This is a genomic window from Arenibacter amylolyticus, assembly GCF_002150785.1.
Lineage (GTDB): Bacteria > Bacteroidota > Bacteroidia > Flavobacteriales > Flavobacteriaceae > Arenibacter > Arenibacter amylolyticus.
In genome coordinates, this window is the sequence record NZ_MTAZ01000004.1 from 288,358 (window position 1) to 346,028 (window position 57,671).

Here is a 57,671-nt window from a genome sequence, read left to right on the forward strand (position 1 = left end):
AAGGTAGAGGAGGCTTTGCTCACCAACCCTTTGGTAGAGATTATCTCTAATGTGTACAAGGATTCTACTAATTGTCTGTATCTAGGAAGGGGCTATAATTTCCCTGTGGCACTGGAAGGGGCTTTAAAACTTAAAGAAATTAGCTATATCCATGCAGAAGGGTATCCTGCTGCGGAAATGAAGCACGGGCCTATAGCCTTAATAGATGAGCATATGCCAGTGGTGGTAATAGCGACCAGCAAAGGGCATTATGAGAAAATTGTGAGTAATATTCAAGAAATAAAATCCCGAAAAGGTAAAATTATTGCCGTGGTAACCCAGGGTGATGTACAGGTCCGGGAATTGGCAGACCATGTGATTGAGGTCCCAGAAACATTGGAGAATCTTACCCCTCTGCTAACAACCATCCCCTTGCAATTACTGTCTTATCACATTGCTGTAATGCGCGGGTGTAATGTAGATCAGCCGCGAAATTTGGCGAAATCTGTCACGGTAGAATAAATCGTAGATAGGGATAAAGTGGGTTGGACATTCATGGTAATGGTCTTGGGAGGCCGGTTATTGTGAATGTCTTTTTGTTTTAGGGGTTTTTTTGTGGTATGGGAATTTAAACAGGGTGATTTTTGCCATTTAAATACTATGCATGCATAATTTAAGGATGTTTATTACAGTTAAAATGAAAATATATGTATATTGGCTTAATGCATAGTAATGTAAAATAATCCTAACTAAACTTGACATTTTTATGAGAACTACCCTTCTATTATTCTTTTTAATGTTTGGAGTACTCGCCTCTTCCCAAACTTCCCTAAGTGGAACTGTGGTAGACCAGGATAACGCACCCATTCCAGGAGCCAACTTGGTCATTGAGGGAAAGGCTATCGGAACGGTGACCGATTTTGATGGAGTATTCAGCTTAAATACCAGTGAGGCACCCCCCTTTACCTTAAAGATAACCAGTATTGGGTATATGCCCACGACGGTAAATATCACTCAAAGTGATCAAAATCTCACCATTGTATTAAGTGAGGAGCAAACCCGTTTGGACGAGGTGGTAATTTCTGCCTCCAGGACCCCGGAACGTATTTTTGAGTCTCCAGTAACCGTGGAGCGTTTTGGTTTGAAAGAAATAAAAAATACCGCATCGGCCGATTTCTATGATGGATTGGAAAATTTGAAAGGCGTAGACATTAATACTAACAGTCTTACCTTTAAGTCTATCAATACAAGAGGCTTTGCCACCTTTGCCAATACCCGTTTTATGCAATTGGTAGATGGGATGGACAATTCCACTCCGGCCCTTAACTTCCCGCTTGGAAACTTGGTGGGGATGGGGGAAACAGACGTGCAAAGCGTGGAATTGCTTCCTGGAGCTGCCTCTGCGCTTTATGGGGCAAATGCCTTTAACGGGATTTTATTCATGAGGAGTAAAAATCCTTTTGATTACTCTGGAATCAGTGCCTATGCCAAAAGAGGGATTACCTCGCAGGTGGCATCCGGAGATAATGCTTATACCGATTTTGGTATGAGGGCGGCGCTTAAATTTAGCGATAAGTTTGCTGGTAAGGTAAATTTCTCCTCTTTAAAAGGTACAGACTGGGCGGCCAACAATTATGATGGCAAGCCGGGAACAGGTGCTACCAGGGCCAGTATAGATTACGACGGCTATAATGTATATGGGGACGAGGCTTCCACAAATATTCGCGCCGCTTCCGGTGGTCTGGGAATCATCCCGGACGTGGTGGTGAGTAGGACTGGGTATGAAGAAAGGCACCTAACAGATTATAATGCCGAAAGTGTAAAGGCCGACTGGGGGCTTTATTATAGACCCTGGGCTAGCGATTTTGAAATTTCCTATGTGGGTAAAATAGGCAAAGGAACTACTATTTATCAGGGGACCAACAGGTATAATATTGATAATTTCACCATGCAGCAGCATAAGTTTGAAATGAAAAACGATAACTTTTTCCTGAGAGGTTATGTGGTTTCGGATAAGGCTGGGGATTCTTACGATATGGTGTTTACCGGACTTAATATTAATAATCTGTGGAAATCCAATCAGCAATGGTTTAGGGAGTACATTAATACCTATGCGGGTGCTACCTTGAGTGGCGCTACGGATGAGCAGGCACATGCAGCAGCAAGGGCTCAGGCAGATACAGGAAGGTTAATTCCAGGGACACCAGAATTTCAAGCAGCCTTTGAAAAGGTGATTAATGATCCGGACTTCACCAAAGGTTCGCAGTTTAAGGATGCTTCCAAATATTACCATGCAGATGCCAATTACAACTTTTCCCATCTATGGGATGCGGTAGATGTGCAGGTAGGGGGCTCCTACAGAAAGTACGACCTTAATTCTTTTGGAACCATATATACGGATTATGATGGTAGTATCCAATATTCGGAATTTGGTATATATACCCAGTTGCAAAAGCAGGTAGATCTTAGTGACTATGTAGAGATGAAACTGACTGGTTCTGCCCGTTATGACAAGTCAGAGTTCTTCGATGGCTTTGTATCCCCTCGTCTTTCTGCAGGTTTTACCATTAAGCGAAATCATAATATACGGGCTTCTGTGCAGACTGGATTTAGAAATCCAACAACGCAAGACCTATTTATTGGGTTAAATGCTGGAAGAGCGGTGTTAGTAGGATCAGCACCTGCTAACTTGGACAGATACTCCAGATCCTATGATGTGAGTGCATCAGGGCAGCTTATGGGGCAACCGGCCACCGTGGAGCAAACTGGAGGGGCGGCCTACAACAATTCTTATTTGGCAGCTTCGGTACAAGAATTTGCAGCAACTGAAGACCCATCCGTATTGGAAATTGGGAACTCTAGTCTAGTAAAGCCAGAGCGTGTAACTTCTGCCGAGCTAGGGTATAGAGGAAAGATCAAGAAGTTGGAAATAGATATGAGTGTGTATTATAACTCCTATAAGGACTTTATTTCCGGGGAGCTGGTTGTGTCTCCGTTTTACGGGGAAGTGGGTGATGGCGGACTCTCCGTTGCAGCCTTGGCCAATGGGGATTTTCAAACCTATCAGACCTATACCAATTCTAAGGCAAATGTTAATTCTTATGGAGGGTCTATAGGACTTAACACTAAAGTGCTGGGGAATTTTGATTTAGGTGGTAGCTATACCTACACCCAACAAGATTTTGACCAGAATGCATTCCCAGATTTTAGAACCAATTTTAATACGCCAGAACATAAGGTGAAGGCTAATTTTGGGAATACAGACCTTTTAAAGAATTTTGGATTTAACGTAGCTTGGAGATGGAGCGATACCTATTATTGGCAGGCAACTTTTGGCGATGGTCAGATTCCTTCTTACCATAGCGTGGATGCACAGATCAACTATAGTGTTCCAAGTATAAAATCTACTTTTAAGTTAGGAGCGTCCAATGTTTTGGGAGATGAGTATTTTACGGCTATTGGTACCGGAAATATAGGTTCTATGTACTATCTATCCTGGACAATTAATAACTAATAAAACTATGAAAGCTACCATGAGAAATATAAAATACGTAATGCTGTCCGCGGTGCTTATAGGTTTCACGGCCTGTAATAATGACGATAGTAATGAGGTGGTCATTGAAGCTACCCCAGAATTAAACGTGGCGGACCTTAATTTATCCAACTACGTAGCGGTAGGAGCTAGTTTTACCGCAGGATTTTCGGATAATGCCCTATTTAAGGCATCGCAAGAAAAGTCGTTTCCAAAAATTCTATCGGAACAATTTGCCCAAGGAGGAGGGGGAAGCTTTACCCAGCCTTTGATGAACGATAATTTTGGCGGATTGGCCGTTGGCGGAACTAGAATTACCGAGCCAAGGCTTGTCTTTGGAGGAGCTGGGCCTGTTGCTCTTGAATCTCTTATAGGGCCGGTTACCGTAACTACGGACATCGCCATCAACAATCCTTCTGGGCCTTTTAATAATTTAGGAGTACCAGGGGCAAAGAGTTTCCATTTATTGGCTCCGGGCTATGGTAACCTTGCCAATTTTCCCGCAGCGGCGAATCCTTACTTTATCAGGATGACCGGAACTACACCCAACGCTTCCGTGTTGGAAATGGCAATGGCACAGAGCCCTACGTTCTTTAGCCTTTCAGAAATTGGTGGGCAAGATGTTTTAGGGTACGCCCTATCTGGTGGGGAGAGCAACCCAGATGCAAGTAATTATAGCCCTATTACCCCTTCGGCAGTTTTTGAGGCTTCCTATACGGCATTGGTGGATGGGCTTACTGCTAACGGAGCAAAAGGGGTGGTGGCCAATTTACCTTATATTACCTCCTTGCCACATTTTACTACGGTTCCCCATAAACCTTTAGATCCCAGTAACCCAGACTTTGGTCCTCAAATACCCTTATTGAATTCAATCTTTGGGGCGCTCAACCAAATATATGACGGCTTGGGGCAGCCCAACCGAAAGGTGGTCTTTTCTGAAACTGCAGCAAGTGCGGTAGTGATAAGGGATGAGACTTTGGCGGATGTTTCCGCTCAGTTGGAAGGCGCTTTAAATGCTAGTCCAACCTTCCCCGCATTTATTGGGCAGTTTGGTCTTCCAGAGGAAGCCGCACCAATGGTAGCCCAATTATTGGGGCAGGCCTATGGACAAACAAGGCAGGCAACGGAAGAAGATTTATTGGTACTGCCCAGCAGTTCTGTAATAGGAACCGTGAATACCAGTTCTGTGGCCGCTTTAATGGGTGCAGGGCTTTCACAGCAATTGGCGGGTCAGTTTTCCATAGAAGGGATTACCTTGCCATTGGCAGATAAATGGGTGTTGCTTCCCAGCGAACAAAATGAAATAAAAGCAGCGACGGATGCTTATAATGCTACCATCCAGTCCGTTGCAGACGCTAAAGGTTTGGCTTTGGTAGATTTTAAGTCGATACTACAAAAGGCGAGTACGGTAGGGATATCCGATGGCGACTTTATTTTGACCACTGCCCTAGTGCGTGGTGGATTAGTAGGGTTAGACGGTATTCACTTAACCTCTAGGGGTTATGCAGTGATGGCCAATAAATTTTTAGCAGCCATTGACGCCAAATACGGGTCAAACTTTATTGAAGCGGGTGTTAAGGCCGATGTTGGACAGTATCCAACAAACTATAGTCCAACACTCCAATAGTTTAGATAAAAAAACCGATTTTAAACACCTTCTTTATGGAGGTGTTTTTTTATATCCAAAAAACGTCTTGATACCACTTCTTTGTTTAATTAAAAAAATATATCTTTGCAGCGCGAAAAATGAGATGGTAGAATTAACAGGTGCCAAATGTTTTTCGAATTAATAATACTCAACATTAAATACATAAGTAATGTCTAAAGTTACAGGTAAAGTTTCCCAAATCATTGGCCCGGTTGTGGATGTAGAATTTCAATCTGGAGCAGACCTTCCAAAAATATATGATTCTTTGGAAATCCAAAATGAAGATGGATCAAAATTAGTATTGGAAGTGCAATCCCATGTTGGTGAAAATACCGTACGGACAATTTCTATGGATTCCACCGACGGATTAAAAAGGGGACTTGAGGTAACCGCAACAGGTAGTGCAATACAAATGCCTATTGGTGATGAGGTGTACGGTCGTCTTTTCAATGTAATTGGAGATGCGATAGATGGTCTTGGAGAATTGCCTAAAGCTGGGAAGGATGGTCTTCCTATACATAGGGATGCACCAGCCTTTGAGGACCTGTCTACTTCTACCGAGGTATTGTTTACCGGTATTAAAGTAATAGACCTTATTGAGCCTTATGCAAAAGGAGGTAAGATTGGTCTTTTTGGAGGAGCTGGTGTTGGTAAAACAGTATTGATTCAGGAATTGATTAACAATATTGCAAAAGGACACGGTGGTCTTTCCGTATTTGCAGGTGTAGGTGAGCGTACCCGTGAAGGAAACGACTTGCTTCGTGAGATGTTGGAATCTGGAATTATAAGATATGGTGACGATTTTCTGAAGTCTATGGAAGAAGGCGGATGGGATTTGTCTAAAGTAGATAAGGAAGCAATGAAAGAATCCAAAGCAACTTTTGTCTTTGGACAGATGAATGAGCCTCCTGGAGCACGTGCACGTGTTGCGCTTTCCGGATTGACCATTGCAGAATACTTCCGTGATGGAGCTGGCGAGGGTCAAGGTAAAGATGTTCTTTTCTTCGTAGATAATATTTTCCGTTTTACCCAAGCAGGTTCCGAGGTATCGGCACTATTGGGTCGTATGCCATCGGCGGTAGGATACCAGCCAACATTGGCCACGGAAATGGGAGCTATGCAAGAGCGTATTACTTCTACAAAAAGAGGATCTATTACATCCGTACAGGCGGTTTACGTACCTGCGGATGACTTAACGGATCCGGCGCCGGCAACTACCTTTGCCCACTTGGATGCTACTACCGTATTGTCCCGTAAAATTGCCGAGCTAGGAATTTATCCTGCGGTAGATCCATTGGAGTCTACTTCTAGGATTCTTACAGCGGATATTTTAGGAAATGATCACTACGCTTGTGCCCAAAGGGTAAAAGAGTTGTTGCAACGATATAAAGAACTACAGGATATTATCGCCATTTTAGGAATGGAGGAATTATCCGAAGAAGATAAATTGGCAGTAGGTAGAGCTAGACGTGTACAGCGTTTCTTGTCTCAGCCTTTCCACGTAGCGGAGCAATTTACTGGTATCCCAGGAGTTTTGGTAGACATTAAGGAGACCATTAAAGGATTTAATATGATTATGGACGGTGAATTAGATCACCTACCAGAATCTGCCTTTAACCTTAAAGGAACTATTGAAGAAGCTATAGAAGCAGGGGAGAAAATGCTTGCTGAGGCGTAAACTAGTGGACAGTAGGCAGTGGCGGTTGGCAAACAACTCAATACTCAATACTCAATACTATAAAAATAAAATATGTATCTAGAAATTGTGTCCCCAGAGGCTACGTTATTTACTGGTGAAGTTACTGCGGTAACTGTTCCGGGTGTAAAAGGTGAGTTTCAAATGTTGAACAATCACGCACCTATTATTTCCCTACTTGATGCGGGGAAGGTAAAGATTCAGGGTAAAGTAGTTGTTGATAAGGCCCATGAAAACAAATTTACACAGGATGCCAACGGTGATACCGTTTTGCATATTACCAGTGGTACAGTAGAAATGAAGAATAATAAGGTGATTATATTGGCAGATTAATATAATCCCAATAATCAAATCATAAAAAGCCATGCATAATTGCATGGCTTTTTTTTGTGTTTAATTGGGAGAAGTGAATAGTAAAATATAATCGGTTTGTATTTTTTTTGTAGGGGGCTAGTCCCTCCCATGATGCTTCGCAATGGTCTCTTCGCTTAGTCGTAGAAATCTTGCTGCATTGTTGTATAGGATATTTCGCTTTTCCTTCTCACTTAAAAATTCTGCTGTATGAATAGCTTCTATGCCCACTTCAATAGTCTCTGGCCAATTCATCTGATCTGAGCCAAACATTACCCGCTTTCCAAAGCCGGCTTCAAATATCCGTCTTAGGTACTCGTGGAAGGCTTTTCTGGGGATTGCATAGCAGATTACCCCCACATCTACATAAACCTGTGGATGGGTCCATAGAACGGCTAGGAGGTCGTCTATCATAGGGTAGCCAGCATGCATTAGGTATATTCGTAGTTTTGGATGGCGCATAAGAAGCTCTTCTACCACTAGCGGACTGTGAAGTTTAGCTCTGTAGTTACCCACCCCAGGCAAGTAGGCTGCACCGGGAGGCCCGGTTCCCACATGTATCCCTATGGGAATATCCAGTTTCTCCGCAATTTTGGCATAGGGTTCAAATATGGAATCGCTAGGGGATACCCCGTTGTATTGAATGGCAACCTCGCCAAATACGAGGTATTTCCCGGAAGACAAAAGGGTCTTAACCTTTTCAGGGGTAAAGTTGGGCATAAAAAAATTAAAGTGAAGTCCTGGTAAAATTCGGTCGCCACCAGATGTTTTATAGTCATCAATCAAAGATCCACTGGTAAGACCGTAGATGTTGTGTTTCTCTAGAATTTGTAAGGTTTTGTCCATTACTTCCTCATCGGTGATAGGTCCCCAAATGGGATGGTCACAATCGGGCTTGGTTAAGTAGTGGTTAAATGCGTCTGCCCATGGCGAACTGGGATCGTGAACCGGCATTTCTTTAGGGGAAGGGCAAATGGCGGTTGGTGGCGGACCGTTTAACGAAGCAGGTAATGCATGAAGGTGCATATCTAAGATAGGTAGTTTTTCTTGGGCCTGGGTAGTAATCCCTAAAAGCAACATAAATAATGGAAGAACTGTTTTCATTGTGAGGCATTTTATGATGGATAAAATGATGGATTAATATGCCTACAGCATTGGGGGAGAGGAAAAAAATTGGGCTAGCTTATTGGTAAGATACGAAATTTTTGAGCCTCAAGACAATGAAATTGGTTTGATAAAGTGCTTACTGCAACCCTTAGCTCATTTTAATGCACGCACTGCGGTGGTTTCCTTAAAAAAGAATAGGGCATCATAGCGCATGGGGACTATGGTAGGTACAAATTGTCTTGCATCTCCTTTTGGATTATAGACTACACCTACTGCTCTATTTCCCTTAACTTTTAAATTACCTTTCTTGCGGTCTTCCTCGTCAAAAATAATATAAAGCTTATCTAAACCAATAGTATTCAGTCTATGTTCTATACTGTTGGGAATTGCTGGTGGAATGGTCATCTCCTGCATGGCAGAGCCCCAACTGGAGCCTGCCATCACTGTACCTTCGTAGGTGGTGAATCCTATTAGGAATACCTTGTCTTCCCCAAAATCCTGTCTTGTGAGGAGACCGATGTTCTTTTCACCGGTATGGCGCATGTTGGTGTATGCGGCATCTCCAATATGGGTGTTATGAGCCCAAACAATACCTTTGGAATCTTCCCCATACAGCTCCCGCAGTTCATTTAGGGTACCATGCATGTGATGTACCCTGGAATTCCAAGCAGCATTTCCTTTGGTTACCACACTTTCCCGATAAAATTCCTCGGCATTGTGTACTACCATGGCATTCTGTAGTAGATAAAAATACGTATCCTTGGAAAGCTCAGGGAAGTTGTCGCGATTCTTTTTTAGATAATCCACTACGTTTTTGGTAGCCTTGGCGCAGGCCTCTTTGCCGGCCCCCACTGCATGGGCATACCTCCAACTATCCCCTTTGTGGGGTGCAAAACAATGGTATTGATCTTTCACATATTTGTATGCGGCTTTATTGGTTGCTTTGAGTAGGTCTAAAACCTCCTTTTTAGAATTCCATTCATCGTACACATCCATGCCATAAAAGCCTATTTTTTTATCAGGGGGTAATTGATCGTTGTAATCCCTAAGCCATTCTGCCAGTGCCACCACCTCTTCATTGGCCCACATCCAAGTAGGCCATCTATTGAGTTGTAATAGCACCTCCTTGGCCGAGCTGGCAGCGCCATCCAAATTTTTCACGTATTTATTGAGTTGATATAAGCTTGCGAAATCGCCCTCCACCGCAATAAAATTAAAATTATGTTCAGCAATCAACCTACGACTTATCTTATCGCGCCATAGGTAATATTCGTGGGTACCATGACTGGCCTCTCCCAATAGTACCAATTCCTTGGTGGCAGCGGCCAGGATTAGTTTGTCCAAGCTGGTTTCTCCATCAAGGGGGATTGCCTTTTCTGCAAGATACTGTGCTGTAGAAGAGAGTATGCTAAATAAGAATAGGATTGCTAAACTGTATTTCATTTGTAATAGGATATATAAACAAATGAAGTTACCCATAATTATGGTGGTTGTCAAGTGGGGAGGGGTTTACAGAAGCCTTGGCATACTTGGCTAGCCCTCCTACTGTCTATTAATATGTATTCCGCTCTGCACTTAGCGTTGTAAAAAGCAGGTTTAGTTCTTGTTGATATACCTCAGTTCAAAGGCATCGGGATTTACCGTGCCTATGGATTTCTTATAGTAGTAATCAATGATTTGATTTTCCAAGTAGTACTCCAACTCCTCTAAGTCCCTACTCTCCTCGTAGAGTCGGTAGGCCTTGGTAGTAATATGGTCCATAAAATCTTTTAAATGTCCATAAGGATTTCTAACAACCTCTATAGAATGGTATTGGGCAAATTCTTTCTCCATCCATCGATGGCCAAATAACTTCCTGCTTCGTTCTTCGTGATCGGCCAATAATTGGATGTATTGCGCTCTATCTGTTTCCGTAGGTATTGGATTGACTGGTGTCTTGGTTAGTGGGTGCTCATCGCGCTTTACCTTGGTCTCTACAAATAGTTTCTCTAGTTTAAAATCAATTCTTCGCATATCTAACTTAATTCCCGATATCACATTAAAGAGGGAGGTGCTGAACAGGGCTTCAAAATCGGCATAATCGTATAATTCCTTTAAAAACACCAAGGCCTTTTCCTTATAGGGTCCTGCTTTTCGTTCTTCTTTCACCAAATTCAGTAACATCCGTAGCTCCTCCTTTTTGTAGGTAGGGGTGTTGGCAAATTGCGGACTTTGAAAAACAAGGGTCAACTGCCTGTTAATTTCGGGAATGCTACCACTATAAGAGACATTTCTATAGCGGAAAGTAAGGGTAACTTCCTTGTTAAGGGCGCCACTAGTGGGCCTTCTGTTTCCAGGATGAAAATCCATTTTAAAATTATCAAACGAATAGCTATACCCAAAGGTGATGGTAATGTCACGGGAATTTTTCACCTCCGTATTTCTGAAAAGCGCCATGAATTGAAGGCTGAGGTTATGCTTTTTTAGTAGGGCATAATTGCTGCCCAACCTAATATTATAAATTTTGTTTTGTTGTTCCCCATTGGCAAAGGAGGTGTTGTAGGAAGTAGATAGATTGGTGCGAAGTTTCTTGTCAAAAAAGTGTTTTCCAACAGCTATCGTTGGACCAAAGGTTAGGCTATTGTCTGTAGCTCCTAGGGTGTTGTACGAAGTGTTTGCTGCCAAGGTAAGCGTCATAGCTCTTTTTAAATATCCCAGGGTATAGGCCGCAGAGCCGTTGTAGAAGGCATTGTTTCCACCCTCGATGGGCTCACCTTCTTGTTGGTTGGTAGCGTTCTGATAGACCATGTTTAGGTTGGCGCTATGTTGCTTATCCTCCGTTTTTTTTACGATATAGTTAAAACCAAGATTGGCGTTTTGGGAGATTTGGCGGTAGTTTAAGGTGTCAATATTGTCAAATTCCCCTACTTGATTGATGTAATCAAACTGATCCTTAATATTGGTGTAGGACTGAAAGTTAGAATAAGCGCCATTGATACCTAGTCGTTCCGAAGCAGTATAATTGATGTTGATGGCACTTACAATACGTTGTTGATCCGAAGTCTTAGCATTGTCCAAATTATCCTGTTGCAAGCCGGCGTTTACACTGAGGTTTACCCTATCGTTAAACAGTGTCTGACTAGCGTTGACTGTAATATTCTCCAGGTCGTTATTAAAGTAATAGGCGCCCAATGTTTTGTATTGGGGATCTATCCTTTCATAGCCCACTCCCAAGGTTCCGTTTCCTGCAGGGTACGTAAAGGAAGCGTTTAGCGCATGGTAGTAATTGGTGCTGATGTTCTCCTTAAGTAGAAAGGAGAGGATGCCCTTGGATGCTGGGGCATCTGGGAGGCGGGTGTCTTCGGTAACACCGGAAATGGCATATTCTATATTGAATTTGGCTTTGTCTAACAAGCGAAATTCGGATTCGAAAGAGAGTACGGCATTGTCTTTTGGGGTCAGTCCCAATTCCATTGGGAAGGGATTTTCTAGGGATGCTATAGCGTCATTGGCCTTAAAAAGGATGAGTCCCAGTTTCATAAACTCGAAATCGTACGCAGCCTTTACTCCGTATCCTATACGCTTGTAGGCTGTTAGGGCCTTGGGTTCCTCGGCATTGTACTCCGTAGCCTTTAAAAACCGTCCGTACATGGCAGCTATTTGGAATCTCCCTCCCGGATTCAGTTCAAATCCCCCGCCTGTAAATTGATGACCGCTTAGGGTGTAGGGGGAGAAGTTCATGCTTACATCACCAATATGCGCGGTAGCCCATTTGTAGGAAGGGTGCAGGCTTAATCGATTAAATTTAAACGGATTGGGAAAATCAAAATTTTGATTGGAGTAGGTAAATGACAATGGAATTGTGTAAAGTCCGGCTACATTAAAATTGAGATTACCAGTAAGGTAATAGGTAAGGTCCTGTCTATTGGCAGTACCGTCATAATAAACACCATTTGCAGATATCCCGCCATTATAGCGTAGCCATTTTTCCTTTTCCAATTGGTCAAAATTGATGCTCTGGGAAAAGCTAAACGATGCAAGAAGCAAAAAAGGTGCGGTTAATCTGAACAAAACGTAGTCCTTTAACCTTAAACAAAATTAAAATTAACTTAAATTCCTAATTTCTTCGTTGAACTGCCTTGGATATTTGTAGTACTTAAATAGATAATTATCAGATAATTCTGATTTATTTAAAAGGCGACCGAGAAGGGAATGGATATTTACAGAACGGATTTTCATCCGCAATTTTCTAAACGTAAAGCTTAGGTGTTGGCGGTCTACTATCCATAAAAGGCATCTTATTACTTGCTCAATCTGGTAAAAGAGAACCTAGAGATTACAATTCTTTAATGTTTTCAATTTGTATTTTCCCGAAGAGAAAGTAAATGATGGCACCTAAAATAGGGAGGAGAAATATTAAGAGAAACCACAACCGTTTAATTGTGAGATTTTTAAAGTTTGATTGAAAGATATCTACCAACGCCCATAACCAAAAAACTACTGTAAAAACTGTCAGAACCATAAAGATTGTCATAATACTTGGCTTTTAAGTTTGTTTCCATTCTGGGTGTTGCCAGATCGGTTTATATAATTTTCCTTGAATATAATAAATTTAAACAGTTGTTTATCAGGGTTTTTGAATTTAATCGATATACATGCTCTTTCCAAGGATGATGGGTGATCTATCCTTGGTATTGTAGCATAGGGGTAATAAAAAACCACCTGGATAAACTTTCTTATCTCGGTGGTTTTTGTAAGATTTTTAGGTAGGATTGCTCTAAAGCTTTCCTCTTAAACCATTGTTTTTCTACTTTTTTCGAGTGTATTGTGCGGGTTGTCCTTCTTTTGGGGTAGCTTCTTTAATAAACTCGCGGATATGCTCGTTGGAGGTGGCTAAGTCTTCACTTCTTAAATACATCATGTGGCCGCTGCGGTATCCTTTCCAGCTCATTCGATCTTTAAGTTTACCACTGGGGTCCATTTGCCATAGGTTGTATTTGGAATTGAAGTAGTCCGTGCCCCCATCATAATAGCCTGCTTGCACCAATACTTTTAAATAGGGATTTTGTGCCATGGCCTTACGCAGGTCTTCGGCAGTGGTATTGTTGCTTCTATCCCAGGGATGTACGGGCCCAAACATATTATACTTTAGATCCGTTTCAAATTTTAAGTGGTTTTTCATATAGTAGTTAATGGCGGGGGTAAAGGAATGCAACCAGCTGGTAAGCTCGGGAGAGTAATCTGGCCGATCCCCTGCATCACTTCTATCCAAACCAAGGTACCTGGAGTCTAGCCTACCTATGGTAAAGCCCTCGTCTCGCAGTAATTCTTTCCAGAAAAATCTTTTGGGAATTCTCAAGTTATGCTCTAGGATCACCTTTTCGGACAATCCGGTATATCTAGCGATTTGGGAGGCAATTTGCTTTTTTTCCGTTTGGGGTAAAAAGCCCCCTTTGGCCATAGCGGGAATTAACTGGTTAACGGTATACTCCTCTACCTCTGGAAGCATTTCCGTAAGATCTTTGCTTTGTAGGTCTGATGGAAGTTTTTTAAAGTACCATGCCGTTGCAGCGTAATACGGTAATAGGTTGGCGGCCTCTACTGCGGTGCCGCGCTCTATGCCTAGGCCGGTGGGAGACACTAAAATAACCCCATTTAGGTACATCCAATGTCTGTTCTGCAACTCTAGGGAAAGTCCAGATACCCTAGGAGTACCATAACTTTCACCAATTAAATATTTTGGAGAGGCCCATCGGTTCTGCCGGGTCACAAAGGTGTCTATCCAACTGGCTAAGTAACTGATATCTTGTTGGACTCCAAAAAAGTTTTTGGCCTGTTCCCCTTTATCCATAGTGCTTATAGCCCTAGAATAGCCAGTGTTAACAGGATTTACATAAACAATGTCTGCAACATCCAAAATAGAATGGGGATTGTCCTTAATGCCGTAGGGTTGTAAAGGGTAGCCTTCATCGTCAATGGCTAGGATTTTGGGTCCGGTGTAGGCAATATGCATCCAGACCGAAGCAGATCCCGGACCTCCATTAAAGGATATAACGAGGGGTCTTTTGGAAGTATCCGAAATACCAGAACGCTCATAAAAAGTGTAATGCAGGCCGGCAATTATCTCGCCCTTGTCGTTCCATACCGGTTGCAATCCGGTAGTGGCCTTGTATTTTACGGGTGTTCCTTTAATGGTAACCTGGCCACTGGTGATTACCGTAGTATCCAAACTAATTTTGCGCTCTTGCGCATAGGAAACTATGGTAAAAATACTGAAAGCCAGTACAAGCGAGTAGATTCTCTTCATTGTTATCTTTTTTTTGGTTGGTTTAAAGATAACAATCTCTTTTAGATGGTCAACTCCCAGATCGTAGGTTTTGGTAACGGAAAAGAAATTTTAAAAGGTAGGTGTAAACCCCTTCATTTAGTCGCCCTTCTGGTGAGGGTCTTTTAGATAAAACTAATTCCGTGTTTACCGCATATTTCGGCTACCTTATTAAAATCTGGTGGTCCTTCTGGAAGTTTGGAGAGCTCCACAAACATATGTTCAATACCGGCAGGAAAAGCGGAGGTGATCATTTTGGCATTTTCGGTTCCTATAACCGTCCAGGAATGGGGAATGTTTTTTGGGGCAAAAGCTACATCTCCCTCATTTAAAATGGTGACTTCGCCATCTACCATTATTTCTACCTGCCCTTTCACCACTCTAAAAATTTCATCTTCTTTGGTATGTACGTGGGGAGGAATCCCTACGCCAGGCGGAACATTATTTGCCCATTCTACAATTTGGTTTCCAGTGTCTTTCCCGAGCAATTTGTGGGTCTGGATGTCGCCAATAACGTTCAGGACCTCACCATCGGCATCTGTCACTATTTTAGGCTTGTTATTAACGGCTGTTTTTTCTAAGCAAGCCCTTTCTTTGGATTGTAATGTTGCGGGTACAAAGACCAATGCTGCCCCAAATGCGGAACGCTGAATAAATGATTTTCTGTCCATAATATTGTTTTACTGTAAGTTACGAAATAGGGTTCCTGTAAAATTGTGAAAAACGCAGTATTCCTTTAGAATTTTTGCATCTAGGCCTGTCTTAAGGCCGAAGGGCATAAGCCGGTATGCTTTTTAAAGAAATAACTGAAATAATCTGGGGAGGAGAATCCTAGGGAGAAGCATATTTCCTTGATAGATTTATCGGAGAATTTTAGCTCGTGTCTCGATCTCATGATCCGTTGTTCCGTAATCACTTTTTTGGCGTTTACTCCAAGGACTTCCTTTACACATTGGTTAAGGTATTTATTGGACACGTTTAGGGATTGGGCATAATCTGCCACTTCGTGAAATTCAGAAAACTTTTGGTTTACCAAGCGTTTAAACTGGTAGACGAGTGCTTTTTTGGCATTGTTTTCTGCCATAATGGATTTTATATTGCACTGTCCGTCACAGTATACAAAGAAGGTGTGTAATAGGGATAATAAGGCATCTTCTTTATGGTTTAGATGCGAACCTATGAGCTCGTCTATCATTTCCAGGATGACTTCTATCCTTTTTTCAATCCCGGGGGCCAAATTTATTTTGGGGATTTCCTCAGCGGCAAAAAGTTGAACTTCGGAAATGTGTAATTTGCTGATAAGGGGATGGTCTAAGACCTCCTTTGGTAGATATAGCAGGTATCCGGAAGAGTTCCCATCGTGCTGTTTATGAATTTTCCAAGAGTGACGGGGATTTAGTAGGAAAATGGAGTTGGAGACGTTTTGGTAGCTCCTGGCATCTATTTCAATGGAAGTTACCCCGTTTTGTATCCAGCAAAAACAAAAGTGACTCCCTTCCTTATCGGAAACAACTTCTTGGGTAATTCGCGCTATTTTTATGGCCTCTGTACTCACTTATATGAGTTGGTCGTTTTTCTTGGGTTACATCAAATTGTCAATTAGAGACTTAGGTCTTGCCTAATCCAGATGGGGTACAAAGAGTGTCTCCAGGATTTCACGGCAGGGAGCCTGCAAGGGAAGCTCAAATAAATATAGTGAAAAAAATGGGTTCGACCTATATTTTTTTGGGTAAGCAATGGAGGGTAGCTGGGTGTTTTAACTGGCGAAATCTACCAATCCATGTATTGGTGGGTTATACCAGTAGGATTAATTTCCATTCGGTTCCTTCGGATACGTAGGTAGTAATATCGGTGAAGCCTACGGCGTAATGGGCCTGTAGGGATCTAGGATTTGTAGTGGCTACTTCTGTAATGATGCCTTTAAACTGGGGTTGTACCTTCTCTTTCATCCTACTGTAAAGACTTCGGAAAATTCCTCTCTTGCGGTATGCCTTGTCAATACATATTTGACCCATTATCATATAGGATTCCGGCTGGGGCACCAAGCGGTTAATCTGGGCAAACATGGGTTTTAATATCTCTATGGCCGTGCTAAAACTTGGATGCATGCAAAGGGCATAGCCCACCACCAAATTCCCATCTTTGGCAATAATATGGGGGTGGACCAAGTTCATTTTTTTCAATAATTCAAACGTATGGGATACCGTCACAAACCCCTCTTGTGCCAATTCTTCCGAACTTAATATACCTGGTCTGTTCTTTTGCTGAAGTTGCAAAATCTGACGTAGTTCGTGGTCCGTAGTGCAAGTAGTGGTGATAATGCCCATATTATTCCCTTTTTAGCCAGGCCATTCTATTTTTCAATACCTTCTTACTGGGTTTATCGCCTTCCTTTTCTATCAATTGGATAGTATAAGCCGGATTTCCCGTCAGAATTACCTGTGTTGTTTTTGGAATACCGTATCGGGTAAAAGCCACTTGCAGGGTATCTCCAACCTTGTATTGGGAAATAATATCCCCAAAATTCCTATCTGCTGCTAGGGGGGTATTGTTAATGGTACTAATTACATCGCCCCTTTCTAGTCCGGCTTCGTATGCGGGACTCCCAATTTGGGTATTGCGTTGCACGATGCCCTCACCCAATTGATCTATGCTTACCCTAGCCCCAAAATAGGGTTGGTCCGTAGCTTGCTTCACCACAACACCAACTGGCTGAAACAAGGCGCCAAAGTTGGGCATTTCACTTCTATGGATGTAGAAATCAAAGAAATGATCCCCAAACTCCTTCCCGGCGTACTGTACCAAGGTTTTATGTAGGTCGTCTACAGTATAGGGGATCTCCTCTTTGCCATAGGTTTCCCAGACCAATTTCATGTAATCGTCCAGGTTTAGGTTGTGTTCCCTAAGGGATAGGTCTAAGGCCAATCCCAGCATGCTGCCATAGGAATAATAGGAGATAAAGGTATTATCCCTATTAACGGGATCTACAGAAGTGGCGGCATCTACAAAGGGTGCCTGGTAACTCATTTCTATGGGGTTGAAAAATTGGCGGCCTGGGGAGTTCCAAACGTAGTTGAAGGTCCCGCTAAGCCCCTCTATGTATTCTTGGGGGGTAATAATTCCGGCCCTACACAGTGTTAAGTTGGTGTAGTAACTGGTAAAGCCCTCTGCAAACCATAGCTCTCCGCTCATATTGGCTTCGGCGTAATTAAAAGGCTCTAAAGATTGTGGGCGAATCCGTTCTACGTTCCAGATATGGAAAAACTCATGGGAAACCGTCCCAATATTTCTCCTCATACCGCCTTGTGCCAAGCCTAGGCTACTGGTAAGAATGGTAGAGTTGCGATGTTCCATTCCATCTCCGGAGGCATTGGGAAGATAGCAGGCCAAAAAGGTATACCTGCCAAAATCGAAGTTAGGTAGCTCTCCAAAAATATCTTTTTGTGCTAGCACTACTTTTTTAACTTTCTCAAAATAGGTGTCTAATTCCGCTTCCGTACCCTGGTGGTGCAGCACAAACTCTATAGTCTGACTTTTGCCATTTTGGACCACCTCAAATTGACGAAGGGAAAAGTCACTAACTTCTATAGGACTATCCATAAAATACTGAAAATTGGGCGCCTTGAATTTGGTTTCCGAGAGTTTTTCCAATTGGGTAGCTACCTTCCAATTAAGGTCTTCGCGCAGCACTATGTCTACCAATATTTCCCTATCGGGCAATGCCGGGGAATAGATGAACGTAGCTGGTATGTTTAAATGCGCGTGTGTTTCATCTACTTGGGAGTAGGTACCATCCCCTCTGTCCGCATACAGGGTATAGTTAATGTTTACTTCTCCGTTATGGCCTGTAATATCCCATTGATATGGGTTGGGTCTGTGTACTTTTAATTCTTTTCCTGTACCATCGGTAGCCTGAAAATTATACACGTTTTTGGCAAATTCGTGAATGGCGTAGCGTCCGGGGGAGGACCGGCCCATGCGCACGGAAAAAGTTCCGGCATCCAGGTGGGTAAAGGAGGCTTCAATAGCAGCTTCGTGGTGCACTGCATTTTCAAAGGATAGTTGGTACTCAATGGCCTGCGCTTGCAGTTGTACGGATAAAATTAGGGCCCACACAGCCAATGCAATATTTTTCATAAGGAAATGCTTAATTTTAGAGCTATAAAGGAGGCCCTTATTCCATGCCTCTAGTTGCGAATATACTATTTAAACAGGAAATATTACATTAGATATATGGTGGAGCTTCCCCAAAATTTGTAGACTAAATTTTTGGAGAGGAAAAGGAAGAATGCCTTTTTAAACATAACAACCTTGCTCATATGGCAGCTAGATTACAAGGATTGAAGAATGGGGGTGGGAAGGAGCGACTCCAATGTTATTTACACGGTGCCAATGCCAGCGAAGAAATAAGTGACCTATTAAATACCTTGCTTAAATTGTTTTAAAATGGGAGTAATAAAACATCCAGAATTTTATACCCTTGCTACTTTTGAGTATGTGGCCGATGTCCATATCCTGAAAGGAAGGTTGGAATGGGAGGGGATACCTGTGTTTTTGCGGGATGAAAATACCCTAAATTCCGATCCCATGATTAGCAATGCGATTGGCGGGGTAAAGCTTCAGGTGTATTTTACGGACAAGGAGAGAGCTACCGATATTTACAATGAAATACGGGCCTATGCTAGGGACGATCATGGTAACCTAAGGAGCTGTCCCAATTGCAAGGCTCAGCGAATGGAAGCCTATTTTAAGCGGGAAGGCCTATTCTATAAACTTTTCCCATTTTTCGAAAAAAGAAAGTATAAATGTTTAAATTGTGAAATCATAACCAAACCACAATAAAATGAAGCAATTTTTTGTTACCGGAATATCTACTGGCGTGGGCAAGACCCTAGCCGCTGCCATACTGGTAGAAGCATTGGAGGCAGACTATTGGAAGCCGGTACAAACCGGGGAGGATAGGGATAATGATACCGTTGCCAAATTGATATCTAACTCCAAAACCGTAATCCATAAAAACAGTTATGCTCTAAAAGAACCCATGAGTCCGCATGCAGCGGCCGATTTGGAAGGAGTGCATATAGATCCTAATAAGATTGTAGAACCCCTTACGAAGCGCTCCCTGGTAATTGAGGGGGCCGGTGGGTTGCTAGTGCCCTTGAACGATTCCGATACCATCCTAGACATCATTATGCCTACTTATAAAGTAATTGTGGTCTCCAGGCATTATTTGGGAAGCATTAACCATTCCTTGCTAACCATTCAGTGGTTGCAAACAAAGGGTTATGATGTGGCTGTGTTATTTAGCGGCGATGAAGATGCCTACACGGAGGAGTTAATCATCAAAAAAACTAAAGTGCCTGTAATCGGGAGAATTGAGGAAGAAGCTTATTTTGATAAGGAGGTAATTAAAAAATATGCAGACAAGTTTAGGGATGCCCTGCTAGCCCTTTAAATCAGCAAAAACCCAGCCAGAAAAGTTGGGTATTGTTAAGCCTAGCGTTGGGAGTATGAAGGCTGCGGCACCAAGAGCTTGCTCCCGTCCCGTTTGTAGCCTATGATCACCAGCCCAAACAAATAAAAAGCTACTGCTGAATGCGGCTGGCTTTGGGGGTGATTCGGTTAGTGTACTTGTAGGTAGTATATAGCATAGCCTCCTACATATAGGGTGGTTTGGGAGCCTATTGGCCAATCTTGGCTATCGTTTTAAATACGAGAGCGATGGCTTATAGGGGTTTTTATGAGTAAGACGGTAGGTGTAGGGTAAAGGTGGTGCCTTTGTTCAAAGTGCTTTCCACTTCAATGGAACCGTTCATGGCCTCTACCTGAACTTTCACCAAATAAAGTCCGAGACCTTTTCCGCTAGCCGTACCGCTTAATCTTCCGTACATATCAAAGATTTTTTTTCTGCGCTCGTCGTTTAGGTCCATTCCTGCACCATTGTCCAATATGGTGATCTCCGTGCCTCCCAAAGAGTTTGGAGTTGCATTGATGCTAACGTTAAGGGGTCTCTCTCTAGATTTATATTTTAGGGAGTTGATTATTAAGTTGTAAAAAATGTTGGTGAAATAACTTTTTAATCCATAAACATGAACCGAAGGGCCAATGTTTAGATCTATCTTGGCCTTTGTTCTCTCTATTTCCGAAGAAATTAGGATGAGAACATCCTCGATAATTTTCTTCAACTCTATTCTTTCCAATTCGCTTTGGGAAAAGTTTTTTAGGGATAGGGAGTGGTTTAGATCTTTGATGGTTCCATCTAGCTTATTTACAGTTTGGTGGATCATTTGGATGATGTCCTCTTTCTTTTCGCTGCTACTATCTTCATATAGTTGCAATAAGCTTAGAATGGTGGTAATAGGGCCTCTTACATTATGCGATACGATGTATACGAAGTTTTGTAGTTCCCTGTATTGACGGATTATCTGTTGCTGGGATTTTTCTAACAGGGTGAGGTCTTGGGTGGTTCCCGAAACCCGAACCAGGGCATTGTTCTCATTGAAATATGCCTTCCCCATATGCCGCATATACCTTGTGCTGCCATCGTCTAGCAGTATTCTGTTAGAGAGGCTAAAAGCGCCATCCTCGTCTAAGGAACTGCACAGGGTTTTCTTAAAGTCTTTCCTGTCCTCTTCATGTATTTGGGAAAGAAGAGTCTTGTAACTGGGATTAAAGGAGGTGGCGTCCTTCCCCATAATGGTGTATAGTTGTTGCGACCACTTAATTTTGTCATTGGTGAGGTCCCAGTCCCAACTTCCAATATTGGCTATTTTTTGAGCTTCTAATAGCGAGTTTTTGCTTTCCTGTAATTTGTATAAGGTTATTACGCGTTGGGTAATATCATTTTGATATACGCTACAGCCAGTAATTGCATTCCTTTTGTCTCTAATGGGAATAAAAGTGAGTTCGTAGTAATAGGTTTCACTATCTAACTCCATCTTTGTTTCAATGGAAAAATACTCCCCGGAAAGTGCGCGGTCGTAATAGTCTTTTATGTGCTGTGGTTTCTTAGTATCATAGGGGAAGTCCAAAATATTCTCTCCTATTTTAGGGGCGTTTTGGTAAAATTTAGACCTGTGATGCACAAAGGCAGAATTATGGAAAATTAGTCGGTATTCCCTATCCATGGTCCAAATCTGATTTTTGGTGCTTTCCATGATAGCGTGGAGGTGTTGGTACTGTAAATCCTTTTCTTTGGAAAGGAGTCGTACTGCATCAATGATGTCTTTTACATAGAAGCGGTACAGTATCCATATCAGTAAAATAAAGACCCCCGTTAAAAGGATGATAATATACTTAAACCTGGAAAGTTCTAGAGCCAATTCCTTTTCTAGCATGGCAACTAGGGCGTCTATGCCTAACACGTATCTGTGACCCAAGACATCTACTTGTTGTAATTCCTCATTGGTGAGGGCTGCAATGTCTGCTTTTTTGGCAATCTCATAGAGTTGTTGGTGATAGGGGGTGATGGCTTTAAAAATGCTGTCCATCTCTTTAGAAAGTACAGCGGCTTCTAAGTGGGACTCCTTCTTCTCTAGGGACTGGTGCATTTGATGCCAAGTTGCTGCGTCTTGTTTTAATTTAGGTAAATGGCTTTCGGAAACCTGGGTGGCATAGATTCCCTTGAGGACTTTTTGGCTCATCATTCGTTGTTGCCCGGCAAGATTGATAATTTTAACATCGTAGCCCCGCTGGTTAAGGGCTATATAGAATCCAAGGATAAGAAGTAAGGTCCCCGCAAAAATGATCGCAAAACTCCTGGTGATCGACTTTTTTATGGTAGCGAATGATGGTTTGGGCCTTAATGGAAAAACTGCTCTCGGCATTCGGGAAATTATAATTAGGTTAGTGTTAAGGGAACCTTGACCTAGGGGGCAAAGCAGGTGCTGTGTAAAATATTGAATAAGTTAGGACTGGGTGGCCAGGTGTGAGTAGTCTTTCATTATGCCGGCAATGATCTTGGAATTAAGAGGTTTGGGGATATACTGACGTACTAGGGGATGGCGATTGCTTTTAGAAATATCCTGGGCGTCTATGGAGGATGATACAATGAACACCTCTAGTAACTGTGCCTTATTTTCCAATTGCCCAATTTTATCCAAAAATTCGAACCCGGTCATCTCGGGCATATTCAAGTCTAAAAGCACTAGGATCTTGAGATTGTCTTGGAAAAGAAGCGCTTGAATGGCGGTAACGGCCTCGAGCGGATTTAAGTACGATTTAATTTTCTTTGTGATATGCTGTTTGTTGATCAGAAGCTCGTGAACATGGTTAATAATAGTGTCGTCATCAACAAGGATTACATAATCAAATATAAGTTGGTCTTTCATGATTTGGGGGATTTAAGACTAATTTATTGATTGCAATATATCTACTAATAAGTAAGGGGATTCCTTAGCCCTATATATTTTTGTCGCTCATTTTTAGTTATACTTTTTTGTTTAAACGTTTTCTTGCTGAAGCATCCAAGGCCTTTTATATCCCTATTCCCGTTACTAAAAACAAGACTGTAATTAGGGGTGTTTTTTGAAAAGGTTCTTCAACTTCCACTCAAGGCTTCTGTGTTGCTGAATTGTGATGTGGGTATCTACCCTACAAATTGCCAGAAGCGCTGATTGTGAGTGATCTCAGCGTAAAGATAGAAATCTTTTTTCATAGGCTTAGGGAATAAGGCTGATATTAATAAAAGAATAGCTGGGGAATGCTTTATTTATACAGGTATTTTACCCTGCCTACATGGCTTATAGGAGGGACTGTTATTTTTCTTTTATTTTTAGATTTAAAGGGAAAGTAGGGGTTCCCAGATTTGAAAAAGGGAATGGATTTTTACTGTTTCTAATGATTTAAAGTTATTTTTGAAGCTTAAATGGACGATGGCTTAGGGATTGCAGCGACATCCTTTTTTTATTTCCCGAAGCTAGGCTCGGGAATAATAAAAGATATAGCGGAAAGCCCGGTCCCGACTACTTTTATCAGGGAGTATCTGCAAGCTATAGCTAAAGAAGCTTGTTTGCCTTTATGGCTAATGCATGCTTCAGAAAGGTAGGAGGGGAAGCCCCAAACAGAATGAGTTAAGAGCGAACTGAGGTGTAATTGGTCCAGACCAAGACATGCCTTTGAACGGAACGAGGCGGCTAAGCAAAACGCCAAGTTGAACGACTTATAGGGCTAAGCTGCGTTTCAGCTTAGGTATAATATAGAATGTTAATGTATTAAATAACCAGGTTGTATTGGAATTAAAAGAAATACCCAGGGTATTGAATATAAGTAAGGAGGAGTTTATAAACAACTACTTTAAACCGCAGATCCCAGTGGTGATCCAGAATTGTATAGAAGACTGGCCCGCCTATAAAAAATGGGATTTTGACTATATGCGGAAGGTTGCTGGTGATAAGATAGTACCCCTGTATGACGATAGGCCCGTTAATTCTAAGGATAGTTTTAATGAGCCGCATGCCAGTATGAAAATGTCCGAGTATATTGATCTGCTTCAAAAGGAGCCTACCAAATACCGTATTTTCCTTTGGAATATATTGAAGGAGGTTCCTGCCTTGCAGCAAGATTTTAAGTACCCCGATTTTGGATTGCGACTAATGAAGGGCTTGCCAATGCTCTTTTTTGGGGGGAAGGATTCTTACACCTTTATGCACTACGATATTGATCTGGCCAATATTTTCCATTTTCACTTTGTGGGGAAGAAAGAGGTGGTTCTTTTCCCTCAGACCGAAAACCGGTATTTGTACAAAGTGCCTCATTCCCTCATTACGCATGAAAGTATAGATTTCTCTAATCCCGACTTTAAAAAGTGGCCCGCCTTGCAGTATGCAAGCGGATTTAAGACCGAATTGAATCATGGGGAAGTCTTGTATATGCCCGAAGGCTACTGGCATTATATGCGCTATATTACGCCGGGGTTTTCTATGAGTCTACGGGCAGTAGCCAGAAACCCCAAGAACTTGGGGAAAGCGTTTTACAACCTGTTGGTGATGAGGAATTATGACAATCTGATGCGGAGGATGAAAGGGCAAGAATGGATAGATTGGAAGAACCAACAGGCAATTATCCGAACCAATAAAAGTTTAAAACAATTGTGATTGTATGAGAAGTTGTACCTTTGCACGCTAAAAATAATATTGAACTATGAGAAATTTATTGCTTGTAATGTTATTTGCTTTAACGGCAGCATCCATCAATGCACAGGCATTTGAAGGAACAGGAGACCAAAAAATGCAGATCGGAGCCAATTTTCAGGATCGTGGTACCGGTATTGTTGTTAACTACGACTATGGTCTTGGTGAAAACTTTTCTATTGGGGTTGCCTCGTCGTATGTTTTGGACGTAGCAGAAAACGTTAGCACCGATTTTGATCAAAGGATTGATTTGAAAGCAAGGTTCAATGCTAACCTAGGTAATGTTTTTCAGTTGGGGGATAATGTGGATATTTATCCTGGGCTGGATTTAGGACTTAAGAACTTTGGTGGGCATTTGGGATTCCGGTACTTCTTTACGGATGGATTTGGAATTTACAGCGAATTTGCGACTCCTTTTGCGAAATATAAAACTGAGAATTTAACCGCAGCAGAAAAACTGCACAATCAGTTTGTGTTTAGTATTGGAGCGTCATTCAACCTCAATTAAAAATTTAGTTGCCCTATTCTATGTCCGTAGGATTCTTGAATAGGGCAATTTTCATTATTTAAAGGGGATTAATTCCCCTATCTTCTCAAAGACGAGATGGCTCTCCCATCCCCTGTAAAACAGGTAGTCTGCTAATTTTTTTCGGCGTTTCTGAACGTCTTTCTCCCTAATTTCGGTCAAACGTTTTTCTGCCAGCGCATTAAAGGTGTTAAGGTATTCTGCAGGATCTATTTCCTTAAGTGCCGTCTTAATATTGATAGACGAAATATCGCGCTGTTTTAGCTCGTTTGTAATTCTGTTTTTCCCCCATTTTTTTATGTTGAATTTTCCGCGTGCAAAACTTTTGGCAAAGCGCTCCTCGTTGAGATAGTTCTCCTGGATGAGGTGTACCACGATATGGTCTATAGCCTCTGGAATCATACGCATTTCCCGTAGTTTTGTCACTACTTCCTTGTGGCAGCGATCTTGGTAGGCGCAGTAGCGTTCCATTTTTTTGGTGGCTTCGGTAAGGGAGTAAGATTTATACGGTTGTTGCATGGTTACTTCTGGTATGGTGACGCCTTGTTTTCTGTGGATTTTGGGATTTGGTAAGAGTGGGGCTGCTGTGCTTGTTATCTTAAATAAATTAATAGGACGTTGGTGTTCTATATGTAATAGTTGTGTGTTATTCCAATTTCCGTGTTTAGGACTAGGGGCAGCAAGGTAGGCAAAATAGTAATTCTTCTTTAAACAGTTGGGTATTTATAGAGGTGAAAATTGGGGTTCTGGGTGGCTGCCATGAAGGGAACATGGCGGGTTTAAGCGCTATTAAGGCCCTTTTATAGGGTATGGATTTTTATGTGGAGGTGTAGTTAGCTGGCAAATTTGTGGTTATATTTACCGCTATCAATAAATAAAAGTATTTAATATGCAATTTTTATCAAAATTAACCGGTGCGGTCCTCCTTTTGTTTGGGGCCCTCGCCTATGGACAAATGATTAATCCTATTGAAGGTAGGTGGAATATGGTAATTTCTCAGGATGGGAAGGAGCTTCCTTCTTGGTTGGAGATTCGCCCCTCCGGATCGCGTACTTTAGTGGGAAGGTTTGTGTATGCCATGGGAAGTGCTCGTCCTATTTCGGAAGTGAAAATAGAAGATCGGAAATTTAGTTTCTCTATTCCCCCACAGTGGGAAGAGGGGAATAGGCATATGGAATTTAGTGGTGTTTTAGATGGTGAGGTGCTAACTGGTACTATGGTCTATACCGATGGGAAGACCTATGAATGGGAAGCCGTTAGGGCTCCAGAACTGGCCTATGTGAAAAATGCCAAATGGGGAAAACCGCAGCATATATTTAATGGAAAAAATCTGAAAGGGTGGCATGCCTTGGGTGAGAATCAGTGGGTAGTGGAGCAAGGGGTCTTAAAAAGTCCTGAGCCTGGTGCCAATTTGGTCACCGAGGAAAAGTTTACGGATTTTAAATTGCGGTTAGAGTTTAGGTATCCGGAAGGAAGTAATAGTGGCGTATACCTTCGCGGTCGCTATGAAGTACAGATTACCGATGATAAGGGGGCAGCGCCTTCAGATGTAGGATTCAGTGGAATATATGGGTTTCTTACGCCCTCTGAGGTAGTGGCAAAGTCGGCCATGGAATGGCAGGAATATGAAATTACCTTAATAGGGAGGCGTGTAACCGTGGTTGCTAACGGGCAAACCGTTATCAGTGATAGAATTATCCCCGGGATCACTGGTGGTGCCCTGGACAGTAGGGAGGGGGAGCCCGGACCCATATTGTTGCAGGGAGATCATGGCCCTATAGAGTTTAGAAATATAGTGCTTACCCCAAGGGTAGAATAAGGTTATTTGATTGGGCATGGTAAAATATCAATTGCTGCCAATAAAAAAAGCGACTCCATTTTGGTAGTCGCTTTTTTTTAATAAATTGTTTTTCCGTCTTTATTCTTAAAACGGTACTCAAGATAAGTATAGGCATCCCGAGGCTGTATCTTAATCCATCTTTTGTGCTCCAAGAACCATTTGGTTCGGATAGAGGGAAAGCCTTTTAGGATATAGGCGGCTATAAAGGGGTGGATGTTTAAGATAATCCCATTGTCCTTTGCCGGCCCTTTTAGAAGTTTTTCCAAGTCATAATTTATCTTGTCTATCAGTACAATTGGGGCTTCCACCTCTTGGCCAGAGCCGTTGGGATTTGCCTCACTTGTTTTAATCTTCATTTCGGGTCTTACCCGTTGTCTTGTAATTTGTATCAGTCCAAACTTACTGGGAGGTAGTATTTTATGTTTGGCCCTGTCGTCTTTCATCTCTTCTCTAAGATGCTCAAAAAGGCGTCTTCTGTGTTCGCCCTTGCTCATGTCTATAAAGTCTACCACGATAATTCCTCCCATATCGCGGAGCCTTAGCTGTCTGGCAATTTCCGATGCGGCCAATAAGTTGACCTCCAATGCGGTTTCTTCCTGGTTTTTAGCTTTGTTGGAGCGGTTACCGCTATTGACATCAATAACGTGTAATGCTTCTGTATGCTCTATTACCAGATAGGCCCCCTTACTCATGGAGGCGGTGCGCCCAAAGGAAGTTTTGATCTGTCTTTCTATCCCGAATTTTTCAAAAATGGGGACGGAAGAGTTATACAATTTTACAATAGATTCTTTCTGTGGTGCTATTTCACTCACATAATCTTTTACTTCTTCATAAAGCGTTTCCTCATCTACGTAAATCCCAGTAAAGGAATCGTTAAATACATCCCGTAGTATGGAGGAAGCTCTATTGAGCTCTACCAATACCTTGGATGGATGGGGTGCTTTTTGAATTTTTTTGCACATTGCTGTCCACTTGGCCAGTAATCCTTGCAAATCTTTATCTAGTTCTGCTACTTTTTTGCCTTCTGCTACTGTTCGGATAATAACGCCAAACCCTTTAGGTTTAATGCTCCTCACGAGTCTTTTTAACCTATCTTTTTCTTCTTTACTCTCTATTTTTTGAGAGACCGAAACACGGTCGGAAAAAGGGACCATGACCAAATAACGGCCAGCTATGGAAAGTTCTGAGCTTATTCGCGGTCCTTTAGTGGAAATGGGTTCCTTGACTATTTGTACCAGCAAGGATTGATTGGCTTTGATAACATCGTTTATGCTACCATTCTTGTCAATATCTTCTTCAAACTTAAAATTGCTTAAAGAGTAGTCTTTAAGTTTTCCTGTGCTAACGCTTTTTATGAATTTCAACATAGAGGCGAGTTGCGGACCGAGGTCGTGGTAGTGGAGAAAGGCATCTTTCTCGTACCCCACATTTACGAAGGCCGCATTAAGGCCGGTAACTGGCTTTCTAACTTTGGCGATCATAATATCGCCAACAGAGAAATTGTTACTGTCCTCCTCTTTGTGTAATTCGGTGAGTTTTCCCTCCTTTAGCAAGGCAAAATCGACGGCATCGGAACTAGATCTTACGATCAATTCTCTATTCACCTGAATTAATTTATATTTATCCCATGCGATCGCACCCCAAGGATGGATCGGGATAAATGATTAAACAATAATTTGTACAGGTTGTATAAACCCGTCGAAATTCTTTTGAGAATTTCTATGTCAATGAACGTGCAAAAAGAAAAAGTAGTTGCTACAACTACTTTTTCTTGTGGCGGTTAGCTCTTCTGCGCTTCTTGCGCTTGTGAGTAGCTACCTTATGTCTTTTTCTTTTCTTACCGCTTGGCATAAAGGTCTGTTTTATGGATTAATATTATTTTATTTAACTAGTACATTACTTTTCACTCCTTCTAGGAAAACCTTTGCAGGCTTAAACGCAGGGATATTGTGTGCTGGTATCTTAATGGTAGTGTTTTTGGATATGTTTCTACCGGTCTTTTCTGCTCTTGTTTTAATGATAAAACTACCAAATCCTCTTAGGTATACGTTGTCTCCGCTCTCCAAAGATGCCTTTACTTCTTCCATAAAGGTTTCTATAGTTGCTTGTACATCCCCTTTTTCAATGCCCAGCTTATCTGAGATTTTCGTTACAATTTCCGCTTTCGTCATGCTAACTAATATATTTCTAAGTGTTTTTTTTCGGGACGCAAATATATGAATTAAATATTATCTTTCAATGCTTAAGAACTTAATTTTAAGAAGCTAAACCATTACTTTTGTAAATTATACCTTGTTTAATGAGTTTTTCAAGAATTATTTTGGAGTGGTACAACGTGCATAAGAGACCGCTCCCGTGGCGAAAGACCCGTGAACCGTACCTAATTTGGCTGTCTGAAATTATGTTGCAACAGACACGGGTAGCCCAGGGAATTCCCTATTTTTTAACATTTGTAGAAAGGTTTCCTACCGTGCAAGCCCTAGCCTCGGCTAAGGAAGAGGAGGTTTTAAAATTGTGGCAGGGCCTTGGTTATTACTCAAGGGCCAGAAACCTGCACGCTACCGCTAAGACTATTACGGAAGAGTACAACGGAAAATTTCCCGATACGTATCAGGAATTGATAAAGCTTAAAGGGGTGGGCGATTATACCGCTAGTGCCATTGCCTCCATTTGTTTTGATAGGCCCGAAGCAGTGGTAGACGGAAACGTTTATCGGGTTCTAGCGCGGTATTTTGGGGTAGGGCTACCTATTAATTCCGGACCTGGGGTCTCCTATTTTAAAAAATTGGCAAAGCAGGAAATGGACGTACATAATAGTAAGGATTACAATCAAGGAATTATGGAGTTTGGAGCCTTGCAATGTACGCCCCAAAAACCCCTATGCCATAGCTGTCCCTTAAGTGATAGCTGCGTTGCCTTGGCTACCGGTGCTATTGGCAGTTTACCCGTTAAGGTGAAAAAGAATAAGGTGAGGAAACGATATTTCAATTATCTCGTGGTAGTGGATGAAAATAATAGTACCTTGTTGCAACAGCGTAGAGGGCAAGGTATCTGGGAAAATCTATATGAATTTCCCCTTTTGGAGACAAAAAAGGAAATTCAGGCTACTGAGGTGGAAAAGAGATTATCCGAGGTGGTGGCTGTAGCAGAGCCCGCCCAGCTATACCTATATAATGAAAAGCAACTGGTCCATAAACTGTCTCATCAACACCTGTACACCCGCTTTTGGATTGTGCGTGCAGAGGACAATTTAAAGGATGGGATAAAATTTGACGATTTGCACAAATATCCTGTACCAGTTTTGATCGCAGATTTTATAAATGCATTTAAAATTTAGTATTTTTGACCTAAGAATCAATTTATGAGTGGAACATTAAATAAGGTAATGCTGATCGGGCATTTAGGGGACGAGATAAAAATGCACTATTTTGAAGGTGGCAATTGTATTGGACGCTTCCCATTGGCTACCAATGAGACCTATACCAATAGGCAAACTGGTGAAAGGGTAACCAATACGGACTGGCACAATATTGTGGTGAGAAATAAAGCGGCAGAAGTATGTGAGAAATATTTATCCAAAGGGGATAAGGTGTACATTGAAGGCCGATTGAAAAATCGCCAATGGCAGGCAGAGGACGGAACTACCCGGTATGCTACCGAGGTGCACGTGCAGGAGTTTACCTTTTTGAATACAAAAAGAGGAGGCGACCCAAATACTGCTAGGCCACATCAACAAGAACAGCCTCAGGACCCCTCATCCATGCAGCAGCCAAATAACCCTGCAAGTGGTAATGTGCCGGAGCAGGAGGATGATTTACCATTCTAGATCAATTAAAATAGATACCTACAAGTGGATCCCGACCCCCATAGTTTATTATTAAATTTTATTGCGGTGGATGTAACGTTAACCCTAAAGGTCATCGTTCTTCTTATTCTTTTGTGTTGTTCTGCCCTTGTTTCGGGTGCGGAGGTTGCTTTTTTTGGGCTCTCCCATACGGATCTGAAGGAGATTGAAGATAAAAAAACGACCAAAGGCAACATTATTGTCCAGCTATTAAATAGACCCAAGAAATTATTGGCCACCATCCTTATCGCCAATAACGCCATTAATATTGGAACGGTTTTGCTGTTCGATCAGATTGCGAAAATCATTTTTCAGGACCTGCAATTCTTGGCTTTTGGCATTATTCCTGTCCGCTTCTTGGTAGAGGTAGTGGTGGTTACCTTCCTAATATTGATGTTTGGGGAGATTCTGCCGAAAGTGTACGCCAATAGGAATAGATTTACCTTTGCGCATTTTATGGCACTCCCATTAAAGGTCTTGGATGTGCTATTCTCCCCGCTAAGTTTGCCCATGCGTTCTGGAACGATCCTGATTTATCAAAAATTGGGGAAACAAAAAACAAGCTTAAGTGTAGATCATTTGTCGCAGGCGTTAGAACTTACTTCCGAGGGTGACACCACTAAAGAGGAACAGAAGATATTGGAAGGTATTGTATCCTTTGGTAATACAGATACCAAGCAGGTGATGCGACCAAGGATAGATATTTTTGCGCTGAAGGAGGATATGAAGTATCCAGAGGTGTTAACCGAGATAAAGAAAAATGGATACTCCAGGATTCCTGTTTTTTCGGAGAATATGGACAATGTGCTTGGGGTGCTCTACGTTAAGGACTTATTGCCCTATATAGATCGCAAGACCTTAAATTGGGTCTCCCTAATAAGGGAGCCTTATTTTGTACCTGAAAATAAAAAGTTGGACGACCTCTTATTGGAATTTCAGTCCATGAAAAATCACTTGGCCATTGTGGTGGATGAATACGGAGGGACCTCTGGGATTGTGACCTTGGAAGATATTATAGAAGAAATTGTAGGGGATATAAGTGATGAATTTGATGATGAGGACCTAGTGTTTTCTAAGTTGGACGATTATAATTATGTATTTGATGGCAAAACACCCTTGCGGGATTTATATAAGGTAGCAAAGATTCAGGATGAGGACGATTTTGAAGATAATAAAGGGGAGTCCGAAACCATTGCAGGCTTTGTTTTGGAGATTGCCGGAAGCTTCCCGAAAAGGGGGGATACGGTGCGTTTTAAGAACTACAAATTTGTAGTGGAAAGCCTGGATAAAAAACGGTTGAAACAGATTAAAGTTACCCTGCCCAATGATGTATAGAACAATAGCTGGTTTTATTGGTGTACTACTTTTGGCTGCTTGCCAGGGGGAGGTATTGCCCAAACCAAAGGCTCAGCTCAGATTGGAGTATCCAGAGACAGAATACACGACCTATTCCGCAGATTACTTTTCTCTGGATCGCAATGCGATGGCCCGCATAACATCACGAACAAACCACTCTTTTGTTTTGGATTATCCCCAAATGCAGGGAGCTATTTTTATTACCTATAAAGAGGTGGATGGCAATCTGGACAAGCTTCTCACCGATGCCCAGAGGTTGAGTTATGAGCATGTAGTGAAAGCCGATAATATCTTGGAGCAGCCATTTGTAAATGAGGAGGACAGGGTGTTTGGTATGTACTATGAGGTAAAGGGGAATGCTGCTTCCCAGGCGCAATTTTATGCCACGGATAGCACAGGTCACTTCCTAACTGGGTCCCTCTACTTCCATGCCAAGCCCAATTATGATTCCGTTTTGCCGGCCGCGGCTTATCTTCAAAACGATATCCGTAGAATTATGGAAACCCTGAAGTGGAACAACTAGGGCGCTGCCTGCAATTTCCACTTCAAGGTTTTTTAAATTACTTCCGTATATATCAATAGGGGTTTAAGCCCTTAGTTTGGCTCCGGTGTAGGAGCACGCTTAGGAAAGTGAGGTTAAAAACTTGCCTGTTAGGGATTGGCAAGTAGGTCTTCTGCATTCTTAATGCTAGAGTTTATTTGATCTCTAAGGGCTTTTACTTTCACCTCTTCCTCATCTAGCCACTGCTGCTTTTCTTCGGTGAGCGACTTTCCCTTCATAATTTCATCACCATCAAAGCGTTCTCCAAAATTTTTCATCCAGTCCATCATGGATTTGTGGGCAGCTTTAAGATCTTGTCTTGCGGTGTCGTACTGCTCGGTGGTGTCGCCCTCGGAGATTTTTTCATCCAACGTACTTATTAAACTTCCTATGGTCCCCATTTTTGGCATCACCTCATCGTGAATGGCCAATACTTTTTTCATTTGGGAGCTGTCTTGTTTGCTTTCCTTACAAGAATAGGCAGTGCTCATTATTATGGCAAGTACAAGAATCAATCTACTCATTTTCATACTTAAAAATTAAATTGTTAAAGGGTGTAAAGACCCTAGGGGTTTGGATATGTTTTATGAAAATCAAATATACGAAAATAGGTGTGGGTTGGTGTCATTCTATATTAATAAACATAGCGTATTTTTGGTGGGGGTGTTCCGTGGAATTTAGCTGGGGAATTTGGCTTTTTAATGGGTGATTGGGGTGAATAAAGCCGGAAAATGGAGTGCTGGGTAGGTGTAAATGAAATTTTCGTAGATTTTAATATGATGTTACTTGTTAATTTATGTGTTTAAATCATAAAAATTCTGTAATTTAAATGCATAACCTAAAAAACTAAACTATGAAACTGTTTTCGCTTCCGATTAGGTTTGGGATCGCTACAAGCGGTTCGTTGATTGCCTATTTTTTAATCTTATCCTTGTTTAATTTGCATATCAATGTGTTTTACAGCTTGTTCAATGCGGTAATCACTGGTTTTGGTATTTATGAGGCCATCAAGTATTTTAAATTGCAAAAGGGGGTGTCCTTTAATTACGGTAAAGGTTTTACGGCGGGAATTGTTACCGGTTTTGTGGCTACTATCATCTTTACGATTTTCTTTGCCTTCTATGCCACCGAAATCAACCTAGGTTTTTTAGATCAGCTTTCTAGGGTTTGGTTTAAGGATTACAACACTTCGGAAGGAATTGTTTTCTTTACGGTGGCCATCATGGGTTTTGCCACTACTTTGGTGCTTACCCTCTCCTTTATGCAATTATTTAAGGGGTCTAACAATCCAAAGAGGAAAACAGGGGCATAAATGTGAAAAAAATGCTTGTAGATTAAGTAATTAGATTTATATTTGCAGCCGCCTAATATAGTGTTAGGCTTGTTCTTATAAAATTAAAACACAAGCTATGTACGCAATTGTAGAGATAGCAGGGCAGCAATTTAAAGTTGCGAAAGACCAAAAAGTGTATGTTCACCGTTTGCAAGACGAAGAAGGAAGCAAAGTAAGCTTTGACAACGTTCTTTTGTTGGAAGATGGAGATAACATCACCGTTGGCGCCCCCGCTATAGACGGAGCCGCTGTTGAGGCTAAAGTCGTTAAGCACCTAAAAGGTGATAAGGTAATTGTCTTTAAGAAGAAAAGACGTAAGGGTTACAGAACTAAAAATGGTCACCGTCAGTATTTGACGGAATTGCTAATTGAGGGAATTGTTACCTCTGGAGCGAAGAAGACCGAGAAAAAAGCGGAAGCCAAACCAGCTGCTAAAAAAGCCGAAGCTCCCAAGAAATCCGAAGCATCGGAGGCCGATTTAAGTAAAAATACGGTAGTGGAGTTAAGGGAAATGGCAAAAGATCAGGGAATTGAGGGGTATTCTTCGATGAAGAAGGCCGAATTAATTGCCGCTTTAAGTAAATAACAAGAATTAAAACAGAAATATCATGGCACACAAGAAAGGTGTTGGTAGTTCCAAGAACGGTAGGGAATCAGAATCGAAACGTTTAGGCGTTAAGATATTTGGTGGTCAGCCTGCCTTAGCTGGAAATATCATCGTAAGACAGCGTGGTACAAGACATAATCCTGGAGAAAATGTTTATTTAGGAAAGGATCATACTTTGCATGCAAAAGTAGATGGTCTTGTTAAGTTCCAAAAGAAAGCAAAAGGAAAATCGTATGTTTCCGTTGAGCCCTTCGAGGCTTAGTCGCTTACTCTTTAAAATATAAAAAAACCCTTTTCATTCTTTGAAAAGGGTTTTTTTTATGGCTTTTGGTTAGGAGTAGCTGCTTCCGGGGGGGGGGCTACCACTGTTGGTTTCTAAAGTTTTTTGAAATGGCAAAATGTACGGTCTTGGATAGGTATTCCTCTAAATTATACGCTGGCATGGGCAAAATGCTTTCCAGCAGCTGGGTGTCCCATTCATTGGGTTTGGAAGTAAGGTAGGGGGTTAGGTGTACCCCAATAGTCTGATAGTAAAATTGCTCCAACTTAGTGTGAAAGCCCAAACGCTCGTTAATTGGTTCTGGGGTGAAGCTAAAATTGTTGTAGCCTACCGCCTCAAAAATTTTCGTCATGCCCCGCATTAGGTCGGTATCTTTGGAATGAACAATATTCAACTGCTCAATGTCGGTATCCAATGTTTTCACAATTACCTTGGCGGCATAATCCGTGGGGATAATATTTAATCCGCTGCCCTTGATGGTCGTTATGCGTACAGGGTCCTTAGACCCGCTATTCTTAAAGAATTTAGCAAATAGGTAAAAAACCATGTACTTGGAAATGAAAAAATGGGGCGCATCAGTGATATTGCCTCCCAATACGCTGGGGCGCAAAATCTGGATGGGGATATTTTTTATTTTGCCTTCGCTTCTTAGAAAGAGTTCGGCTTGGTGCTTAGAAGCCTCGTAATGGTTCCTGTAGGCAGAGGTGTTGGTAGCGCCGTAATCGTTTTTTAGCAGGCCTCCCTTGTCTCCAATTGCGAAGGCGGTGCTGATGTATACAAACTTCCCGATGTATGGGCTAAAGGCCTTAAAAATAGCTTTTGTAAAGTCCAGATTTTCATTGAAGATTTCGTCCTTGGCAGCGGGGAGGGTAGAGAGATTTACAAAGCCAGCGGAATGAATAAGGATGTCTATCTTTTGAGATCCAAGAAAAGTTTTGGGTTGCAACAGCTCGTCGGCATTAATCACCTTTATCTTTTGATGTATTTCCTGCTCGTTATTCCGGATGAATTCCGGAGCGTATTCACTTTGGAGCATGTTCTGGATCCGGTCCTTCGGTGAAACGGTGCCCTTTTTTCTAACGGGGAGGTAAACGGTATGTAGGCTGTGCAGTTTTTCTTCTAGAAGGGTAAATAGTACTCTGGAACCCAAGGTGCCGGTGGCACCAGTTAAAATTATATTCATGGAGCGATTTATAAGAGGGTATTTCTGGATATGGCCTAAAGTAAAATCCCTTATATTGATATCAATATAAGGGATTTTGTAATTTATTGATAGGGTGTTATTAATACCTGTAGTAGTCAGGCTTAAACGGACCTTCAACGCTAACACCAATATATTCTGCTTGGTCTGGTCTTAGAGTTTCCAATTCCACTCCCAAACGTGCCAAATGAAGGGCGGCTACCTTTTCATCCAAATGTTTTGGCAGCATATAGACGTTGTTTTCATACTTGTCACTATGGTTCCAAAGCTCAATTTGCGCCAAGGTTTGGTTGGTAAACGAGTTGCTCATTACAAAACTTGGATGTCCGGTGGCACAACCAAGGTTTACCAATCGGCCTTCTGCAAGCACTATAATGTCTTTTCCATCCAAGGTATACTTGTCTACCTGTGGCTTAATTTCATCCTTGGTATGACCGTAGTTTTCGTTTAACCAAGCCATATCTATCTCATTGTCAAAGTGGCCAATATTACATACAATGGCCTTGTCTTTCATCGCCTTAAAATGCTGAGCTTGAATAATGTCTTTGTTTCCAGTGGTGGTAATTACGATATCTGCATTCCCAACAACGGTTTCCATTTTCTTTACCTCATACCCATCCATAGCTGCTTGTAGGGCGCAAATAGGGTCTATTTCCGTAACGGTTACTATAGATCCGGCACCTCTAAAAGAAGCTGCGGTACCTTTACCAACATCGCCGTAGCCTGCAACCACCACTCTTTTACCTGCTAGCATAGTATCCGTAGCTCTTCTAATAGCGTCTACGGCACTTTCCCTACATCCGTACTTATTGTCGAACTTAGACTTGGTTACGGAATCGTTCACGTTAATGGCGGGCATAGGAAGGGTTCCTTTTTTTACGCGCTCGTAAAGACGGTGTACTCCCGTAGTGGTTTCTTCGGAAAGACCTTTAATGTCTTTGGCCAATTCTGGGTATCTGTCTAGTACCATATTGGTAAGATCGCCACCATCATCCAAAATCATATTCAAAGGCTTGCGTTCCTCCCCAAAAAACAAGGTCTGTTCTATGGCCCAATCAAATTCTTCTTCGCTCATTCCCTTCCAAGCATAAACAGGTACTCCTGCTTCGGCCATGGCTGCTGCCGCCTGATCTTGGGTAGAGAAAATATTACATGAGCTCCAAGTTACTTCGGCTCCCAAAGCTATTAAGGTTTCAATTAAAACAGCAGTTTGTATGGTCATGTGCAAACAACCTGCAATGCGGGCCCCTTTTAAGGGCTGCTCACTTCCGTACTCTTCGCGTAGCGACATCAGTCCTGGCATCTCTGCCTCTGCCAAATCAATTTCTTTTCTTCCCCAGCTAGCCAAGCTAATATCTTTTACTTTATAGGGTATGTAAGGAATAGTTTTAGTACTCATTTTTTGTTTTTTAAATTAGTGGTCAAAGACTCCAATGGTACGTCGGGGAAGCTGGGCACTCAGTAAAAGAATATCCAAACCAGGAATAAATTAGTTTACCCTATTTCTTCTCCGTTTTTATTTTTACTTTCGTACAGGAGCAATTATCAATTTTGCAGTTGCAAAGGTAGTAATAACTTAAATAATCCCATGCCTCTTTACAAAACAATAACAGTAGATTCCCATGTTAAGGTCCTGATTTGGAAAGTTGAAGAGACAGAAGCACAACTTTCTAAAGGAATAGAACTCACCCCTATATGTCATAAGCGGTTGGTAGGAATGAAGTCGGAATTGCACCGTAGAGGGTTTTTAAGTATCCGCCATCTTTTGGCGGAAGAGGGTTATGAGGATAAGGACCTATATTACGATGAGGTTGGAAAGCCCCACTTAAAGGATGGGCGTTTTATCTCTATCACCCATTCCCACAACTTTACAGGGATCATAGTTTCGGACCGGTTAGAAGTTGGTATCGATATAGAAATGCAACGGGATAAGATCCTTAAAATTGCCAGTAAATATACCCCTTTGGAGGAGTATAAAACGGTGGCCAACCCCGATGCCTTAATCAGAAAACTCACCATTGTATGGGGTGCCAAGGAGTCCCTCTATAAAATTTGCGCCCAAAAGGGAATAAGTTTCCTGCACCATATGGATATTACAGACTTTTCCCTCTCCGATTCACAAACTACTGGAAGCATTATATATAAGGGGAAATCTTCCAATTATGATATTAATTTCTTGGAATTTGAAGGATATACCTGTGTATATGCCATAAAAACCCAAGAATAATGGAACGCTACCAACTAAATACCCCTTTTGCTGCCTCGGTCTTTTGGGGTGGTCTGCTTAATGTCAATTGCTATACAGGGATGAAAGACCCCGTAATTGTTCCACTTTACCGACATAGATATGGAGCTTATTTTTGATTGGCTCTTTTCTCAATATCGAGATATCCCCACCCATCTTATTGTGCTAGAGCTGGTAGGTGTGTTCTTTGGATTTTTAAGTGTATGGTATTCCAAGCAAGAAAATATTCTGGTATTCCCTACAGGGATAATCAGTACGGGCATATTTGTCTATATCCTGATTGTTTTTGGCCTATTGGGGGATATGTTGATCAATGCCTATTATTTTTCCATGAGTCTATATGGGTGGTATATGTGGACAAGGAAGGAAGACGATGGGCATTATATATTGATCAGTAGAACAACGGCCAAGGAGAAAATATGGTCTATCTTGCTATTTATCGGTGCAGCGGCCTTCGTGGCCTTGGTGTACCTAATTTTTGATCAAAGGAATAACTGGACGGCCTATGTAGATACCTTTACTACCGCCATCTTTTTTGTGGCCATGTGGTTAATGGCCCGGAAGAAAATTGAGAACTGGACGTATTGGATTATAGGGGATCTTATATCTATTCCCCTCTATTGGTACAAAGGTTTAATTTTTACGTCCTTTCAATACTTTTTATTTACTATAATAGCTGTTTTAGGATACTTTGCATGGAAAAAAAGTTTAAACAAAAACCCTCGGATGTTGTTAAGGTAGTGTTGTTTGGCCCGGAATCTACTGGTAAAACCACCCTTTCCGAACAATTGGCCAGGCATTATAATACGGTTTGGGTCCCCGAATATGCCCGGGAATACCTCCAAGATAAATGGAACAATGAAAGAAAGACCTGTGAACCGCACGATTTGTTGCCTATTGCAGCGGGACAAATGGAAATGGAGAACGAGCTGGCCCAAAAAGCTACCAATGTCCTAATCTGTGATACGGATTTGTTGGAAACCAAGGTGTATTCTGAAGTTTATTATCTGGGCTATTGCGATCCCATCCTAGAAAAGTATGCCTTGGAGAACACTTATGACCTATATTTACTAACATATATAGATATCCCTTGGGAAAAAGATGATTTACGGGATAAGCCCGATGAGCGTGAGCAGATGTTTTTGTATTTTAAAGAAACCCTAGAGCGCTATAACAAGAATTTTGTTATATTAAAGGGTGATAAAAAAACACGCCTAGCTAAGGCAGTGAAATGTATTAACCAACTACTTGATAAATAATGGAATTGACTGAAGCAGATAAAGTTCAGTTGGATAACCTTGGGGTGTCCACAGAAAAAGCATTGGGACAAATTGAAACGTTTAAAGAGGGCATCCCTTTTGTCCGTTTGGAAAAAGCGGCAATTGTCTCCCATGGGATCTCTAAATTTTCGGAGGCACGGGAGAAACAATTGATGGACACCTTTAAAGAAGAGAGAAACAACTTATCCCTTTTGAAGTTTGTACCCGCATCCGGAGCGGCTTCTAGAATGTTCAAGGCCATGTTTAATTTTTTGGACGCTTACGATCCCAAAAAAGAAAGTTTGGAGGCCTATATAGATCGTACCAAGGACAAAGACGTGGCAACCTTTTTTGAGGGTTATAAAAAATTCGCTTTTTATGATCTCATCCAAAACAAGATAAAGGGCAAGACCAGCTCCAAGGATGAGGAGAAATATCTTTTTGTACGTGAAATGCTGTTGGAAGAGGGGTTAAATTACGGTTTTTTCCCAAAAGGCCTGTTGCCTTTCCACCACTATGGGAGCCATACTGCCACTCCTTTTGAGGAGCATTTAAAGGAAGCAGCCGCCTATGCGTCTGTAAATAACGAGGCAGCTTTGCATTTCACTATTTCCGAGCAGCATGGGGAAATGTTTAACGAAGAGTTTAAAACGGCTGGGGAAAGAGTGTCGGCAGAAGCCAAGGTGTCTTTTTCGGTATCCTATTCCTTCCAAAAATCATCTACGGATACTATTGCCGTGGATATGGATAATAAACCCTTTAGGGAGGCGGACGGCTCTCTTTTATTTAGGCCTGGAGGGCACGGGGCGCTGATAGAGAACCTAAACGAGGTGGATGCAGATATTATTTTTATTAAAAACATCGATAATGTAGTAGTTCCTAGGGATTTTGAAGTGATGGTGAATCACAAGAAAATTCTTGCCGGATTGCTATTGGAACTTCAGAAGAAAGTATTTGAATACGCCCGTTTATTGGATGAGGAGCAGCTTAGTGCGGAGCAATTGGAAACCATAAAGAAATTTATGGAGGAGGAACTCAATGTGCATTTCCAAAAGGAATTTCAGGCCTATAGTACTGGGGAGCAAATAGAGCGCCTTAAAGAAAAGATTAATAGGCCGCTGCGCATCTGCGGCATGGTGAAAAATGAAGGAGAACCTGGAGGCGGACCTTTTTGGGTGAAGGATGCCCAAGGGCATATATCCTTGCAAATTATTGAATCTGCACAGGTAGATACCAAAAATCCGGAACAGTTACAGATTATGGGGAATGCTACTCATTTTAATCCGGTAGATCTGGTATGTGGGGTCCGAAATTATAGAGGAGAGAAATATGATCTACAAAAATATGTAGATGATAAACAAGGCTTTATCACGGAAAAAACCAAGGAAGGTAAAAGTCTTAAGGCCTTGGAATTGCCCGGATTGTGGAATGGGGCCATGGCTTTTTGGAATACCATTTTTGTTGAAGTGCCCTTAACGACCTTTAATCCTGTAAAGACGGTAAACGATCTGTTAAAGCCTTCGCACCAAGTGAAATAAGTAGTTATAGGTTATAAAATTATATGGCGTAAAAAGTGTGTAAATCTTACACACTTTTTTTGTTTGTATACACTATTAAACACTCCTATAAAAGAGGTGTAGGTGTTTAAAAGGCTGATTTTAAGTGATTTGGGGTGATTTTGGGGTGGTGGGGGCTGTTGGCACGGTTTTCCTATAATACATTGGGAACAAAGAGATTATTTACCCTAAAGACATAACAGTATGACATCAGAAATAAAAAATTTAGTATTCGCCTCTGCGTTGGCCGTTGGATCTTTAAGTCCCACATTCGCAAATCCGCCTATTTTTCATGATGGAATCATGGAACTAATACACGCCCAGGATTTTTCTGAAATAGAAAAAGATGCACTCCCAGACGCCGTAACCTCAGCTTTGGAAAAAGACTATCCTGGCGCCGTAGTGGAAAAAGCTTATATCAATGATGTAAACGAATATAAGTTGGAGGTTGCCCTCGCCGATGGGGAAACTGAAGAGTTACATATACATGCAGATGGCAGCTGGATTGCCTTGTAAGTAGATAAATCTAGAAGTAGAGTTGGTTAGATTGGTTAAGGTCGCAATAAATAATTGCGGCCTTTTCTTTTTCCCTACCCCATAAATGATTCTTCCTCTTTGCCGTTAGCCTTAAAACGGGTTCCACTTCTCGGGTATTCTATTGGGTAGCGGGAATACCGGAAGTGGGGTAAACTCTTACGGGGCAGGTGCGATGTTGTGTTTAATAAATCACCTTTAAGATTATTTAAACAGATAAAGTGGGATATTATCTTTAAATTTCAAGTAAATTAATAGGTCTACCTGATTGATTTTCCTCCCGATTAAAGAATTGTCGGATATGGAAAATAATTTTAAACCCATAGCAGCTTACGAGCTTCCCGCCCATATTATACGAGTGTTATTTGAGGAGTTTAACACCTATACCCTACTTCATGCCTTTGTGAATGATGCTGGGATGTATAAATTGTATCTAATTTTTGAGGCAGATACCATTCACACGGTGTATATAGATAACGATAGTTCTATTGTTAAGGTAATTGAAGATTCGTGGGATAATTAACTGTTGCCCCTTTTTACTGTGTACGTTTTACACAGTGCCTGCAACTATTACTCATTATTACCCAGAGGGTATAACTCCGTTCAAAATCATGTAAACGCCTGTAGGCAGGGCTATTGATGGGTTTTTTGTGATGAATCTACGATGTGGTATCATATTTTCAATAGGTATTTCACGTTTAACTAAGACATAAAAATAGAACATTATGAAAAAGATATTATTTGTTGCCGCATTATCATTAGGAAGTTTAACCGCATTCGCCCAAGAAGGGGAAATAACACAAGAGGCTGCCGTTGAGGTAGCAGTAGTACAGGACGATTTTTCTGCTGTTGAAACCAGCGAACTACCGGAGGCGGTAAGCAATGCCGTTACTGCAAATTATCCTTCGGCCACTATTGAAAAGGCCTATGTGAATAAGGAAGAACAGTATAAATTAGAAGTGGCCCTAGAAGACGGTACAGAAGGTACCTTATATGCCGATAAAGATGGTAACTGGATAGAACTATAGAATTTATTTGAGTTAGTTGATTGGATCGAGTTTATCTCGGTAAAAAAGGGGACGCAGCACGCATCCCCTTTTTTTATTTTTCAAGTAAGTCAAAGTTATTTACACCAGCTTTCATATAAGGATAAAGTGGGTAAATGTTCTATGTCTACTACACTTATAAGTGTATAAATAATATACAGTTGGCCATTAAACTACCCAGAATTACCCACTATCTAAATTCAGGCTTTATTGTGTAACTAGCTGAAGATAAGGTATTTGCGTGAATTTTTAAATAGAAGCGCATCTTGGTATCATATTTTCAATAGGTATAGTAGGTTTAACGAACATATTAAAATAGAACATTATGAAAAAGATATTATTTGTTTTCGCATTATCATTAGGAAGTTTAACTGCTTTTGCCCAAGAGGGAGAAGTAACTCAAGAGGCTGCTGCCGAGGTAGCAGTTGTTCAGGACGATTATACCGCCATTGAAATTAGCGAATTACCGGAAGCGGTAAGCAATGCAGTAGCTACAGATTATCCTGCAGCCACTATTGAGAAGGCCTATGTGAATAAAGAAGAACAATATAAGTTAAAGGTGTCACATGAAGATGGTACTGAAGAAACTTTATATGCCGATAAAGATGGCAACTGGATAGAAGAGTAGAAATAACTTGAGTGATTTGTTTGTATCAAGTTTGGTTTGGTATGAAAGGGGACGCATCGCGCGTCCCCTTTTTTTTGATATAGCCGCTGGCGGGTAAATTGCAATCGGAAAACCTAGATCTCCTTTATCCAGGAGATTATATAAGGAGAAAAAATTGGCCAACTGTTAGCCGATGTAGTTATCTGGAGATGGAAGGAGGTAACTAAATTATTTATGTCTAGTTGTACAGTAGCGCAAAGTGTTTAGCTAGAATCCTAGGGCTAACTACCTAAAGTGTATAACTATTACACAGTTATTCTTATTCCTACCCAGAATTACCCAGAGCTCAAAATTCATGGTTGCTTCATAATAGGCTGTAAGTCAGTCTTATGGATCTTTATTGGTGGCTTAAATACATCTTGGTATTATATTTTCTATAGGTATACTATATGTAACTAATACAATAAAATAAAAACATTATGAAAAAGATATTATTTGTTGCCGCATTATCCTTAGGAAGTTTAACTGCATTTGCCCAAGAGGGTGAAGCAACTGAAGAGGCTACCGTTAAGGTATCCATAGTTCAGGACGATTTCTCTGCCATTGAGACCAGCGAACTACCAGAAGCGGTAAGTAATGCCGTAGCTACCAACTACCCAACGGCTACTATTGAGAAAGCCTATGTAAGCAAAAAGGAACAATATAAATTGGAACTTGCTTTGGAAGATGGGACCGCTGCAACTTTTTTCGCGGATAAAGATGGAAATTGGATAGACCTGTAAGGCTAACTTGAGTGATTTGTTTGTATCAAGTTTGGTTTGGTAGGAAAGGGGATGCTTTTAGCGTCCCCTTTCTATTTTTATGATAATTTTTAATAGCAACTCGCTTACTTGTGGTATTTTTACTATTCCTATCGGAAAAGTAAGAGAACCACTATGTCCAAGATACTTATTATAGAAGATGATGCTGCCTTTTGCCAGATGCTGCAAAAGTTTCTAATCCGCAATGGTTATGAGGTGGAGGTCAGCTTTACGGGTGAAGATGCCAAGATAAAATTTAAGGATTCCTTTTTCGATCTTGTGTTGACAGACCTGCGGCTCCCCAATTACGACGGCATGCAATTACTGACGTATTTTAAGGAGGTAAAGCCTTCTGTTCAGGTGATTGTTATGACCGGATACGCAGAGGTAGGGTCTGCGGTAGAAGCCATGAAGAAGGGGGCCTATGATTATATTTCCAAGCCATTTACTCCAGAGGATATCTTAATGCAGATAAAAAGTGCCCTAAATGAAGCGGCCTTGGCAGAACCCGAAAAAAAATCGAAGGATAACAAGTCGCCCAAGCCCGTAGAAACCAGGGAGACGGAAGGGGAGGTAATTACTGGGGTGAGCGAAGCCTCCAGAAAACTTAAGGAATACATCAAATTGGTTGCCCCCACGGATATGTCTGTTTTAATAACGGGGGAAAGTGGTACCGGGAAGGAAGTCACCGCCAAGGCGATCCACGATCATAGCAAGCGTAAAGATTTTAATTTTGTGGCAGTGGATTGCGGGGCCATTCCTAAGGAAATTGCCACCAGTGAATTCTTTGGTCATGTTAAGGGGAGTTTTACCGGCGCCGTGGAAGACAAGGTTGGTCATTTTGAAGCGGCCCATAAGGGCACCCTATTTTTGGATGAAATTGGTAACCTCTCCTACGGGAATCAAATTCAACTTTTACGGGCACTTCAGGAAAGAAAGATAAAGCGGGTTGGGAGCACCAAGGAGATAAAGGTAGATGTGAGGATAGTTACCGCCACCAACGAAGACCTTGCCGAAGCGGTGGAACAGGGTAGTTTTAGGGAAGATCTTTTCCATAGAATAAATGAGTTTTCAATAGAGATACCCTCATTGGAAGATCGGTATGAGGACCTGATGCTATTTGCTAATTATTTTCTTCAGAAAGCCAATAAATCACTCGATAAAAACATACTGGGATTTTCAGAGGAAGTGGTTGGTGTTTTTAAGAAGTATCATTGGCCTGGTAACCTTAGGGAGTTGCAAAACGTAATTAAAAGAGCGGTACTGTTAACAACAGGGGAATTGGTGGAAAAAGAAGCCCTGCCTAAGGAAGTGTATAAAGCCAAGGAAGAGAAGTTGTCCGATGAAAATTTCTCCAAGGCAGACTATGAAAAAGAGCAAATTATCAGGGCGCTAAAACAAACCAACTTTAATAAGTCGCAAGCGGCAAAACTACTCCAAATCACTAGAAAGACCCTGTACAATAAAATTAACCACTATAACTTGGATCTTTAGCCAAATAGGCTTTTATCGCCAAGGAGAGTACCGTAATTTTATTATTTAGACTGCTGTAGGTTTGTTTTAATTCCTTGGCATTTAATTCGTGGGGCTTTAGGGTTTCCAATTGCTCCAAAATAGGAATAATCTCCTTGGCTTTCAGCTGCCTAAACATGGGGAGCATCTTGTGGGTTATTGAATTTATTTGGGCGATTTCGGCCTTCGTCATTGCCGCTTTTAGTTTCTCCAGACTGGCAGCAGTGTCTTTTAAAAATGTATTTAAAACCTCGGCAACACCATCTTCATCATCCCCTAGAAAGGAGGAGATAACCTCTAAGCTAAATAAACTAGAACCTGATACTATCTTTTCCTTGGGAACCACTGGTTGGTCCGTAGTAACCAATTCAGGGAAGAGTCCGCCAAGCATGCTTATAAACCGCTCCTTGGCAAAAGGCTTTTGCATACTATCGGCAAAGCCGTAATGAAGATAATCTTGTCTTTTTAAGTCTTTTCTCCCCGTCATCGCTACTATGGGTTGACCTCTAAAATGCCTGTAATCTCCCTTTTTTAGTTGTTCCAATACCTCAAATCCGTTGATATTGGGCATTTCTATATCTGTCAACACCAAATCATAAGCCAACTGGGCCTCTTTATCGATCTCGTAAAAATCACTATAGGTATGGGCGCTTAGCTTAAGGTGGTGGCAGACCTCCTTTAATAACTTTAACATGGCGGGGTCATCGTCCACAATAAGCAAAGCCAGATCGGCCTGTGGATCAATATTTATATTTTGGTCTGGTTGTAAGGGGGCTTTGGCTACCTTAAAAGGAATCTCCAGTGTAAAGGTACTGCCTTTGCCTTCAAGGCTTTTTAAGCGAATGGTCCCCTCCAACAACTTCGTGATTTTTTTGGAAATGGTAAGCCCCAGACCATAGCCGCCGTATTTTTTATCGGTATGGTCTTCTGCCTGTGTAAACTCTTTAAAAATCTGTTCCTGTTTCTCCTCTCGAATTCCTATCCCCGTATCTATAATCTTAATTTGGGTATGGTAGGTGTCTTCTGTTTGCTTAAGGACCTTAGCGGTAATTTTGATAAAGCCCTCCTCCGTAAATTTATAGGCATTCCCAATTAAATTGGTTAATACCTGCCTAACCCTAAAAGCGTCGCCCAGCACCGGGGCTTTTAATCGCTCGTCCAAATCCAATTGCAGGTCTATCTGCTTACCAGAATTCAGTTCCTTCAAATTTTCAGCGGTTTCACTAATTAGGTTGGCCAAGATAAATGGGGAGTTTTCAATTTTTATTTTCCCCGCTTCCAGCTTGGAGAAATCCAAAAGGTCATTTACTAAGCGATCTACATAATGGGAGGCCGACTTTACATTTCTAAGATAGGAAACCTGTAAGCCGGTAAGTCCCGTTGTTTCCATAAGTTCAGAATAACCTGTTATGGTATTGAGCGGGGTGCGTAGATCGTGACTAACGGTAGCTATTAGTTGCTCCCTGCTTTTTAAAAGAGATTCTGAGAATTTCTTTTCCTTCTCCAACTGTTGCCTAAATAACTGAACTTTCCAGTAGTCCTTGGTGATGAGAAAGGTAAATAAGGCCACAATGGCAAACCCTAGGACAGCTGCTATACCCGCGAGCCGAATACTTCGCCCTAAGGCTTCCTGTTTTTTTAAATTGTCTGTATAGGAACGGGCCAGCACCTCTTGCTCAAAAGCAGAAATAATACTCCGTAGCTGCTGGGATATTTCCAAATCGGCCCTGCTGAGCTCCATTTCCTTTTTTGCTAGGTTGCGAATGGTAATTATATTCTGCTGCTTGGTTTGCTCCAACAGCAGTTTGGCGGCGGTGATAATGGAATCCATCTCAATTGCCGTGGCACGGGTGTCTTGATCCTTGGGAACATTGTCATTGAGGTATTGAACATAGCTTTTGAATATTTCACGGGATTTCTCCGGTAAGTCTTCGTAGTTGGGATTAAAACTCTCTGGAGGAATCTTCCCCATGGATTGCTCAATTTTACTAAACTCCAATAAGGCATTGTCAATAGAACTATGGTCTTCGCTGTTTTTTTTGAGTAATAATAATTCCTTGCTGTTAAATACCTTCTTTTTTAGCAAGCCCTGAACGCTGTCCAACATTTTTTTCTGATGGTCATTCTCTGTTAGCAATTTCAAAGAATCTAGGGAAGCAACAATGGAATCTACCTTCTGTGCGTAGGCCGTAAAACTGTTTTGAGATCCTTTTTGTATGGCTAATTTGGAAAGACTTTCCGCTTGGTACAGCTCGGTTAATAGGGATCCGGTTTTTAGTAATTTGGTATTGTTTTCCACTTCAATTTCTGTGGAGACGTATACCTTAATTTCAGACGCAATAAAGTATCCAACTACCAAGGCTACAATACCCAGTATAAAATAACTGAAGATGATCTTAAAGGTAAACTTGTTTTTGCTTTTATTCATTGGTGGATATTGTTGTAACAACATATCTAAATTACGGCTTTGCCCTCTTTTTTGTTTAAAAAAAAGGTTAATTATTAAATGTTGCCTATTATTTTGATTTTGATTTTTGTAGCAGTAATTTCGCGGCCATCTCAAAGGGGTGCTTACTGTAGTAGGCTGAGATTATACCCAAGGAACCTGGGCGGGTAATGCTGCCAAGGGATGCGAAAATCGCGTTCGGGAATTTCCAACGTTTTTTCCAAGACCGATGATAGGTAGGGAAAACAAAAAACAATTTTTAACAAGAATAATAGCCCCTTTTATTCGTAACAAATGTATTGCGAATGAAAACTATGTTCAAAACGGCGGCCATGTTTGGTGCCGTACTCCTGGCCAATGGCCAAGAAACACCTAAAGACTCTTTGGAAGGCAGTAAAATTGCCTTGGATGAAGTATTGGTGTCCGCAGTTCGCGTAACCCAAGAGTCGCCCGTTACCTTTACCAACCTTACCAAAAAACAAATGAAATCCAGAAATTTGGGGCAGGATATCCCTATCCTAATGAATTTTCTGCCTGGCGTAGTAACTACCACGGATGCCGGGGCCGGGATTGGCTATACCGGAATACGGGTAAGAGGGAGCGATGGAACCAGAGTGAACGTTACAGTGAACGGAATACCGTACAACGATTCCGAATCCCACGGTACCTTTTGGGTGAATATGCCCGATTTCTCCTCCTCTACCCAGAGCTTACAGTTGCAAAGGGGGGTAGGGACTTCTACCAATGGATCTGGAGCCTTTGGAGCTAGTTTAAATATTCTTACCGACGCTGTTTCAGATAAAGCATTTGGAGAGATCAACTCCTCGGTTGGGAGTTTTAATACCTTAAAAAATAATCTTAAGTTCAGTACCGGACTGCTCAATGATCATATAGAGATTTCTGGTCGCTTATCTAGAATTACTTCCGATGGGTATATTGACAGGGCTTCCTCCGAGCTGGATTCCTATTTTTTACAGGGAGCCTATCTGGATGATCGTACCCTAATCAAAGCCTTATTGTTTGGAGGACATCAAACTACTTATCAGGCATGGAACGGAGTGGATAAGGAGCAGTTAGAGAACAACAGGACCTTCAATACCGCCGGGATGTATACCGATGAGAAGGGAAATATCCAATTTTATGACAACGAGGTGGACGACTATAAGCAAAATCACTTTCAGTTACATTGGAATCAGAAGTTGTCCGATTATTGGAGCACTAATATCGCACTGCACTATACCAAAGGGCAGGGGTATTTTGAGCAATATAGGCAAGACGATAGTTTTGCTACTTACGGGATAACCCCCTTCACTAAGGACGGGGAAACCGTGAATTCCACGGACCTGATCCGAAGGAGATGGCTAGATAACGACTTTTATGGTACTACCTTTTCTGCCAATTATAGGGACCATAAGGTAGATGTAATCCTAGGAGGGGGATGGAACAATTATACAGGAGATCATTTTGGGGAAATTATATGGGCCCGTTATTCCAACAATAGGGATTATGAAGACCGATATTATGACGATACTTCTACCAAAGACGATATGAATGTATACGCCAAGGCAAATTATAAGTTAGATAACCAGTGGAGCGTGTATGGCGATCTTCAATTAAGAAATATTAACTATACCGCCAATGGAGAAGAAACAGGATTGGTAGATGATACCTTTACTTTCTTTAATCCGAAGGCAGGGGTTACCTATAACCTGAATGATCACCATAATTTCTACCTCTCCTATGCCAGGGCCAATAGGGAACCCAATAGAAATGACTATAAAAGCGGTAACCCTAAGCCCGAGAAATTGGACGACTTTGAATTGGGATGGCGCCATACCGCACCGGGTATTCGTTTGAATACTAATCTGTATTATATGAAATACAAGGATCAGTTGGTCCTTACCGGGGAATTAAATGATGTAGGTGGTGCCATGCGTGCCAATGTTGGGGATAGCTATAGGTTGGGCTTGGAAATAGATGCCATATTAACCTTGGGCGATAAGTTTATCTTACGTCCCAATGTGGCCCTGAGCGATAACAAAAACAAAAACTTTGTTTTTCAACGCGATGGAGAACTGGAAAAGCTGGGAGACACCCATATTTCATTTTCACCCAGTATTGTTGCAGGAAATGTATTAACCTATATGCCTAGCACCCAGTGGCAACTTAGCCTACTTTCTAAATATGTAGGAAAGCAATATATGGGGAATATAGATGCTAAGAGCTCTGTGTTGGATGCTTATTCCCAGACAGACCTTAATGTGCAGTATACCATAGAAACCAATTCGTTTATCAAGAATATTGTGCTTTCTGGTTTGGTGAACAATATTTTTGATAGTCTGTACGAGTCTAATGGGTATTTTTATACCTATGATGACGATTTCTCTAGCCCGGGAACCATAACCACGGTAGAAGGTGCAGGTTACTATCCTCAGGCAGGTATTAATTTCCTGTTGGGAGCAACCCTAAATTTTTAAGGTTGGATAAATGCCCGTATAATTTTTTTAGAGTTATATAATTAAAAGGCTATAAGGTGAAAAGTGGGGGAATGCCTTTTTTACTTTATAGCCTTTTTAATTGTTGATGAAATACAACCACCAATAGTAGCTTTATACCCTAGTAGGCACCACATACGGTTCCCTATATTCCCTGGTCAACATAGCATCTGCCTCTTTGTTGCCAATGAATTTCTCTGTTTTTCCATCAAATCTTAAAGTTTCCCCTACGCGATAGGCAATATTCGCTATTAACGGAAGTACTGTAGAGGTGTGGCCAATTTCGATATCACAATTTAAATCCTTTGGATTTCCGGATCGGAGTCCGTCAATAAAATTCCCAAAATGCCCTTTGCTGTCCGGGGCGGTTAAAAAGGAGGTGTCTCCACCAATAGCAGCACCAGCACCCATATTGGACCCGGCGAAAGGCTCTGTGTCCCTGCCTTTATAGGCATTCCAAGTATCTCCATTTACCTCTAGCCATCCATTGGTGCCATAAAACACATTGCCAATTTTAATCCCTAAGTTGGCCTCGTGGTTGGTATACCTCCCTCGAGTTTCAAACTCTAATATTTTTCCATCGGCGTATTCAAATACCGAGGTTTGGGTATTGGGGGTTTCTTGGGAACACTCTTCGGGTGATATTCCATAAATTCCCCCCATAGACTGCACTTTTATAGGATGTTCATTTTTATTCAATCCCCAGCGTGCCACATCAAATTGATGAGGTCCTTGGTTTCCGGTATCCCCATTTCCCGTATTCCAATGCCAGTGCCAATTATAATGTCCCCTTTTTTCGTTGTAGGGTCTATAGGCGGCCGGTCCCAACCAAAGGTCGTAATTTAGACTAGCCGGGGGCGCAGTGTCTGCTGAAATTCCAAACGAATCCCGGGGTTTAAAACAGGTTCCCCTGGCCATGTATACCTCCCCAATGCCACCATTGTGGAGAAATTCCATGGCCTGCATTACATTGGAAATGCTTCGGTTTTGAAAGCCCACCTGTACCACGCGATTGTATTTTCGGGCGGCCTCCACCATTTTTCTTCCTTCCCATACGTTGTGAGAACTGGGTTTTTCCACATATACATGTTTTCCGGCTTGGCAGGCCCAAATGGTGGAGAGGGCATGCCAGTGATTGGGGGTGGCGATGATAACGGCATCTATTTCCTTGTCGTCATATACTTCCCTTAAATCGGTTGCCGTCCCGGGCCGATTATTGTCTTGAAGACTTGCAGCCAATGCCACCCGTTCTTCCAAAAAAGAAGAATCTACATCACAAATTGTTTTTATCCGAACTCCCTCACCGTACATCTGTGCAAAATTCTCCATTAAGCCTTTCCCACGTCCCCTAACGCCAATGGAGGCCAACATTATGCGGTCATTGGAGCCTAGGATATTTCCGTAGGACTTGGCGGAAAATGCGGTTGCTCCTATGGCGATTCCTGTACTTGCCAAAGTGGTCTTTTTAATAAAGTTTCTTCTGTTGCCCATGCTATTATATTTTTAAGGTTGCTGTTTTACTAATACGAGGGATAATTATTCGTTGTTAAACTGAGAGAATCTATGATCCAATTCCGTTTTTCCTAAATGTTTGCTTGCTACAATGATGCTGTGTTTAAAGGTGACGGCCTCCCCTTGCTCTAAGCGAAAGTTTAATGTTTCCTCTCCCTTGCTAAACACCTCTTGCCCCAATGGGTTTGCGGCAAATAAACCATAGCCCCTTGCATGCCAATAGGTGGGATAGCCTGGGTTGTTTTTATGGTCTAGGATCACCAAGGAAATGTTTTCTTTGCCTATACTAGAGGTTAAATTGACCCAGTCTGCTCTTTTTCCCCAACAGTCGTTTCCTTCCACTCCTTCACTGTTAATATAGTTCCCGTTTACCCCGTCGTTGTTAAGGACTGGCACCGCTGTGGGGAGTCCGTTGGCATCCGTAAAGACGATGGGTTTGTCCGATGGATGTTCTAAGGCTCTAGCCACCCTTATACCCAAGACGCCTTCCTTATTATCCTTAAAAAGTACAGGCCCGTTGGGTGCACTGAGCTGGGTAATGCGATCTATGGAGTATACATCCCCTTCGCCCTTAAAAAGGAAGGTGGTGTTTTCCGTAAGCAATACCTCCCCTCTGGGAGCAATCCAATCCATGGCTACTTTTAACAAGCCCGTACTGTCCCCTCCCTGGATTTCTAAGAAGTTTTTATGAACTATAGTGCCATATTCATCCCTTCTTTCCACTTTTATGGAATCTGAATTGTTCCAAAAATCCAAACCATTTACATCCCCGTAATTAAACCATACTCCTACGTGGTGCGGATGGTCTGCGCGTTCCCCCGCCGATGGTTCTAAAGGGAACTTTCGGGTAATGGTGCTCCCTTCTGGGGTTACAAGGGGATAGAGGACCGGTTTTTTTATGTTGCTGGGATAGCGATAGGCTGTAAATAATTGGCCATCTATTAAAACCGAAACCTGCTTTTGGGCGTCATCCCTCAACAATTGTATTCTCGGTTCCTTGTTTTTTTCGCTAGGATGAAGCTGGGCGGTGTCCCTGTTTATTTGTTTGCAGGAAAACAAGCCTAAAATTAAGAGTGTTGCGCCTATTGCTAAGGGAAGTCTGCTGAGTTGTTGTTTTCTCTCTTTCATTTGATTGTCCGTTTAGTGGGGGGTATCTTGGTGGAGCTGCGCTACCTTGAGGTTTCTAAATTTGATGGTCATTTCATTGTTGGGGTGTACTTGTAGCCCAATGGGCCCCTGAGGGATAAAACTTTTGGACACGTAGGTCATTACATGGATGTTGTTGAGCCAAACTTCATAATAGCCGCCTATAGCAATCACTTTTATGGTATTCCAATCCTGGGGTTTTAGGATGTCCTTTATAGGTTGCGCTTCTACCGGATATCCCAGTCCAGCGATATAGGGCGAGGCCGTCATGTCGCGCTTTAATGAGGCAGAGATTCCTAGTTGGATCTGCTGTTTGTCGTTTCGGATAAAGATTCCCGAATCTATGGTTCCCTCTCCAAAACGAAAGTCGGTTACCAACTCAAAATCCCTAAACTCCCTGTTGGTCCATAGTATAGAACCCTTTAGATGTGGGTCGCTTTTCCCGATAAGTACTCCGTTTTTAACAGACCACCAAATATTATCTGCGGGGACATTCCATCCGTTGAGGTTTCTTCCGTTGAACAGCTTTTTAAATTTTGGTTGCTGGGAGCATACCGAAAGGGAGGATAGTAGGACTAAGATCAAAACAAATTTTTCTCTCATGGTAAATAGGAATAGTGGGTGGGTAGTGCTTGGATAATTTATGTTATACTATGGGCCGAATTCGATAGTGGGGTTATCGAACCTAGGTCTGAAACCAACCTCCCTAGTGATTGGATAATAAAAATGAGAGGTCTATTTAAAGGTCTTGTTTTTTTGCCTGCAACGACTGTAAATCATTGCATTGCCTTATAAATCTATCTAAAAATATGTTCATATTACAGTGTTTTTACTAGATTTTTTGGCTAAAACTGTAAAAGGTCAATATTCTATTATAATGCGATAAGAAGTTGGAAGCGAGTCCCTCATTTAAGTGAGCAAAAGTACCCAGGACTCATGAAAATCAAAAGAAATCCCTTGCCCCATCGAAAAGGAAGTCGAGTAGAAAAAGTACAGGGGTTATATATCGCAGCTAACCCCTCCCGTTGTATAGAGGTGGCCTCTTTAGGGGTATTGGTTTATTAACCCAGTACCTCTAGGTTGTAGTGGTGTTGGGACTATGTTCAATTTTAAAGTTGCAAGAATTGGCAATAAAACACATTTCATGGGCAGCATGGTGTAGGTCGTTTGCTTTATCTACCATGTCTGGATTAGAGATCTTTACCATAGGGTGTAACATTACTTCCAAGAACTTGCCACTGCCTTTGGTAGTTTCCTCCATTATTCCAGTGGCATGGTCCGTATAGGTTATCACCTCAATATTATTTACGGAACATAGGTGTAAATAGCAGAGCATATGGCATGCAGATATGGAAGAAAGAAACAGGTCTTCAGGATTGTACCGTGTTGGATCCCCGGAAAAAGCAGGGTCCGAGGAGCCGCTAATTTCCGCGTATTTTCCTTGGCAAGATATGGTATGGTCCCTATTAAAGTTGGGCGATAGCGTGCCATTGCCCTTATTTCCAGTCCAGTTAACGGTAGTTTTATAGTGGTGTTTTTTCATAGGTGTTGGTGGTATAGTTTAATGAATCTAGGGTTTTGCTATAGTTTTGGCGTGTTCTAAACAAAGTGCAACCAATTGCTTCTTTGTCTAGGCTGCTTAAAGTTCTTTTAGTTGAATATTACGGTAGGCCACCTTCATTGGGGGTCCCACGTGCACCTGTAGTCCCAAATGCCCTGAGGCCTTTCTGTTTATAGTATCCCTATCTATCACCTCACTCATTAAAATCCCATTTACATAGTGTTGTAGGCTGTATCCATTTGCTACTACCCTAAAGGTGTTCCACCCTTCCGTGTGTATTTTATTTTGTAAGGTATCCGAATTTCCCAAGTCTTCCAGTAGTTCCCTGCTTTGCCAAGCGTTGTGTTTTATATTGGAGCGTAGGGAGCCGCTTAGGCTGGGGTTGACTTGGGTGGTGATGGCCATTTTCTCTCCTCGGTAGGCCAAGGTGGTTCGTTTTCTTTCCTCATAATTTTGACCGGTATAGGTGTTCTTGCCATCAATATCTGCCTGATATCCCCGAAGTGCAAAAGGGATGCTATCTACCCGATCACTCCTGTAATTGATACCGCTATTCCCCAATGAGGAAATACGGAATTCCAGTTTCAGATCAAAGTTTGTTGGTTCACCACCTTTCCAAATTAAAAAAGTGTTGCTATTTAAATCCGTATCTTCATCCAATTCTCCAATCAACAATCCATTCTCTACCCGCCAAATGTTTAGATCGCCTTCCCAGCCCTCTAGGTTGTTCCCGTTAAATAGGGATACAAATCCTGAGCTTAGGGGAGGTGAATTATCCGATTTTAAATTTTTTACTCCCTTTTCTTTGCAGGATATACCCATAATAGAGGAAAGTAGGAGAAGCATCCAACAATAAGAAGTAGCAAGGTTTAAGGTGGTTTTCATAAATTGGGTATCTGGTTTTAGAATGAGCTTCTCAGCCTGGTGAATACTAAAATACAGTATTTTTTTCATTATTTCCTTTGCATCTAGCAGCTAAAGTGCTGGGGACAAACTCTAACCGCTATTTCCTATTTTTGTAGAAAGACCGTATAATACAAACGCAAACATTAAAGATGCCAAAAAAGAACTTTATCCCTCCAATAAAATGGGGGATTATAGGGTGTGGTGCTGTAACCGAGGTGAAAAGCGGACCTGCCTACCAGCAAACGCCTCATTTTAAATTACAGGGGGTAATGAGTCGAAATATGGATAAAGCTGCGGATTATGCCAAAAGGCATGGGGTAGCCAAGGTGTATGCCAAGGCCCAAGATTTAATTGAGGCTCCGGAAATAGATGCTGTTTACATTGCCACCCCACCGGATACTCATAAATTCTATGCCTTAAAGGTGGCCGATGCAGGAAAGCCATGTTGTATAGAAAAACCAATGGCGCCTACCTATGCGGATAGTCTTGAGATTTATAAGCGTTTTTCCGCCAAAGAACTTCCACTTTTTGTAGCGTATTACCGGAGGTCTTTGCCTAGGTTTCTTAAGATTAAGGAATGGTTAGATGAAAAGAAGATAGGGAGTGTTAGGCAGCTTTGCTGGCAGTTTAGTAGGCCGCCCAAGGAGGTAGATTTGGAGAAATCCTATAATTGGCGCACCGATGCCCTCATTGCCCCTGGAGGGTATTTTGACGATTTGGCCAGTCACGGGCTTAATTTGTTTGCCTATTTGTTGGGGGAGATGGAAGAGGTGCAGGGCACTAGCCTAAATCAACAAGGTCTTTATACCGCCAAGGATGCCGTTGCGGCCTGCTGGAAACATAAAAGCGGAGTGCTGGGCAATGCTAGCTGGAATTTTGGAGCGTATGCGAGGGAAGACAAAGTGACTATTATGGGGAGTGACGGTAGCATTGAGTTTTCTGTCTTTAAGGAACAGGAATTAATACTGGAAACCCATGAAGGGGTTATCCGTAAGTTTATTGAGAATCCGCACCACGTGCAGCAGTACCATGTGGATAATATTAGAGCCCATCTGTTGGAAAATAGGGAACATCCTTCCCTAGGCCGATCGGGATTGCATACCAGTTGGATTATGGATCGGATTTTAGGGCAGGGGCGCGTTTAATTGGAAACAAAAATGGTATTTCCACTTACGGTTGCCCGATAAAAAAGTAGGTCATAATGCCGCGTCCCATCATCGGGCCGATTCAAGAGCTGGCCGGTGAATAGATTGTATTCAAATCCTTCACAGGAGCAGCTTACGGTTTGCCCCTTTAGGCTCATGGTAGAACAGTTATTGGGTGCATGATTGGGGCAGCTTGCCTCCCATGCCATATAATTGTCAAATCCGGTATTGATTACAAAGATACCTCGGGTGCCAACACCTGGATTATCTAGGTATACCGCATTTCCAGTATGGATAAGCGAACTGTACAGGGGAAGATTTAGGTTTATGGAATACCTAAAGCTAACTTCCTGTAAATAGGGATTTCTATTAGTGTGGCTGCTGTCACAGGATAAAAAAATGGCCAATGCCAGTAGTCCTAAAATAGGTTTCATATAACGGAGGTCTAATTAATTAATCTTGAACAAAATTGAACAAAATTTATGTATATTTGTCTGAATCCTCTTTTAAAAAAGAGGATTTTCTTATTTATTAAACGTAGAAAAAATGAGCAAAGTATCTTATTATACAGCAGAAGGGCTGAAGAAATTGAGGGAGGAGCTAAGTTACCTTAAGGATGTGGAGCG

Annotated in this window: 56 protein-coding genes (2 of these 56 only partly in view); 32 read left to right on the forward strand and 24 right to left on the reverse strand. The window is 41.8% G+C overall.

Annotated elements, in window-relative coordinates; all coding sequences use genetic code 11:
- The 5 genes from glmS to BV214_RS01980 form a co-directional block, all read left to right on the forward strand.
- Positions 1 to 501, forward strand: the final stretch of a protein-coding gene (gene glmS, locus BV214_RS01960; protein ID WP_086475782.1) for a glutamine--fructose-6-phosphate transaminase (isomerizing). 1,347 nt of this gene lie to the left of the window's left edge; only the last 501 of its 1,848 coding nucleotides appear in the window; its start codon lies beyond the left edge, outside the window; it ends in the stop codon at positions 499 to 501.
- Between the two features lie 244 nt (positions 502 to 745).
- The gene (locus tag BV214_RS01965; RefSeq protein WP_086475783.1) at positions 746 to 3,493 is read left to right on the forward strand and encodes a TonB-dependent receptor; all 2,748 of its coding nucleotides are present in this window, start codon (positions 746 to 748) and stop codon (positions 3,491 to 3,493) included.
- Positions 3,494 to 3,512: 19 nt separating this feature from the next.
- Positions 3,513 to 5,138, forward strand: coding sequence for an SGNH/GDSL hydrolase family protein (locus tag BV214_RS01970; protein WP_086476017.1), 1,626 nt, complete (start codon positions 3,513 to 3,515; stop codon positions 5,136 to 5,138).
- Between the two features lie 190 nt (positions 5,139 to 5,328).
- Positions 5,329 to 6,837, forward strand: coding sequence for a F0F1 ATP synthase subunit beta (gene atpD / locus BV214_RS01975; RefSeq protein WP_086475784.1), 1,509 nt, complete (start codon positions 5,329 to 5,331; stop codon positions 6,835 to 6,837).
- A 72-nt stretch (positions 6,838 to 6,909) separates the two neighbouring features.
- Complete coding sequence (locus BV214_RS01980) at positions 6,910 to 7,188, forward strand: FoF1 ATP synthase subunit delta/epsilon (protein ID WP_086475785.1); 279 nt, start codon at positions 6,910 to 6,912, stop codon at positions 7,186 to 7,188.
- A 117-nt stretch (positions 7,189 to 7,305) separates the two neighbouring features.
- Here the strand turns inward: BV214_RS01980 and BV214_RS01985 are convergent, their stop codons facing one another.
- The 9 genes from BV214_RS01985 to BV214_RS02025 all read right to left on the reverse strand — a co-directional run bounded on the left by BV214_RS01985 (position 7,306) and on the right by BV214_RS02025 (position 18,754).
- Complete coding sequence (locus BV214_RS01985) at positions 7,306 to 8,310, reverse strand: amidohydrolase family protein (protein ID WP_086475786.1); 1,005 nt, start codon at positions 8,308 to 8,310, stop codon at positions 7,306 to 7,308.
- Positions 8,311 to 8,466: 156 nt separating this feature from the next.
- On the reverse strand, positions 8,467 to 9,756 hold the full coding sequence (locus tag BV214_RS01990; protein WP_176328436.1) for an erythromycin esterase family protein: 1,290 nt from the start codon (positions 9,754 to 9,756) through the stop codon (positions 8,467 to 8,469).
- Between the two features lie 153 nt (positions 9,757 to 9,909).
- Entirely contained in the window at positions 9,910 to 12,363 is a 2,454-nt protein-coding gene (locus tag BV214_RS01995) for a TonB-dependent receptor (protein WP_086475788.1), read from the reverse strand.
- Between the two features lie 265 nt (positions 12,364 to 12,628).
- Entirely contained in the window at positions 12,629 to 12,826 is a 198-nt protein-coding gene (locus BV214_RS17180; RefSeq protein ID WP_086475789.1) for a PLDc N-terminal domain-containing protein, read from the reverse strand.
- 273 nt (positions 12,827 to 13,099) lie between these two features.
- Entirely contained in the window at positions 13,100 to 14,599 is a 1,500-nt protein-coding gene (locus BV214_RS02005; protein WP_086475790.1) for a S10 family peptidase, read from the reverse strand.
- A 143-nt stretch (positions 14,600 to 14,742) separates the two neighbouring features.
- The gene (locus BV214_RS02010) at positions 14,743 to 15,288 is read right to left on the reverse strand and encodes a cupin domain-containing protein (RefSeq protein WP_086475791.1); all 546 of its coding nucleotides are present in this window, start codon (positions 15,286 to 15,288) and stop codon (positions 14,743 to 14,745) included.
- 80 nt (positions 15,289 to 15,368) lie between these two features.
- The gene (locus BV214_RS02015) at positions 15,369 to 16,172 is read right to left on the reverse strand and encodes an AraC family transcriptional regulator (RefSeq protein WP_086475792.1); all 804 of its coding nucleotides are present in this window, start codon (positions 16,170 to 16,172) and stop codon (positions 15,369 to 15,371) included.
- A 238-nt stretch (positions 16,173 to 16,410) separates the two neighbouring features.
- Positions 16,411 to 16,944, reverse strand: coding sequence for a GNAT family N-acetyltransferase (locus BV214_RS02020; RefSeq protein WP_086475793.1), 534 nt, complete (start codon positions 16,942 to 16,944; stop codon positions 16,411 to 16,413).
- Position 16,945: 1 nt separating this feature from the next.
- Positions 16,946 to 18,754 carry a M61 family metallopeptidase gene (locus BV214_RS02025; RefSeq protein ID WP_086475794.1) on the reverse strand — a complete coding sequence of 603 codons (1,809 nt, stop codon included), beginning with the start codon at positions 18,752 to 18,754 and terminating at the stop codon, positions 16,946 to 16,948.
- A 182-nt stretch (positions 18,755 to 18,936) separates the two neighbouring features.
- Here BV214_RS02025 and BV214_RS17045 point away from each other — a divergent pair, with 182 nt between their 5' ends.
- The 3 genes from BV214_RS17045 to bioD are packed head-to-tail and all read left to right on the forward strand — an operon-like array spanning position 18,937 to position 20,072.
- Positions 18,937 to 19,062: a hypothetical protein gene (locus tag BV214_RS17045; RefSeq protein ID WP_262483060.1), complete on the forward strand. Its 126-nt coding sequence runs from the start codon at positions 18,937 to 18,939 to the stop codon at positions 19,060 to 19,062.
- 1 nt (position 19,063) lies between these two features.
- Positions 19,064 to 19,459 (forward strand): putative signal transducing protein, encoded by a 396-nt coding sequence (locus tag BV214_RS02030; RefSeq protein WP_086475795.1) that lies wholly within the window; start codon positions 19,064 to 19,066, stop codon positions 19,457 to 19,459.
- 1 nt (position 19,460) lies between these two features.
- Positions 19,461 to 20,072 (forward strand): dethiobiotin synthase, encoded by a 612-nt coding sequence (bioD, locus tag BV214_RS02035; RefSeq protein WP_086475796.1) that lies wholly within the window; start codon positions 19,461 to 19,463, stop codon positions 20,070 to 20,072.
- 283 nt (positions 20,073 to 20,355) lie between these two features.
- Here the strand turns inward: bioD and BV214_RS02040 are convergent, their stop codons facing one another.
- Positions 20,356 to 22,443 carry an ATP-binding protein gene (locus tag BV214_RS02040; RefSeq protein WP_086475797.1) on the reverse strand — a complete coding sequence of 696 codons (2,088 nt, stop codon included), beginning with the start codon at positions 22,441 to 22,443 and terminating at the stop codon, positions 20,356 to 20,358.
- Between the two features lie 81 nt (positions 22,444 to 22,524).
- On the reverse strand, positions 22,525 to 22,947 hold the full coding sequence (locus tag BV214_RS02045) for a response regulator (protein WP_086475798.1): 423 nt from the start codon (positions 22,945 to 22,947) through the stop codon (positions 22,525 to 22,527).
- A gap of 900 nt (positions 22,948 to 23,847) precedes the next feature.
- Here BV214_RS02045 and BV214_RS02055 point away from each other — a divergent pair.
- Together BV214_RS02055 and BV214_RS02060 are read left to right on the forward strand one after the other, a co-directional pair.
- On the forward strand, positions 23,848 to 24,711 hold the full coding sequence (locus tag BV214_RS02055; protein WP_086475800.1) for a cupin-like domain-containing protein: 864 nt from the start codon (positions 23,848 to 23,850) through the stop codon (positions 24,709 to 24,711).
- Between the two features lie 46 nt (positions 24,712 to 24,757).
- Complete coding sequence (locus tag BV214_RS02060) at positions 24,758 to 25,255, forward strand: DUF6646 family protein (protein WP_086475801.1); 498 nt, start codon at positions 24,758 to 24,760, stop codon at positions 25,253 to 25,255.
- 54 nt (positions 25,256 to 25,309) lie between these two features.
- On the opposite strand, the gene BV214_RS02065 is transcribed toward BV214_RS02060, so the two are convergent.
- Positions 25,310 to 25,792: a regulatory protein RecX gene (locus BV214_RS02065; protein WP_086475802.1), complete on the reverse strand. Its 483-nt coding sequence runs from the start codon at positions 25,790 to 25,792 to the stop codon at positions 25,310 to 25,312.
- Positions 25,793 to 26,162: 370 nt separating this feature from the next.
- On the opposite strand from BV214_RS02065, the gene BV214_RS02070 reads away from it, so the two are divergent.
- Positions 26,163 to 27,092 (forward strand): 3-keto-disaccharide hydrolase, encoded by a 930-nt coding sequence (locus BV214_RS02070; RefSeq protein WP_086475803.1) that lies wholly within the window; start codon positions 26,163 to 26,165, stop codon positions 27,090 to 27,092.
- Between the two features lie 77 nt (positions 27,093 to 27,169).
- Here BV214_RS02070 and BV214_RS02075 read toward each other — a convergent pair whose 3' ends face one another.
- The gene (locus tag BV214_RS02075) at positions 27,170 to 28,717 is read right to left on the reverse strand and encodes an Rne/Rng family ribonuclease (protein ID WP_086475804.1); all 1,548 of its coding nucleotides are present in this window, start codon (positions 28,715 to 28,717) and stop codon (positions 27,170 to 27,172) included.
- A 276-nt stretch (positions 28,718 to 28,993) separates the two neighbouring features.
- On the reverse strand, positions 28,994 to 29,284 hold the full coding sequence (locus BV214_RS02080) for an HU family DNA-binding protein (RefSeq protein ID WP_086475805.1): 291 nt from the start codon (positions 29,282 to 29,284) through the stop codon (positions 28,994 to 28,996).
- A 128-nt stretch (positions 29,285 to 29,412) separates the two neighbouring features.
- Between BV214_RS02080 and mutY the strand changes: the two genes are divergently transcribed.
- Genes mutY through gldD form a run of 4 tightly spaced genes read left to right on the forward strand, consistent with a single transcriptional unit; the run spans position 29,413 to position 32,836 of the window.
- On the forward strand, positions 29,413 to 30,450 hold the full coding sequence (gene mutY / locus BV214_RS02085; RefSeq protein WP_086475806.1) for an A/G-specific adenine glycosylase: 1,038 nt from the start codon (positions 29,413 to 29,415) through the stop codon (positions 30,448 to 30,450).
- Positions 30,451 to 30,474: 24 nt separating this feature from the next.
- Positions 30,475 to 30,939, forward strand: a complete 465-nt coding sequence (locus BV214_RS02090) for a single-stranded DNA-binding protein (RefSeq protein WP_086475807.1) — start codon at positions 30,475 to 30,477, stop codon at positions 30,937 to 30,939.
- Positions 30,940 to 30,963: 24 nt separating this feature from the next.
- Complete coding sequence (locus BV214_RS02095; RefSeq protein WP_086475808.1) at positions 30,964 to 32,292, forward strand: gliding motility-associated protein GldE; 1,329 nt, start codon at positions 30,964 to 30,966, stop codon at positions 32,290 to 32,292.
- Positions 32,282 to 32,836: a gliding motility lipoprotein GldD gene (gldD, locus tag BV214_RS02100; RefSeq protein ID WP_086475809.1), complete on the forward strand. Its 555-nt coding sequence runs from the start codon at positions 32,282 to 32,284 to the stop codon at positions 32,834 to 32,836. Before BV214_RS02095 ends, gldD begins: the two co-directional genes overlap by 11 nt.
- Before the next feature lie 128 nt (positions 32,837 to 32,964).
- Here the strand turns inward: gldD and BV214_RS02105 are convergent, their stop codons facing one another.
- Positions 32,965 to 33,384: a hypothetical protein gene (locus BV214_RS02105; protein WP_086475810.1), complete on the reverse strand. Its 420-nt coding sequence runs from the start codon at positions 33,382 to 33,384 to the stop codon at positions 32,965 to 32,967.
- 323 nt (positions 33,385 to 33,707) lie between these two features.
- Here BV214_RS02105 and BV214_RS02110 point away from each other — a divergent pair, with 323 nt between their 5' ends.
- The 3 genes from BV214_RS02110 (at position 33,708) to rpmA (ending at position 35,056) form a co-directional block, all read left to right on the forward strand.
- A complete protein-coding gene (locus BV214_RS02110) occupies positions 33,708 to 34,166 on the forward strand; it encodes a DUF4199 domain-containing protein (protein ID WP_086475811.1) in 459 nt (152 codons plus the stop codon).
- Positions 34,167 to 34,263: 97 nt separating this feature from the next.
- Positions 34,264 to 34,773, forward strand: coding sequence for a 50S ribosomal protein L21 (gene rplU, locus BV214_RS02115; RefSeq protein ID WP_086475812.1), 510 nt, complete (start codon positions 34,264 to 34,266; stop codon positions 34,771 to 34,773).
- Positions 34,774 to 34,795: 22 nt separating this feature from the next.
- Complete coding sequence (gene rpmA / locus BV214_RS02120) at positions 34,796 to 35,056, forward strand: 50S ribosomal protein L27 (protein WP_086475813.1); 261 nt, start codon at positions 34,796 to 34,798, stop codon at positions 35,054 to 35,056.
- A gap of 97 nt (positions 35,057 to 35,153) precedes the next feature.
- Here the strand turns inward: rpmA and BV214_RS02125 are convergent, their stop codons facing one another.
- Together BV214_RS02125 and ahcY are read right to left on the reverse strand one after the other, a co-directional pair.
- Complete coding sequence (locus tag BV214_RS02125) at positions 35,154 to 36,257, reverse strand: SDR family oxidoreductase (protein WP_086475814.1); 1,104 nt, start codon at positions 36,255 to 36,257, stop codon at positions 35,154 to 35,156.
- Between the two features lie 100 nt (positions 36,258 to 36,357).
- Positions 36,358 to 37,674, reverse strand: coding sequence for an adenosylhomocysteinase (ahcY, locus tag BV214_RS02130; RefSeq protein WP_086475815.1), 1,317 nt, complete (start codon positions 37,672 to 37,674; stop codon positions 36,358 to 36,360).
- A 189-nt stretch (positions 37,675 to 37,863) separates the two neighbouring features.
- On the opposite strand from ahcY, the gene BV214_RS02135 reads away from it, so the two are divergent.
- The 10 genes from BV214_RS02135 (at position 37,864) to BV214_RS02180 (ending at position 45,816) form a co-directional block, all read left to right on the forward strand.
- Positions 37,864 to 38,502, forward strand: coding sequence for a 4'-phosphopantetheinyl transferase family protein (locus tag BV214_RS02135; RefSeq protein ID WP_086475816.1), 639 nt, complete (start codon positions 37,864 to 37,866; stop codon positions 38,500 to 38,502).
- 120 nt (positions 38,503 to 38,622) lie between these two features.
- Entirely contained in the window at positions 38,623 to 39,261 is a 639-nt protein-coding gene (gene pnuC / locus BV214_RS02140) for a nicotinamide riboside transporter PnuC (protein ID WP_086475817.1), read from the forward strand.
- Complete coding sequence (locus BV214_RS02145) at positions 39,216 to 39,779, forward strand: AAA family ATPase (protein ID WP_086475818.1); 564 nt, start codon at positions 39,216 to 39,218, stop codon at positions 39,777 to 39,779. The genes pnuC and BV214_RS02145 overlap by 46 nt, the downstream gene beginning before the upstream one ends.
- Positions 39,779 to 41,317 carry a DUF4301 family protein gene (locus BV214_RS02150; protein WP_086475819.1) on the forward strand — a complete coding sequence of 513 codons (1,539 nt, stop codon included), beginning with the start codon at positions 39,779 to 39,781 and terminating at the stop codon, positions 41,315 to 41,317. The genes BV214_RS02145 and BV214_RS02150 overlap by 1 nt, the downstream gene beginning before the upstream one ends.
- Positions 41,318 to 41,539: 222 nt before the next feature.
- On the forward strand, positions 41,540 to 41,851 hold the full coding sequence (locus BV214_RS02155) for a hypothetical protein (RefSeq protein WP_223883458.1): 312 nt from the start codon (positions 41,540 to 41,542) through the stop codon (positions 41,849 to 41,851).
- A gap of 319 nt (positions 41,852 to 42,170) precedes the next feature.
- Entirely contained in the window at positions 42,171 to 42,392 is a 222-nt protein-coding gene (locus BV214_RS02160; RefSeq protein ID WP_086475820.1) for a hypothetical protein, read from the forward strand.
- Positions 42,393 to 42,594: 202 nt separating this feature from the next.
- Complete coding sequence (locus BV214_RS02165) at positions 42,595 to 42,897, forward strand: hypothetical protein (protein WP_086475821.1); 303 nt, start codon at positions 42,595 to 42,597, stop codon at positions 42,895 to 42,897.
- 343 nt (positions 42,898 to 43,240) lie between these two features.
- Positions 43,241 to 43,543 (forward strand): hypothetical protein, encoded by a 303-nt coding sequence (locus tag BV214_RS02170; protein WP_086475822.1) that lies wholly within the window; start codon positions 43,241 to 43,243, stop codon positions 43,541 to 43,543.
- Positions 43,544 to 44,001: 458 nt separating this feature from the next.
- Entirely contained in the window at positions 44,002 to 44,304 is a 303-nt protein-coding gene (locus tag BV214_RS02175; protein ID WP_086475823.1) for a hypothetical protein, read from the forward strand.
- Positions 44,305 to 44,457: 153 nt separating this feature from the next.
- Positions 44,458 to 45,816: a sigma-54-dependent transcriptional regulator gene (locus BV214_RS02180; RefSeq protein ID WP_086475824.1), complete on the forward strand. Its 1,359-nt coding sequence runs from the start codon at positions 44,458 to 44,460 to the stop codon at positions 45,814 to 45,816.
- On the opposite strand, the gene BV214_RS02185 is transcribed toward BV214_RS02180, so the two are convergent.
- Positions 45,791 to 48,262: a hybrid sensor histidine kinase/response regulator gene (locus BV214_RS02185; RefSeq protein WP_176328437.1), complete on the reverse strand. Its 2,472-nt coding sequence runs from the start codon at positions 48,260 to 48,262 to the stop codon at positions 45,791 to 45,793. The genes BV214_RS02180 and BV214_RS02185 overlap by 26 nt on opposite strands.
- Positions 48,263 to 48,585: 323 nt before the next feature.
- Between BV214_RS02185 and BV214_RS02190 the strand changes: the two genes are divergently transcribed.
- Positions 48,586 to 50,757, forward strand: a complete 2,172-nt coding sequence (locus BV214_RS02190) for a TonB-dependent receptor (RefSeq protein ID WP_086475826.1) — start codon at positions 48,586 to 48,588, stop codon at positions 50,755 to 50,757.
- Between the two features lie 132 nt (positions 50,758 to 50,889).
- Here the strand turns inward: BV214_RS02190 and BV214_RS02195 are convergent, their stop codons facing one another.
- From BV214_RS02195 to BV214_RS02205, 3 genes are read right to left on the reverse strand one after another with little or no spacing between them, the layout of a single operon-like run.
- Complete coding sequence (locus BV214_RS02195) at positions 50,890 to 52,266, reverse strand: Gfo/Idh/MocA family protein (protein ID WP_086475827.1); 1,377 nt, start codon at positions 52,264 to 52,266, stop codon at positions 50,890 to 50,892.
- Between the two features lie 45 nt (positions 52,267 to 52,311).
- Positions 52,312 to 53,415 carry a DUF6807 domain-containing protein gene (locus tag BV214_RS02200; RefSeq protein ID WP_086475828.1) on the reverse strand — a complete coding sequence of 368 codons (1,104 nt, stop codon included), beginning with the start codon at positions 53,413 to 53,415 and terminating at the stop codon, positions 52,312 to 52,314.
- A gap of 12 nt (positions 53,416 to 53,427) precedes the next feature.
- The gene (locus tag BV214_RS02205) at positions 53,428 to 54,036 is read right to left on the reverse strand and encodes a 3-keto-disaccharide hydrolase (protein WP_086475829.1); all 609 of its coding nucleotides are present in this window, start codon (positions 54,034 to 54,036) and stop codon (positions 53,428 to 53,430) included.
- A 333-nt stretch (positions 54,037 to 54,369) separates the two neighbouring features.
- Between BV214_RS02205 and BV214_RS17050 the strand changes: the two genes are divergently transcribed.
- The gene (locus tag BV214_RS17050) at positions 54,370 to 54,498 is read left to right on the forward strand and encodes a hypothetical protein (protein ID WP_262483061.1); all 129 of its coding nucleotides are present in this window, start codon (positions 54,370 to 54,372) and stop codon (positions 54,496 to 54,498) included.
- Between the two features lie 10 nt (positions 54,499 to 54,508).
- Here the strand turns inward: BV214_RS17050 and BV214_RS02210 are convergent, their stop codons facing one another.
- Positions 54,509 to 54,976 (reverse strand): OsmC family protein, encoded by a 468-nt coding sequence (locus BV214_RS02210; RefSeq protein ID WP_086475830.1) that lies wholly within the window; start codon positions 54,974 to 54,976, stop codon positions 54,509 to 54,511.
- A 96-nt stretch (positions 54,977 to 55,072) separates the two neighbouring features.
- A complete protein-coding gene (locus BV214_RS02215) occupies positions 55,073 to 55,948 on the reverse strand; it encodes a 3-keto-disaccharide hydrolase (RefSeq protein WP_245806732.1) in 876 nt (291 codons plus the stop codon).
- Between the two features lie 101 nt (positions 55,949 to 56,049).
- Here BV214_RS02215 and BV214_RS02220 point away from each other — a divergent pair, with 101 nt between their 5' ends.
- Entirely contained in the window at positions 56,050 to 57,045 is a 996-nt protein-coding gene (locus BV214_RS02220; RefSeq protein ID WP_086475831.1) for a Gfo/Idh/MocA family protein, read from the forward strand.
- Here the strand turns inward: BV214_RS02220 and BV214_RS02225 are convergent.
- On the reverse strand, positions 57,042 to 57,479 hold the full coding sequence (locus BV214_RS02225) for a Rieske (2Fe-2S) protein (RefSeq protein WP_086475832.1): 438 nt from the start codon (positions 57,477 to 57,479) through the stop codon (positions 57,042 to 57,044). The two genes, BV214_RS02220 and BV214_RS02225, sit on opposite strands and share 4 nt — an antisense overlap.
- Positions 57,480 to 57,591: 112 nt before the next feature.
- Between BV214_RS02225 and greA the strand changes: the two genes are divergently transcribed.
- Positions 57,592 to 57,671, forward strand: the beginning of a protein-coding gene (gene greA, locus BV214_RS02230) for a transcription elongation factor GreA (RefSeq protein WP_086475833.1). 394 nt of this gene lie beyond the right edge of the window; the window shows 80 of its 474 coding nt (coding positions 1-80); its start codon is at positions 57,592 to 57,594; its stop codon lies off the right edge, out of view.

Coding starts and splice junctions, on each gene's coding strand:
- BV214_RS02185 (WP_176328437.1), bottom strand. CDS start 48,262: ATGAATAAAAGCAAAAACAAGTTTACCTTTAAGATCATCTTCAGTTAT.
- BV214_RS02215 (WP_245806732.1), bottom strand. CDS start 55,948: ATGAAAAAAATACTGTATTTTAGTATTCACCAGGCTGAGAAGCTCATT.
- ahcY (WP_086475815.1), bottom strand. CDS start 37,674: ATGAGTACTAAAACTATTCCTTACATACCCTATAAAGTAAAAGATATT.
- BV214_RS02080 (WP_086475805.1), bottom strand. CDS start 29,284: ATGACGAAAGCGGAAATTGTAACGAAAATCTCAGATAAGCTGGGCATT.
- BV214_RS02170 (WP_086475822.1), top strand. CDS start 43,241: ATGAAAAAGATATTATTTGTTTTCGCATTATCATTAGGAAGTTTAACT.
- BV214_RS02020 (WP_086475793.1), bottom strand. CDS start 16,944: ATGGGCATTATCACCACTACTTGCACTACGGACCACGAACTACGTCAG.
- BV214_RS02155 (WP_223883458.1), top strand. CDS start 41,540: ATGACATCAGAAATAAAAAATTTAGTATTCGCCTCTGCGTTGGCCGTT.
- BV214_RS02105 (WP_086475810.1), bottom strand. CDS start 33,384: ATGAAAATGAGTAGATTGATTCTTGTACTTGCCATAATAATGAGCACT.
- BV214_RS17050 (WP_262483061.1), top strand. CDS start 54,370: ATGAAAATCAAAAGAAATCCCTTGCCCCATCGAAAAGGAAGTCGAGTA.
- rplU (WP_086475812.1), top strand. CDS start 34,264: ATGTACGCAATTGTAGAGATAGCAGGGCAGCAATTTAAAGTTGCGAAA.
- BV214_RS02090 (WP_086475807.1), top strand. CDS start 30,475: ATGAGTGGAACATTAAATAAGGTAATGCTGATCGGGCATTTAGGGGAC.
- BV214_RS02205 (WP_086475829.1), bottom strand. CDS start 54,036: ATGAGAGAAAAATTTGTTTTGATCTTAGTCCTACTATCCTCCCTTTCG.
- BV214_RS02150 (WP_086475819.1), top strand. CDS start 39,779: ATGGAATTGACTGAAGCAGATAAAGTTCAGTTGGATAACCTTGGGGTG.
- BV214_RS02010 (WP_086475791.1), bottom strand. CDS start 15,288: ATGGACAGAAAATCATTTATTCAGCGTTCCGCATTTGGGGCAGCATTG.
- atpD (WP_086475784.1), top strand. CDS start 5,329: ATGTCTAAAGTTACAGGTAAAGTTTCCCAAATCATTGGCCCGGTTGTG.
- BV214_RS01970 (WP_086476017.1), top strand. CDS start 3,513: ATGAGAAATATAAAATACGTAATGCTGTCCGCGGTGCTTATAGGTTTC.
- BV214_RS17180 (WP_086475789.1), bottom strand. CDS start 12,826: ATGACAATCTTTATGGTTCTGACAGTTTTTACAGTAGTTTTTTGGTTA.
- BV214_RS01985 (WP_086475786.1), bottom strand. CDS start 8,310: ATGAAAACAGTTCTTCCATTATTTATGTTGCTTTTAGGGATTACTACC.
- BV214_RS02030 (WP_086475795.1), top strand. CDS start 19,064: ATGGGAGTAATAAAACATCCAGAATTTTATACCCTTGCTACTTTTGAG.
- BV214_RS02070 (WP_086475803.1), top strand. CDS start 26,163: ATGCAATTTTTATCAAAATTAACCGGTGCGGTCCTCCTTTTGTTTGGG.
- pnuC (WP_086475817.1), top strand. CDS start 38,623: ATGGAGCTTATTTTTGATTGGCTCTTTTCTCAATATCGAGATATCCCC.
- BV214_RS02040 (WP_086475797.1), bottom strand. CDS start 22,443: ATGCCGAGAGCAGTTTTTCCATTAAGGCCCAAACCATCATTCGCTACC.
- BV214_RS02225 (WP_086475832.1), bottom strand. CDS start 57,479: ATGAAACCTATTTTAGGACTACTGGCATTGGCCATTTTTTTATCCTGT.
- BV214_RS02210 (WP_086475830.1), bottom strand. CDS start 54,976: ATGAAAAAACACCACTATAAAACTACCGTTAACTGGACTGGAAATAAG.
- mutY (WP_086475806.1), top strand. CDS start 29,413: ATGAGTTTTTCAAGAATTATTTTGGAGTGGTACAACGTGCATAAGAGA.
- BV214_RS17045 (WP_262483060.1), top strand. CDS start 18,937: ATGGCAGCTAGATTACAAGGATTGAAGAATGGGGGTGGGAAGGAGCGA.
- BV214_RS02065 (WP_086475802.1), bottom strand. CDS start 25,792: ATGCAACAACCGTATAAATCTTACTCCCTTACCGAAGCCACCAAAAAA.
- BV214_RS02110 (WP_086475811.1), top strand. CDS start 33,708: ATGAAACTGTTTTCGCTTCCGATTAGGTTTGGGATCGCTACAAGCGGT.
- BV214_RS02005 (WP_086475790.1), bottom strand. CDS start 14,599: ATGAAGAGAATCTACTCGCTTGTACTGGCTTTCAGTATTTTTACCATA.
- BV214_RS02200 (WP_086475828.1), bottom strand. CDS start 53,415: ATGAAAGAGAGAAAACAACAACTCAGCAGACTTCCCTTAGCAATAGGC.
- BV214_RS02025 (WP_086475794.1), bottom strand. CDS start 18,754: ATGAAAAATATTGCATTGGCTGTGTGGGCCCTAATTTTATCCGTACAA.
- BV214_RS02220 (WP_086475831.1), top strand. CDS start 56,050: ATGCCAAAAAAGAACTTTATCCCTCCAATAAAATGGGGGATTATAGGG.
- BV214_RS01980 (WP_086475785.1), top strand. CDS start 6,910: ATGTATCTAGAAATTGTGTCCCCAGAGGCTACGTTATTTACTGGTGAA.
- BV214_RS01965 (WP_086475783.1), top strand. CDS start 746: ATGAGAACTACCCTTCTATTATTCTTTTTAATGTTTGGAGTACTCGCC.
- BV214_RS02045 (WP_086475798.1), bottom strand. CDS start 22,947: ATGAAAGACCAACTTATATTTGATTATGTAATCCTTGTTGATGACGAC.
- BV214_RS02175 (WP_086475823.1), top strand. CDS start 44,002: ATGAAAAAGATATTATTTGTTGCCGCATTATCCTTAGGAAGTTTAACT.
- BV214_RS02190 (WP_086475826.1), top strand. CDS start 48,586: ATGAAAACTATGTTCAAAACGGCGGCCATGTTTGGTGCCGTACTCCTG.
- bioD (WP_086475796.1), top strand. CDS start 19,461: ATGAAGCAATTTTTTGTTACCGGAATATCTACTGGCGTGGGCAAGACC.
- gldD (WP_086475809.1), top strand. CDS start 32,282: ATGATGTATAGAACAATAGCTGGTTTTATTGGTGTACTACTTTTGGCT.
- BV214_RS02180 (WP_086475824.1), top strand. CDS start 44,458: ATGTCCAAGATACTTATTATAGAAGATGATGCTGCCTTTTGCCAGATG.
- BV214_RS02135 (WP_086475816.1), top strand. CDS start 37,864: ATGCCTCTTTACAAAACAATAACAGTAGATTCCCATGTTAAGGTCCTG.
- rpmA (WP_086475813.1), top strand. CDS start 34,796: ATGGCACACAAGAAAGGTGTTGGTAGTTCCAAGAACGGTAGGGAATCA.
- BV214_RS02145 (WP_086475818.1), top strand. CDS start 39,216: ATGGAAAAAAAGTTTAAACAAAAACCCTCGGATGTTGTTAAGGTAGTG.
- BV214_RS02195 (WP_086475827.1), bottom strand. CDS start 52,266: ATGGGCAACAGAAGAAACTTTATTAAAAAGACCACTTTGGCAAGTACA.
- BV214_RS02125 (WP_086475814.1), bottom strand. CDS start 36,257: ATGAATATAATTTTAACTGGTGCCACCGGCACCTTGGGTTCCAGAGTA.
- BV214_RS02160 (WP_086475820.1), top strand. CDS start 42,171: ATGGAAAATAATTTTAAACCCATAGCAGCTTACGAGCTTCCCGCCCAT.
- BV214_RS02165 (WP_086475821.1), top strand. CDS start 42,595: ATGAAAAAGATATTATTTGTTGCCGCATTATCATTAGGAAGTTTAACC.
- BV214_RS02060 (WP_086475801.1), top strand. CDS start 24,758: ATGAGAAATTTATTGCTTGTAATGTTATTTGCTTTAACGGCAGCATCC.
- BV214_RS01990 (WP_176328436.1), bottom strand. CDS start 9,756: ATGAAATACAGTTTAGCAATCCTATTCTTATTTAGCATACTCTCTTCT.